Raw genomic sequence first — 56,815 nt, 5'->3', positions numbered from 1 at the left:
AAATATTTACGCCGCTTACAAAAAACATTGCAACAACCCCATGGTATATAGACGAATTTGGCATTGTACTCCCTTTAATAACCACCGGATTTGCTATTTACTTTGTAGCAAGACGAAAGGCACTAAACACAACAGAGGCTAACAGCATCTATGAAAAAGGTCAGCTGCTAACATCGGCTTTGCAATATGGTGGCTGATGAATAAGCGCTGAGCAATTGCAATTCTATTGACTTATGTAATAAATTTAAACTGTGAAACACGGAATACCCGCACATCACAAAGCCGTGTAACGTTAGCCGAAATTTCAAAAACTTCATTATTGAAAATTTGGTATGCAAAAAATAGCACTCGTTCTTTTTCTTTCATTTTGCGCTGAATTAGCTTCAGCTCAATCTCAAAAACAACATGATATTGTAGCTATTAAAGCGGAAAGAGATGCATCGAATAAATCCATTTCTGAACATGATGTTGCCGGCATAGCCAGGCATTGGCGGGATGATTTTGTTGTTGTAGCTGGGAATGGCTCTATTCGGGTGGGTAAAGACTCTTGTATTGCTGCGTGGTCACGGTCCCTTGCTGCAAGACCCAATGTTATTTATGTTCGGACACCACAAGAAATCATTATCAGTGAAACCGATAGCCTAGCCTGGGAAACAGGAAAATGGACGGCAACAAATTTGCCTATCAAAGGCGGCAATTATTCTGCTATGTGGCGAAAGACCCACAATATATGGAAACTTCAGGCTGAGGTTTATGTTTCCTTGACAAAAGCCGCGGTGAACAGCAGGAAGTAAATGGAGCGGATGTTTTTAGAGCAGTTTTCGGGTTGGTGTACCGTAGCGCGAACTTTGTAGTTCGCGTGCCCGCGCCGTTTCAACGTTTACAATCTGTGCAGGGACGCGAACTACAAAGTTCGCGCTACTTCCATCGACTGTATACTGACCTGAAAACCGCTCTAAATGCCTTGTTTCTTAAAGTTGTTCCACGTAGCAGTAGGAAAGGCAGCGCCCGAATCAATTGATTCGGGCGCTGCCTTTCCTACCAAATGCGGCTGTTTTCTACTTCCCCGCAAACGCCTTCGCGTCGCTTTCCGAAATCGTGTCGTCGCTCATAATCACGAGGCGTTCCACCACGTTGCGCAGCTCGCGAATATTACCGCGCCAGTCCAGGCCTTTCAGGTATTCCAAGGCGGCGGGGTCGATTTTCTTAGGCTTGGTGCCGTAGTCGGCGGCGATGTCGTTGAGGAATTTCCCAATTAATTCCGGGATGTCTTCGCGGCGGTCGTTGAGGGCGGGAACTTGAATCAGAATGACCGAGAGGCGGTGGTAGAGGTCTTCGCGGAAGTTGCGGTCGGCGATTTCCTGGAGCAAGTTTTTGTTGGTGGCGGCGAGGACGCGCACGTTCACCGAAATTTCTTTTTCGCCGCCCACGCGGGTGATTTTGTTTTCCTGCAGGGCGCGCAGCACCTTGGCCTGGGCCGAGAGGCTCATGTCGCCAATTTCGTCGAGGAAGAGCGTACCGCCGTCGGCCTGTTCAAACTTGCCGATGCGCTGCTTCACGGCCGAGGTGAAAGAGCCTTTTTCGTGGCCAAACAGCTCGCTCTCAATCAGCTCCGACGGGATGGCGGCGCAGTTTACTTCTACCAGCGGGCCCTGGGCGCGGGGGCTGAGCTCGTGCAGCTGGCGGGCTACCATTTCCTTGCCGGCGCCGTTTGGGCCGGTGATGAGCACGCGGGCATCGGTGGGAGCAACCTTTTCGATGGCCTTGCGCACGGCGCCCAGCGCCGCCGAGGAGCCCACCATTTCGGAGCCCTTGGAAGTGACGGACAGCTTCTTTTTCAGCGTCTTGCTCTCGGTCACGAGCTTGGTTCGGTCGAGGGCGTTGCGGACGGTGACGAGCAGGCGGTTGAGGTCGGGGGGCTTGGGCAGGAAGTCGTAGGCGCCTTTCTTGGTGGCTTCCACGGCCGTATCGATGCTGCCGTGGGCCGAAACCATGATGAAGGCCGCCTCAGTGCCCATTTTCTGGGCGCGCTCCAGCACTTCGAGGCCGTCCATTTTGGGCATGCGGATGTCGCAGAGCACCACATCGTACTTCTGCTGGATAAGCATGTCGAGGCCGGCGGGGCCGTCTTCGGCCTGGTCAACTTTATAATCTTCAAATTCCAGAATCTCCTTCAGCGTGTTGCGGATGGCTTTTTCGTCGTCGATGATGAGGATGCGGGGCATGGTTGTGAGGGAAGCTTTAGCTGGGCGGCAGGGGGCAGCGCTGGCAGTGATACGGGAATTCGGACGGCAAGCTAAAGCTTCCCTCACAAAAAACGGCTGGCGCGGTTACATCTGCCAGCTACCTTCGCCGTATAGCGTCAATTCCTCAACCACGTTTACATGAAAAGTAACCTGTCCCGCCCATTGCTGTTCACGGCCGCGCTTGCCAGCAGCCTTGGCCTCTATTCCCTCACTTCCAAACCCACCCTCGCCCCCGACCCCAACAACGCCGGCCTGAAGCTGCCGGCCGGGTTCGGCGCGCTGGTAGTGGCCGAAACCGGCGGCCGCGCCCGCCACCTGGCCGTGACGCCCGAAGGCAACATCTTCGTGAAGCTGAACCGGCCCAAAGATGGCAAGGGCATTCTGGAGCTACACCCCACCGCCACCGGCAAAGCCACCGTGGCGGGTGGCTTCGGCAGCTACGGCGGCACGGGCATCTACGCCAAGGGCGGCTACCTCTACGCCTCGTCCGATGAGGACGTGTACCGCTACAAGCTCAGCGCCAAAGGCGAAGTGGAAAACCCTGCCCAGCCCGAAAAAATCGTGACGGGCCTGCTGAACCGCGGCGAGCACGAGAGCAAGTCCATCGTGCTCGACAACGCGGGCAATATCTACGTGAACGTGGGCGCCTATTCGAACTCCTGCCAGGTGAAAGACCGGGAAAAGGGCTCGATGGGCCGGCAGAACTGCCCGATTCTGGATTCGGCGGGCGGTATCTGGCGGTTCCGGGCCGACAAGGCGGGGCAGACCTACGGCAGCGGCATGCGCTACGCCACCGGCCTGCGCAACGTGGTGGGCCTCGACTGGAACCAGCAGAACAACCAGCTCTTCGTGATGCAGCACGGCCGCGACCAGCTGCACGACATCTTCCCGGCCATGTACGACACCAAGCAATCGGCCGAGCTGCCCGCCGAGTGCCTCTATGAAATCAAGCAGGGCGCCAACGCCGGCTGGCCCTTCCTGTATTACAACGGCCTGACGCACCAGAAAATCCTGGCCCCCGAGTACGGCGGCGACGGCAAGAAGCTGGCCGACCCCAAGTACCTGGAGCCCGCCGCCGCCTACCCCGCCCACATGGCCCCCGACGGCCTGCTGTTCTACACCGGCACTATGTTTCCGGAGAAGTACCGCAACGGCGCGTTCATTGCCTTCCACGGCTCCTGGAACCGGGCGCCCGAGCCCCAGAAAGGCTATTACGTGGTGTTTCAGCCTTTCAAAAATGGCAAGGCCAGCGGCCCTTGGGAAGTGTTTGCCGACAACTTTGCCGGCTCGCCGGAGAAGGTGGCCAGCGGCCGCGCCGACCACAAGCCCTGCGGCCTGGCCCAGGGCCCGGATGGCTCGCTCTACGTGAGCGACGACAAGGCCGGCACCATCTACCGCATCATGTACACCAAGAAATAAGCCTGCCCGTGAGAAAGTCCCTCGTTCTGCTGGCGCTGCTGGCCCTGGCCGGCAGCCCCGCCCTGGCCCAGAAAAAGCCGGCCCCAAAAGCACCGGCCCGAAAAGCCGTGGCGGCCTCTTCGGCCGCCGTCCTCAAAGGCAAGTCCATCTACACCCAAAATTGCCTCACCTGCCACCAGGCCGATGGCCTCGGCGTGGACGGCCTGAACCCGCCCCTGGCCAAAACCGACTACGTGCTGGGCGACAAAACCCGCCTCATCGGCGTGCTCCTCAACGGCCTGAAAGGGGTGGACATCAACGGCGAGGAATACCACGGCGTAATGCCCGCCCAGACCTACCTCAACGACCAGCAAATGGCCGACGTGCTGACGTACATCCGCAATGGCTTCGGCAACAAAGCCAGCGCCGTGACGGTGGCCGAAGTGAAGGCCGTGCGCACCGGAGCGAAGAAGTAGAGCGGCAAACCACTAGCGCTACCATAGAAAAAGGCCACTCCTGAGCGGGAGTGGCCTTTTTTGTAGTTGGGTGATGGGTCTGTAAGCCGGGTTTTGTCCGTGGCCGAAGCCACTGCCTCACCATTTATCTAGGCCAGTCCTCGCGGAAAGGCTCCATCAACCTACCCGCTGGCGCCGGACGAGCCGCCCGGTGCGGCAAGCTGCTTGCGCAGCTTGCCGCCTACCAGCTTATTTGGTCTTTCAACCCCTGAGGTTTACCCAGCCGGGACGGTCACCCGCCCGCTGGTGCGCTCTTACCGCACCTTTTCACCCTTACCTTTTTCATTTAACATTTATCAATTAATATTTAACAGTCGTCCTGATAATCAGACATTTTGTTAAATGATGAATGTTAATTGTTAAATGAGAACGGCGGTACTTTTCTGTGGCACTGGCTGTCCTGGTTCGCATTATACTTGCCAGTCCTTCCCGTTAGGAAGCAGGGTGCTCTGCGTTGCCCGGACTTTCCTCGTCGCCCGAAGGCGCCGCGGTGAGGCGACCCATCACTGCGGGCAAAGATAGAAAGAAAAGCCCCGGAGGGGCGGCATATTGGTAGTAGAATGAACTGGATAAGCGAATGAAGCCCCAGCGGGGCGGCACGGCTGTTGCGCCATTAGCCTCCGTCATCAACTGGCATAAATACATAAGCGGGATTGTATTCAATGCCGAAATGCTGCAACAGCAACTCGTATTCCTGGGCAAACGTCCGCTTCGCATGGTGCGCCTGTTGCTGCTCGATGTAGTTGATAACCGCTGGTAATTGGGACGCGCCGTAGGAGAATGCGCCAAATCCTTCTTGCCAGGCAAATTTACCCGGTAACCATTTTTGCTCGTTGATAAACTTGGAGGAACTGGCCTTCACCACCCGAATCAAGTCGGAAAGGGCCTTGTCCGGCCGCAGGCCAATAAGAATGTGCAAATGGTCGGGCATCCCGTTTATGACAAGCAGCTTCTGGCCCTGCTGGGTGATAATGCCAGTCATGTACCGGTACAGGGTCTCGGCGTGCGCCACGGGAATCAGCGATGCCCGGCCTCGCACAGCAAAGACAATGTGCAGGTGAATTTGTGTGTAGGTGTTGGCCATGCGAGGGAATTGGGAGGCAATTCGGCCGCCCTGGTGGCGGGATATTAGTAATATAATGGTGTAGGATAAGTAGTAATTGGGTAGCCCCAGCGGGGCGGCATATTGGTAGAGGCTAAGACAGCTGAACAACTAAAGCCCCAGTGGGGCGACACCAATCGTTATACCGTTCGTGTCGCCCCGCTGGGGCTTAGGGGTTTTCGGTGGCGGTGCTAGCTACCGATATGTCGCCCCGCTGGGGCTAAACCTACTTCCCCTCCCACACATTATCCGCCGGATAGCTGTCCGGCACCAGCGTAGCGCCCAGCGTCACGCGCTTCAGCGGCTGCTTGGTGAGGACGGGGATGGTGATGGACGTGGCCCCGGTTTCCCAGACGGCGATGCTGCGGTGGATTTTCTGGGTGGTGTTGTCGGCAAAGGTGAGGGTGAGGTCGACGGGAACGGGCTTGGTGCCTTTGGCTTGGATGGTGAGGTCGTAGCCGGTGGCGGTTTTGGTGACGGTGGCAATGGCCAAATCGGGGTAGCCGCCGTCGAAAAACCAGCGCTGCCAGAACCAGTTGAGGTTGCGGCCCGCGCCGGCATTCATTGAGTTGAAAAAGTCGTAGGGCATGGGGTGCTTGCCGTTCCAGGTGCGGATGTAAGTGTGCAGGGCTTTGGTGAACAGCTCGTCGCCCAGCAGGTCCTTCACGTATAAATAGCCCATGCCCGGCTTGGGGTATGAATTGAGGAAGAACGACATGCCGCTTTCCTGGGTACTGAGCGTGACGATGGGTGCGTCGCTTTCGGTGGCGGCGTACTGGGCGTAGCGGGCCACGCCGTAGTCGTCGTCCAGCTTCGGGTCGATGATGCTCGAAATCAGCCACTCGCCGATGGTGGCCCAGCCCTCATCCATCCAGCCGTACTTGGTTTCGTTGATGCCCATGTAGAAGGGGAACATCGTGTGGAAGATTTCGTGGTCGGTCAGCTCGATGGCGTCTTCGCTGGTGGGCGTGGGGTTATCGTTCACCATCATCGGGTATTCCATCTGGTCGAGGCCGTCGAACACCGTTTCGTGGGCGTAGGGAAAGGGCCACTTCGGGAAGGTGTAGCTCATGGCCTCCACCGTTTTGCGGCTGTAGTTGATAACTTCCTTGTAGTCTTCGTGCTTGGTGTTGTACACGGCATCGACGCGGGTGCGGCGCTTGGTGGTGGGGTCAACGACCAGGCTGGTGCTTTGCCACACGTAATGGTCGGCGGTGGCAAACACAAAGTCGGTCACGTTCTTCGCCTCGAAGCGCCAGGTGTTTTGGGCGTTAGGCGCCACGATGTCGCGGCGCTTGGCATCCTCGGGACTGATGATGGAAACGACGGCATCCTTCTGCTCGGCGTCGCGCAGGCGTTGGGCGTACTTTTTGGTCAGCACCTGGTCGGCATTGGTCAGGTCGCCGGTGGCCCACACCACGAAGTCCTTGGGCACGGCGATGGCGGCTTTGAAATTGCAGAAGTCGTTGTAGAACTCCTGGTCGCCGGTGTAGGGCACCTTGTTCCAGCCGTCGATGTCGTCGTACACGGCAATGCGCGGGAAGAAATAGGCCACGAAGTCAGCCCCCGGCTCAATCTCGCCGGTGCGTTGGTGCGAGCCTTTGTTGAGGATGTAGGAGTAGGTGGCTTTGATGGTGGCCGCCTGATGGGTACCGATGGCCCGGCGCAGGGGCACGGCCATGTTTGTCGCCTCGATGGCCAGCTTGCCCACCTCAAAGGTTTCGCCGTTGATGCTGAGCGCCGAAAGGCTGATGCCGTCGCCGATATCCTCCGGGGCAAAGGATTTGCTGCGGGGCGCTCCCTTCTGGTACAGGTTGGGGTAGAGCTTGAACCAGAGCTGGCTCAGGGAATCGGGGCTGTTGTTGAGGTAGCGGATTTCGACGGTGCCCGCCACGCGGCGCGTGCTGGGGTCGAACGTGACGTTGAGGTCGTAATCGGCCGTGTTCTGCCAGTAGTTGGGGCCGGGCTGGCCGGTAGGGCTGCGGGTGCCCTTGGCATAGGTGGCTTGCAGGTTGCGCGGCACCGGCAGCGTGGGCTGCGCCAATGCGGTGCGGAACCAGAGGAAACCGAGGAAGAGGCAAAAGAAGCGCATGGCGGACAGTCGCAAAAAAGCGGAAGGAAGGGAAATCACGGGCGAAAGAAGGCACAAAAAAAGTCATGCCCGAATGAGCATGACTTTTAGCAAGGAACCGCTGGCTTACGCGCCGGGCTTCTCGTCGGCGCTGGGGCCGTAGAGGCCGGGCACGGGAATGTCGAGCAAACGCAGGTACACCGTGAGCTGGCCGCGGTGGTGAATGCTGTGGTTGAGGCCCATGATGCGGATAGCGGTGGCTTTGGGGTAATCGAATACCACGTGTTCGCCGCGGTGGAGCTTGAATTTTTGCGTCAGCTTCTCATCGTCGCTCTGCTGCAGCTCTTGTTTCAGGGTGGCGCTGTATTCGTCGAAGCGGACCAGCAGTTCCTCCAGGCTCGTGGTGGTGGGGCCGGGCTTGGGTGCGTTGGGGTCGAGGAAGTCGCGCGAGTCGTGAGTAACGAAAAGGGTGTTGAAAGCCAGCAGGTTTACCACATGGCTAGCCAGTTGCCACAGGCTCATGCTTTTGGGGTGCGGCTTGTAGTCGGCTTTGTCGTAGGGTACCCGCTCAAGGATGCGGCGGGTTTGGGCCAGCTCGTGGTTAAGCTCGGCCAGAATGTTTTTCTGAATGGATGAGGTGTACATGGGACTCAAAAGGGTGAGAATGGGAAGCGCAAAGTAAGCCAATTGGCGGCTAGCGCGTCATCGGAGCACCCATTTCGGCAGCGGCGGAGGCGGGCGGCGGGCCGGGCACGCTTACCGGGCCGAGTGAATCTTCGCGCAGCTTCTTGCCGCGCAGCTGGAGCAGGAAATACAGCCCCAGCATGAAGAATACAATCAGCGCCAGCAGGCTGTTGCGCATCGAGCCCGTGACCTGGTTGATGATGCCAAACGTGGCCGTGCCGATAACAATGCTCAGCTTCTCGGTCACGTCGAAGAAGCTGAAGAAGGCGGCCGAATTGGGCGTGTTTTCGGGAATAATCTTGGAGTAGGTGCTGCGGCTCAGGCTCTGGATGGCACCCATGGTGAGGCCGATGACGCTGGCCAGCGCATAGAAGCTCCAGCCGGCCTGCACAAAATAGCCGGCAATGCAAATCAGCATCCAGATGAACACCGACCAGCTCAGGGCCCGGGTGTTGCCGATGCGCTCGGAGAGCTTGGCGAACAGGTAAGCGCCCGCGATGGCCACCACCTGCAACAGCAGAATGGTGAGGATGAGCGCGCCGGATTCGAGGTGCAGCTCATCGGTGCCGAAGAGGGTAGCCACGTACATCACCGTTTGCACGCCCATGTTGTAGGTGAAGTAGGCGAGCAGGAATTTCTTCACGTTGGGCAGCTGCTTGAGCTGGTCCCAGACCTTGCCCAGCTCGCGGAAGCCGTTGAGCAGCCAGCCGCCCTCGGCGGCGGGGGCATCGGCTGGGCGGCCGCGGTCGGGCGGCAGGGTGGCGAAGGGAATCTGGGCGAAGCCGGCCCACCAGATACCGGTGAGGAGGAACGATATTTTAGCAGCCGTTTCGTGCGCGTGTTCGCCGGTAATTCCCAGCTTTTCGGGAAATTGATTTATCACCAGGCAAATAATCAACAGAATAACTGAGCCCACATAGCCCATCGAAAAGCCTTTGGCCGAGAGCGAATCGAATTTCTCTTCGGAACTGATTTCAGGCAAATAGGAATTGTAAAACACAATGCTGCCCGAGAAGCCCACCGTGGCCGCAATGAAAATGAACGTTGACATGGTGAGCGTGGAGGTATCAAAGAAGTAAAGCCCCGCGCAGGAAATGGCCCCGATGTAGCAGAACACCTGCAGAAACAACTTTTTCCGCCCCGAAAAATCGGCCAGCGACGTTAGGAACGGGCTTACTAGCGCAATGAGCAGGAACGAGGCCGAAATGGCGTAGTTCAGCAGCGACGAGCCCGGCACCTGCATGCCCAGGAAGCTCACCGGACTCTGGCCGCTGTCGGTGTGGGTAATATCCTTGATGACGCTGGACCAGTAAATCGGGAAAATCGAGCTGGTAATCACCAGCGGATACACCGAGTTGGCCCAGTCGTAGAAGGTCCAGCCGGTGGTGATGCGCTTGTTGTCTTTTTCTACCGCACCAGCGGCGGCGGTAGGAGGCGTCGGAGTTGGGGTCATAAGAGGGCGCGGGGGTTAGGAGGTTGCGCCGGGAAGGTAACGGGTTTTTAGGGTTCAGGTTGGGGCGGGCAGTTGGTTACCGTTCGTGGCATTCACCGATTGTTCGTTTCCTTCGCACCATGTTAGAAAAGCTGCGCATCCAAAACTTCAAGTCCTGGCAGGACACCGGCGATATTGCCTTTGGCAGCCTCACCGGCTTCTTCGGCACCAACTCCTCGGGCAAGTCCAGCATCCTGCAATTCCTGCTCATGCTAAAACAGACGGTGGAGTCGTCGGACCGGTCGCGGGTGCTGCATTTAGGGGATGATAAGTCGTATGTGGACTTGGGGACGATGTATGATATTCTTCATCAACACCAAGACCCAGGTGTATTGAGTTTCGAATTTACTTGGAAGGCTGCTAATGTATTCTTTCATGAAGAACTGAATGCTGATAATGAATTTTGGGTGCATGAACCATTAATCTTCAAGGCGGATGTAATGCGCTCAAGTGATAATATTCAGCTTAAAAGTTTCCAATATACTGTTGACAATGAAGTTATAGGCGTAAGAATAGTGCCTTTGGTGTTAGATGAATTATACCACAAGCTTTACAGCTATTCACAGCATAAATCTGGATTTGAAAAAAACGGCCCGCTAGTTAAGCCTCTTAAATTCTATAGTGCAAATCAATATATAAGCTTTAACAGCATTGCCTTTGACGATATTCATTTAGAGAATAATTTACCTTACGAGTTAGAAGAACTATTCAATCGTATTCATTATTTAGGACCACTCAGGGAATACCCCAGCCGCCTTTACGTTTGGGCAGGAGAGCAAACCCAAAGTGTCGGCAACCGCGGCGAACGCGCCGTGGCCGCCCTCCTCTCCTCTCGTAACCAGGGCCCGACCATCGACATGGGCCCCGACCAGCCCAAGCGCACCGTGGAGGAACACGTCGCGCACTGGCTGAAAGAGCTGGGCCTGATTTACTCCTTCAAAGTGCAGCCCATTGCGCCGAACCGCAAGGAATACGAGGTGCGAATTCAGCGGACGGCGGAGTCGGCGAGCGTGTTTCTAACGGATGTGGGCTTTGGCGTGTCGCAGATACTTCCTGTCCTGGTGCTGCTGTTTTATGTGCCGGAGGGCAGCACCGTGATACTGGAGCAGCCCGAGATTCACCTGCACCCGGCGGTGCAAGCGGGGCTGGCCGATGTGTTCATTGACGCCATCAAGCGGCGCAAGCTCCAGATTGTGCTCGAAAGCCACAGCGAACACCTGTTGCAGCGCCTGCAACGGCGCATTGCCGAAAACACTTTGCAGCCCGATACAGCCATCGACCCGGCGGCAGTGAAGCTATATTTCACCCATATTGAGGCGGGGCGCTCAGAGCTAACCACGCTGCAGTTGGATGAGTATGGCAACATTCACAATTGGCCCAAAGGCTTTTTCGGCGATGCCTTTGAGGAAGCCGCTGCCCGCACCAAAGCGGAGATGAAACGCAAGATGCGCCAGTCATAAGCCATGCACTACCTCATTGATACCAATGTGCTGGTGGTAGCCAACGCGAAATCGGACGCTAGTCCGGCCTGCGTACTGGCCACTCTGGAGCGCTTGGAGCGGCTCGTAGCCGGCGAAATACTTGTTCTGGACGATGCCGAGCACATCTTAACCGAGTATGCGCGCCACTGCAACTATAGTGGGCAGCCGGGAGCGGGCGACCAGTTTTACCGCTGGGTGCGAGAGCAGGCGGCCTATAATCCACAGCATTGCGAGCAGGTCGCGTTGGAGTTGGATGAGGATGGCAGCTTCGTGGCCTTTCCCAACGCCACCGAGCTGGCCAGTTTTGACCTGTCAGACCGCAAGTTTGTGGCGGCGGCACTCACGCATGAGGCCAACCCGCCGGTAGTGAATGCGGCCGACAAAGACTGGCACGAACATCATGCGGCACTCACACATCACGGCGTGCGAATAGAATTTCTTTGCCCAGCCGAAATGACTCGCCCGCGCAGCGCATAAAAAAGCCCGTTTCCATCACAGAAACGGGCTTTTTGCTGAGGGGATGGGATTCGAACCCACGATGAGCTTTTGACCCATACACACTTTCCAGGCGTGCTCCTTCGACCACTCGGACACCCCTCAAGGTTGGCGGTTGATGGGGCAAAGATAGAAGCTAGTTGTCAGTTGTTGGTTGTCGGTTGACAGTTTTATCCGTCGCTCAAACGCTGGCAACTGACAACCAGCAACTGACAGCGAAAAATCAGGGGGTGATTTCGCCGCGTAAATCCTGGCTCAGCAGCTCGCGGGTGCGGGCCTCGCTCACGTCGAGGCCAAGCACGAACATGAGCTTGGTCACGGCCGCTTCGGTGGTGATGTCGTCGCCGCCAATGATGCCCATTTCGGCAAAGTAGGAGCTGGTTTCGTACTTGCCCTGCACCACGCGGCCTTCCTCGCACTGGCTCACGTTCAGGAGCCACACGCCGCGCTGGCGGGCCTCGGCCAGGCAATTCAGGAACCACGGGGCCGTGGGCGCATTGCCCGAGCCGTAGGTTTCGAGCACGCAGCCCCGCAGGCCCGGAATGCCCAAAATGGCACGCACCGCCGCCACCGTGATGCCCGGAAACAGGCGCAGCACAGCCACAGCCGTTTCGAGCCGGGTGTGCACCTGCAGGCGCGCGGCCGGCAGCGGCCGAATGCTTTTGTCGTCAAATTCGAGGCCGATGCCGGCGCGGGCCAGCGGCGGGTAGTTTTCGCTTTTGAAGGCGGCAAACTGGTGGCTTTCCACTTTTTTGGCCCGCGTGCCCCGGATGAGCACGTCGTTGAAAAACACGCACACTTCGGGCACACGCACCGTGCGGGCGCGGGAGTGGCGGGCCGCCGCTATTTCCAGGGCCGTGACGAGGTTGCGCTGGGCATCGGAGCGGCTGGCCCCCACGGGCACCTGCGCCCCGGTAAACACCACGGGCTTGCCCAAATGCTTTAGCACATAGCTCAGCGCCGCTGCCGAATAGGCCATGGTGTCGGTGCCGTGCAAGATGACGAAGCCATCGAAATCGGGGTAGTGCCGGCCAATAAGCTGGGCCCAGTACAGCCAGTCGGCGGGCATCACGTTGCTGCTGTCGATGGGGGCCGGCAGGCTCAGCATAGCCAGGCGCAGGGGCAGGCGGGCCAGGTCGGGCATCTTGTGGTCGATGCGGCCGAATTTCATGGGCACCAGCTCGTTGCTGCGGTTCAGGGCCATGCCCACGGTGCCGCCGGTGTAGAGAATGAGCAGGCGCGGGGCCGTGGCATCGGCCGGGTCGGCGCGGGTGGGCAGGGGCAGCAGCGGCAGGTCTAAATCGGGCATGGAGCTAAAAAACGGGCGACGGAAGCACCCACTACGCGCCTGCTTCGCCTCGCGGACCATTGGAGCAACAAGAAAATGGGCGTAGGGAGGCGCAAGGTAGTGCCGCTGGTTTTTTCGCCAACAAATAGCCCCCGCCGGCTGTCTGCCGTATTGCCTCAGGCCATTTTCCTGATTTTTGCTATGACCCCAACGGACCAAACCTCCGCCAAACCTGTTTCCGACGTCCTGCTTATTGGCGCGGGCATCATGAGCGCCACCCTCGGCGTGCTGCTCAAAACCCTCGACCCCAACCTGACTGTTTCCGGCTACGAGCGCCTCGACGCCGTGGCCGCCGAAAGCTCCGACGCCTGGAACAACGCCGGCACCGGCCACTCGGCCTTCTGCGAGCTCAACTATACCCCCGAGCGGCCCGATGGCTCCATCGACATCAGCAAGGCCGATAAAATTGCCGAGCAATTTGAGCTGAGCAAGCAGTTCTGGGCCTCGCTGGTGCTGGAAGGCCTCCTCCCCGACCCTACTGCCTTCATTCACACCATCCCGCACATGAGCTTCGTGTGGGGCGCGGCCAACGTGGAATACCTGCGCAAGCGCCACGCCGCGCTGCTGCACTCGCCCTTGTTCCAAGGCATGGAATTCAGCGAAGACCCGGCCCAGATTGCTCAGTGGATTCCGCTGGTGATGGACGGCCGCGACCCGGCCGAGCCCGTGGCGGCCACGCGCATGGCCATTGGCACCGACGTGAATTTTGGGGCCCTCGCCCGCAGCTTGTCCAACTACCTCAAGGGCCTGCCGGGCGTCGATTTGCACCTGGGCCACGAGGTGGAAAGCTTCAAGCGCAAAGACGACGGCATCTGGCGCCTGAAAATCCGCAACCTGGCCACCGGCGAAAAAGTCATTGCACGGGCTCGTTTCGTGTTCATCGGGGCCGGTGGAGGCTCGCTGCCGCTGCTCGAAAAATCGGGCATTCCGGAGGCCAACGGCTTTGGCGGCTTCCCCGTGAGCGGGCAGTGGCTGAAGTGCCAGAACCCCGCCGTAATTGCCCGGCACGAGGCCAAAGTGTACGGCAAGCCCGCCCTCGGCGCCCCGCCCATGTCGATGCCCCACCTCGACACGCGCCAGATAAACGGCCGCAAGGAGCTGCTTTTCGGGCCCTACGCCGGCTTCAGCACCAAGTTTTTGAAGAAGGGTTCGTACACCGATTTGTTCCGCTCCATTGAGCTGGGCAACATCCGGCCGCTGCTCTACGCCGGCGCCCGCAACCTGGGCCTGACCAAGTACCTCATCGGCCAGGTGCTGCAATCGCCGCAGGAACGCACCGCCGCGCTGCGCGAATACTACCCCCAGGCCAACCCCGACGACTGGCAGCTCGAAGTGGCCGGCCAGCGCGTGCAGGTCATCAAAAAGGACAAGAAGCAGGGCGGCGTGCTGGAATTTGGCACCGAGATGGTGACGGCCGCCGATGGCTCCATCGCGGCGTTGCTGGGGGCCTCGCCTGGCGCCAGCACGGCCGTGGCCATCATGCTCGATTTGGTGCAGAAGTGCTTCCCCGAGCGGGCTGCTTCGGCTGAGTGGCAGGCCCGGTTCCGGCAGCTGGTACCATCCTTCGGCCAGCCCCTCGCCCCCGACTCGGCCCTAACGGCAGCAGTGCGCGAACGCAGTCACCTAGCCCTGCGGCTGGACGCTTGAGGTAGAGGAATTATAGCTGACTGAAGAAACGGTCATGCAGAGCGCAGCGAAGCATCTTTACCGCTTCGTTGGAGTGACCGGATTGGTATCGAGGTATAGATGCTCTGCCTCTGCATGACCGTTCTACTAGTGTTCGTGCCGCTACCGGTTGTTCATCATTCGGAATTGCTCGTCCAGCTCGGCCCGGGAGGCCAGCCGGGACTTTTCCGAGGAGCCGTAGCCGACTTCCTGCTCGCCCGTTGCCAGGCGGGCCATCACGGCATCGGCAAACTCGTCCACGTTCACGCCAAAGGTGTGGAGGCCGGGGCCGCCGAGGTCGGTATCGACGGCCGGGGGCACAATTTCGAGCACCGAAATGCCCACGGGCGCCAGCTGGTGGCGCAGCGAAAGCGTGAACGAATGCAGCGCCGCCTTGGTGGCGCTGTAGATGGGCACAAAGGCCGCCGGCGCAAACGACAGGCCCGACGTGACGTTGATAATGGCCGGATTGGCTTGCTCGCGCAGGTGGGGCACCAGCAACGTAGCCAGATGAATGGGCGCTTCTACGTTGATAATCAATTCCTGCCGCCGCTCTTCCCAATCGGTAGTGGCATCATTGGCCAGCTGGATGCGGTTTTGGATGCCGGCGTTGTTTACCAGCACGTTGAGAGCCGGGTATTCGGTGGTGGCCCAGCGAACCAGCGCGGCGCGCTCGCTGGCATCGGCCACGTCGGCCTGGCGCGTGATGAGGCCGGGGTAGCGCTGCTGGGCTTCGGCCAGCTTATCGGCGCGGCGGCCGACGATGATAACCGTGCTGCCGGCTTGCAGAAAACGGACGGCCAGCGCCAGCCCGATGCCCGAGGCGCCGCCGGTGAGCAGCATGGTGTTGGTGGCAAGATTCATAAAGAAAGGATTGAGCAGGGAAAGCAGGCCGCTAACAAGCAACCCGCCGGATGGTTGAGCAGACAAGGCGCCGGCGGCTCTACCTTGCGGGCTTATTGCCGTGCTTACTGCCGCGCCCACGCCCTGCTTTGCTATGATTAAACTGGAACCCTTCACCACCGACGATTTTACTCAGCTCATGGAATGGGTGGACGACGAGCGCCTGATGAAAGAATGGAGCGGCTCGATGTTTTCGTTTCCGCTGAGTGAGTCGGGCCTGGCGTGGTACGTGGAAGGCGCCAACAATATGCACGACCCGGACGTGTTCATTTACAAGGCCGTGGACGCCAAAACCGGCGTCACGGTGGGCCATATTTCGCTGGGCGGCATCAGCGAGCGTGACCGGGCCGGGCGCATCACCCGCGTGCTGGTGGGCAACTCTTCGGAGCGCCGCCGGGGCATCTGCCAGGGCATGGTGCGGGCGCTGCTCCGCATTGGCTTCGAGGACCTGAAGCTGCACCGCATCAGCCTGGGCGTGTACGATTTCAACCACGCGGCCATCAACTGCTACCTCAAGTGCGGCTTCCGGGAAGAAGGCCGCCTACGCGACGTGGTGCGACACGGCGACGGCTACTGGACGCTGGTGGAAATGGGCATTCTGGAGGACGAGTGGCGGGCGCTGCAACACAGGGCCAGCAAACCAGCATAGTGCGGTATAGTAGGATTAGGGAAAAAGTGTAAATTGCTGGCCTACACCTTCCCACTCCTATTTCTTATGAAACTCCGTTACCTACTGCTGGGCCTGGGGCTCATCAGCACCGGTGCCCATGCCCAGATTCTCGGGGGCGTCCCCATGGCTCAGCGCGATTACAGCAGTGTCAGTTCCAACGAATACGCGAATATCAACGAGTTGACCAAAGGCGCCACCCACCTGCTAACGCGCCGCCCCAACCTCATCGGCTCGCCTTTTGCCGAGGACAAGTGGCTAATCGCCAATGTTTTGATGAACAATAAGCTGTCCTTGCGCCCTATGCTGCTGAAGTACGACGTGCTGGAACATCGCCTCATCATGCGCCAGCCCGAACCTTCGCAGGATTCTATTGAGCTTGACGACCGCCAGGTGGCTTCGTTTGTACTCAACGAGCCGGCTTCCAACCTGGGGCCGGCCCGGCAGCGGTTGTTTCGCCGTTTCGAGGAGGCCCCTCGCTTCCGGCAGCGCGACTACGTGGAGGTGTTGCACGAAGGCCGCTACGCGCTGCTGAAGCACTATCAGAAAAAAATTAAAAGCGACAGTTTCCAGGGATTCGCCAGCAACGGGATTCCGCCGGATGAGATTGTAGACGAGTCGCTCTACTACCTGCGCACGCCCGAAGGCACCCTCACGCCGGTGAAGCTGAGTCTTAAAGCCCTCCAAACGGCTGCTCCCGCCCTCAGCGATGCCTTAAAAACCGCCGCCGCGAAAAAGCCCCGCACAGAGGCCGAATGGTCGGCCGTCCTCAACGCCGCCGACCCGGCCAAATAACCAGGCTAGTCCAGAAAAGTGGTATTCGTCAGCTGCTCGCTCAACTCCCACAGCCGCCGGGCGTTTTCCGGGGTGTTGAAAGGATTTTTCACCGCCTCGGGCTTTTTCTTATCGAAATAGCCGCCGCTGGTGGCCGCCACTGCGGGCGAGGAGGCCAGGAAAATACTGGTTTCGGCACCTTTTTCCGTCGAAATCATGAAGGGCCGGCCCAGTTGCACAAACAGGCTCATCAGGCCATTGGCACCGCTGCCGAAGCTGCTGGCCACCACCCCCGGATGCAGCGCGTTGGTCGTCACGTTGCCGATGCCGTGGGTGCGCAGGCGGCGGGCCAGCTCCTGCGTAAACAGGATGTTGTAGAGCTTGGTATTGGCGTACACAGCCAGCGCGCCGTAGCTTTGGGTTGCCTGAAAATCAGCAAAATCGGGCCGGGCCATGCGGTATACGGTCGAAGCCACGTTCACGATGCGAGCGGCTGGGCTGGTCTTCAGCTTGTCGAATAACAGGCTGGTGAGCAGGAAGGGGCCCAGGTGATTGGTGGCGAGGCCCAACTCATGTCCCTCGGGCGACACCTGCCGCGCGGCCCCGAGGATGAGGCCGGCGTTGTTCACCAGCACGTCGAGGCGGGGGTAGCGGGCGTTGAACTCGGCCGCGACGCGGCGCACCTGGCTTTGGTCGGCGAGGTCGGCCAGCAGAATGTCGACCTGGTCGTGGCCGGCGGCGGCTTTGATTTTCTGCCGGGTGGCGGCGGCTTTGGCGGCATCGCGGGCCAGCAGCACGACGTGCGCACCCATTCGGGCCAGCTCGGTGGCCGTGACTTCGCCAATGCCGGACGTGGCCCCGGTAACGAGGATAATTTGATTCTGAAGGTCGGACATAAGGTTTGAGCGTTGAAATGACGCCGCTGGCTACGTAAACGTACTGGCCGGGCAAATGCTTGGTTTTTCTTTTGCCACTCAAGCGCCGCCCGACGTTCCTTTGGTGTCCTAACCCTTGCCTCATACACCTATGAAAGCGCTCCTGCTCATCGATATTCAGAACGATTTCCTGCCCGGCGGCCGGCTGGCCGTGCCCGAGGGCGACGCCATTATTCCGCTGGTGAATGCCTTGCAACCGCAGTTTGAGCTGGTGGTGGCCACCCAGGACTGGCACCCGGCGGGGCACCAGAGCTTTGCCAGCAGCCACGCCGGCCGCAAGCAGTTCGAGCAGATTGACCTGCACGGACTGCCCCAGGTGCTCTGGCCCGACCACTGCACCCAGGCCAGCCCCGGCGCCGAGCTGGCCCCGGCCCTGCAAACCGAACGCATCGAGGCCATTTTTCGCAAGGGCACCAACATAGAAATCGACAGCTACAGCGCCTTCTTCGACAATGGCCACCGCAAAAGCACCGGCCTGGCCGCCTACCTAAGCGGCCGGGGCGTGACGGAAGTGTACGTAGCCGGCCTGGCCGCCGACTACTGCGTGTACTACTCGGCGCTGGATGCGCTGGCCGCTGGCTTCGCCACCATCGTCATCACCGACGCCACCCGCGCCATTTCGGCCGAGGGATGGGCGGCAGCCCAGGCCGATTTGTTGGCCCGAGGCGCCCGGCTGCTCGAAAGCGGGGCCCTATTCAACACCGCGCGGCCTTAGCGAAACACTGCCGCCTTCCCTGCTGGCTACCTGCTGCCAACGGGCAGGCTTTAGCGCATAAAAAAGGCCCGGCATCTGCCGGGCCTTTTCGCAGGTATTAAGCGTCAACATCAGATGTTGAGCTTCACCAGCTTCATGCCCAGCTGGCTTTTCTTGCGATAGTAGTCGGCTATCATCACGTAGCCGGGCTTGGCCGGGTAGAGGTAGGAAAAGGTAGGGCCGCTGGGCATTTCGATTTTGTCGACCACGTATTTGCCGTTGTCGCCAAAACCGATGTTGCCCACGTACGTTTTGGCCGATTCGCCCTTCTCCTTATCGAAGTTCACATACACCACGTTGAATTGCGAGTTATCGGCGTTTTTCTGAAGAAACTGGTAGTCGAAATCGCCCTGGTACTTCATGATTTGGCCGAGCATCCCGGCGCCCATAAAGCCCGTGCCGGGGGGCAATGTGGCGTTGGTAACGGTTTTGGGATAAAATTTCACGCTCGACAGTTTGGCCTGCGGGTCTAGCTCGAACACGAACATGTTGCCCACCTTACCCTTGGAAACACTGGAATTGCCACCGCTATTCAAAGCAGCCGCCGCGATGCCCAGGGCATTGCCCACAATCTTAAACTGCTCGGCCACGATGTACATCCGGCCGTTGGCGCCCTTGACGATGGCGTGGTTGTAGTTCACGTAGTTGTCTTCCAGGCTGGCTTTGGCCTCGGCGGGCATGAGGGCCGCTACTTCGTTTTGCCAACCGTAGTTTTTGGTACTCACAGGCTTGCCCGCTTCGTCGAAGCGCTTCACGTAGAATCCCTGGCTTTTATTGACGAACGGCTTGTCGTCGAGCTTGTAATATTCGCCCACCGCCACAAACTCGCGCTTGTCCGCGTCGAAGGTGAAAGAGCTGAGGGACAACTGTTCGGTGGCGCTGGTTTCCACCGGCAAATCGAGCAGCTTCTTGCCCGTCTTGGCTTCCAGCACAATCATATAAGACGTAACCTTGCGCGACAGCAGACCGTCGCGCCGCAGCATGGTGCCCAGCAGGTACTTGTCGGCCGCTTCGGTGAGGCTGAGCGACTCATACTGCTTGGCGTCCTCCGGGGAGGTGATGCGCCAATGCATGCCCAGCTTGTTGTCGTAAATGGCCAGGGTATAGCCCTTGGCCATGCCGCCGGTGTAGCCGTTGCGCACGAACCCCAGGCCGGGCACCGGAAACAGGTTCAGCCCCAGCATCATGCCGCCAGCGGCCGGGTCGACGGCCTGCGCCTGCATGGCCAGCACCCGCAGGTCGCCCTTCGACAGCTCGCCGATGAGCTTGCTGCCCAGCTTTTTCAGGCTGGTGTCGTAGGTTTCGATTTCCAGCGTTTTGTCGTTGCCGTTATAAAAATAGAAGGCAAACGCCGAGCCGTTGAACGTGTTTTTCAATAGCGTGTACCGCCCGGAAGGCTTCTGGATGGTGATGGTCGATACCTTGGCCAAGTCCTGGTCGTAGAGGTCGAGCAGGTAGTTGTCGTTTTTGCGGTCGGCCTTATCGCCTTTGGCAAACATGACGTAGCCCTTCACTTCATTGCCGTCATAAATGGGCGACAACGCCGAGCGGTGCATGTTCTGGATGCCGTCGAGGGTTTTGGTTTGGGCGAAGGCTGCCGGGGCCGCCAGGGTGAGCAGGGCCGCCAAGACCGTGCGTTTGGTAAACTGCATGAACGTGTGGAAGTAAAAGGTGGGCAATAGGTGTGAAGTAATCGTTGGAAACAGCATTAGCGGCGCTTGGCAGCCGGCTTGGGCACCGGAAACAGCAGCTTCTCAAAGCGCCCGCCGGCGTACTGCTGCTGGTACTGCGTTTTGAGGGCTACCACGGGCGGCGCCGTGGTTTCGGCAGCCAGCGCGCTGGCAGCGTAGTGCCCCGCCAGCGCATACTCGTTGGTGGGTACCGCCGGGGCATCGGCCTGGGCAAAGCAGGTGCTCAAGCCCTTAAAATCTTCCAGATGCAGCGCGTGCAGCGTGGTAAGCAAGGCGTTGAACGAAGGTGCGTTGTGGGTCGAGATATTGGAAACGACCTCGAAATAGGTGTGGTCCTGCATGTGCTGGCGCAGCTCGTACAGGCTCAGCTGCACCACCGAGCGCAGGTAGGCATTCTGGGGCTGCTGGGGCAGCAGCTGCAAGGCATCAAAAAGGGCATGGTCGTAGCAGTCGTAGTCGAACCAGCCCTGGATGACTTCCAGCCGGCTGGCGTCGCGAATGCGGGCGTACTCCGGCGGGCTGGCGGGCTGCGGTCCGTCGGCCACCTGCCCCTTGGCCAGGGCCTGCACAAAGCGCATGCGCTTGCCACAGTCGGGGTGCGACTTGAGGGTATCGGTGGTTTCGAGCACCGTTTGCTCGGCCGCTTTCACCGTGAAAATTGACGCCGGCTTGGCCGGCGCCCCGAAGGTTTTGGGAAATTCTGTGCAGCTGAAATAAGTGTTCAGCGGAATAGCAGCGGGGTTTTCGGGCTCGTCGATGGTGTCGAGCAGCTGCAGGGCGCGGTAGGCCTGCGGGGCCTCGTAGCGGGTATGGGTGAGCAGCACGTACCCCAGCGAGTCGGCCTGCTTCTCAAACTGGCGGCGGTGGTAGTTATTGTTCAGCGAAAAGCCCAGCACCAGCGCCTTCACCTGCGAGCTGATGTTGTACTCAGAATTGACAATGCGCCGGAATTCGCGCTTCAGCTCCTTGCTGTGCAAGGCCATCAGGCGCTCCTGCAAGCCGTTTTCCATGTGCCGGCAGGCCACGTGGGCCAGCTCGTGGCAGAGAATAAAGGCGAGCTGGCTCTCGTTTTCGAGCCGGGGCAGCAGGCCAATGTTGAGCATCACCGTGCCGTTGCCCACGGCGTGGGCGTTGGGCTCGGGGTTGCGGGTGAGCACCAGGCGGGTACCGGCCGGCAGCTGCGGGTTGGCCTGCACAATACGGGCAAACACCTGCTGCACAAACGGCTCCACCACGGGGTCGAGCAGGGCCGAGTAGCGAATGGAATTGTACACGTCGTCGGACGCCTCCTGCACCACGCGGCGGTAATGGTCGCGGTAGTCGCCGCTGCCGGTTTTGGGCACCACAAAATACGCCTTCACGGCGTTGCGTTGCGCCACGGCCAGCTGGTAGAGCTGGGTCGTATCGCGGGAGTAGTACGGCAGGTAGGGCTTATCCTGCGCGAAACACCGAAGGGAGCCCAGAACGCCCAGCGCAAGCAGGCAAAGAAGTCGCAACATAACAGTAGCGCGCGATGTAGTGGTAGAGCGCAAAACGGGTATATAATGGCCTCAAAGCTAGCCGAAATACTGAATATATTTTTACCGTTGCGCGCAAATAATTTCAGCATGAATTCAGCCGGTGCACCGGGCCTTCATCCGCCGGTGTGGCCGCCTCCATCCGGCGTGGCCGGGGACCAAAACAAGAACGGCCCGCCGAATGGCGAGCCGTTCTTGTTTTAAGGTATTTGTGGTAAGGACAAGATATTTCGCGGCGGTTCTGATTGTTGCCCGGCGCGAAGAATTGCTATTGCTTCAGCAGCTTCACAGAGGTAGCCCCCGTGGGCGTGCTGGCGCGCAACACATACAGGCCAGCCGCCGAGGGCAGCGGCACGTTTAGGTGGCCGGTGGCGGTGGCGGGCACCAGCTGTTGCCACACCACGGCGCCCAGGGCGTTGCTCACTTCCAGCAACACCGGCTGGCTGTTGGCCCCGCTGATTGCTACCTCGGCGCGGCCCGTGAGCACGGGGTTGCCGAATACCTGGATTTGCAAGCCGGTGCTGCCTGCGCCGGGCCGGGTGGCCGTGGCCGTGGCACACTGGGCGGGCACATCAATGGACCAGTCGCTGACGGCCATGTTGGTGAGGGTGCCGTTGTGGCTGTGGCGGGTGGCATCCAGGGCCGTCAGGGTGGGCGAGTCGTTGCATTTCCAGTAGGCTTCCAGGCCGGCGCTGCCGGCAGCTACGCTGCAGGCATTGGCCGCAATTTCGGTGGCGGTGAGGGCGCGGGTCCAGGCGCGGGCCTCGTCGAGGCGGCCGTCGAGCCCGCGCGGGGCGGCGTAGTTGCGCGCCAGCGTAAACGGGGCATTGGCGGTGAGGCTGCCGCTGGCGGCCTGCGAATTATCCAGCACCCCGTTGACGTAGAGCTTCATCGTCGCGCCGTCGTAGGTGCCCGCCAGGTGCGTCCACTGGCCGGCCGTGAGGCGGATGACCGAGTTGAGCTTGCGGGTGCTGCCGCCAATCTGGGCCACAAACTGCACCTGGTTCGGGTCGATGCCGCCATCGCCGATGCGCAGCATCACCGTGTTTGCGCCACCATCCTCCATGCCCAACAGGCTGGAAATGAAGGGCGACGTCGTTTTAAAGCTGTTCGGCTTCACCCAGCATTCCAGGCTGAACGCCGCGCCGCTCAGGTTGATGATGCCGGCGTCGACGTACTTGCTCACGCCGTCGAAGCTGAGGGACGTATTGCTGCCGGCCGGCGGGGCCGTGAGCACGGTGATGTAGCTGGTGCGGGTGAGCACGTTCTGGCCGGCCGCGTTGGTGGCCGTCAGCGTCACGGAATAGGTGCCGGCGGCGGCGTAGCTGGCGGTGGCGTGCACGGCGGTGCTGCTGCTGGGCGTGGCCCCGGGCAGCGCCCAGGTGTAGCTGGTGGCGTTGGTGGAGGAGTTGGCAAAAGTCACGGGCTGGCCGGTGAGCACCGTGGTGGCAGTGGCCGCGAAGTTGGCCACGGGCTGCACCGCGGCGGCCGTTCCGTTGTAGAGCTTCAGCTTGCCCAGATTAAAGCGGTAGGCGGCCACGGCCGAAGCCGAAGTGGCTTGCACCCCGATAATGGCCAGCTCCCGGTTGGCATAGGCGGCCAGCGACACGGTGGTTGTCGCCCAGAGCGTATCGGCCAGTGCCGGCACGTTGACGTACTCGGGCGTGGCCAGGTTATCGCTGAAATACAGCGCCAGGCGCGTGCTGCTGGCGCCGGCCGCCAGGCCCTTGTACACGAGGTCGAGGTTGGTGGTGGCCGTGATGGGCAGCTTGGTCTGGTAGAGCTTCACGGTGGTGCTGGCGCCGGCCGCCAGGCTGCCGGCCAGTTTCACGCTGGTGCCGCCGTACCAGGCCCGGCTAAAATCGAACCCCGCGCTGACGGTGGTGGCCCCGGTGCGCGCCCACTGCCACGACGGCAGGATGGCCTGCTTGGCCATGTCGGTCCAGCCCTTCACGGCCACCGCGCCGTTGTTGGCGAAAATCTTGCCCTGGCCCACGCAGAAGTTGGTTTCGAACGGCAGCGCCGTGATAGCGCAGCGCACGGGCTGGTAGCGGCCGAAGCCCTGCCAGCCCGTAGCGTCGTCGGTGGTGATGTCGAGGTCGTCGCCGGAAAAGAGGCGCACTTCGGAGCTGTAAAAATTGGCGTAGTCGGCCGGGTTGCTGTTGAAGCTGTTCAGGCCGCCGTTGTAGGTCAGGTTGGGTGCAAACACGGCCAGCGAGGTGCGCGGGGTAGCGGGGTTGTTGCCGGTGTAGTAGTTGCTCAGCCAGGTGGTGCTGTTGAACAGCTGCTGGGGGTTGCGGCCAGGCCAGATATCGGCCCCGCTGTACACGTCGAACGGGCTGCGGCCGATGCTGGCCGCCGTGGCCACGGCCGTATTGAATGCCGTGGCGCCAGACCAGAAATAGTTGGTAAAAATGGCGTCGCTCACGCGGTCGGTGCCGCTTTGCAGCAGCGGCGCGTTATTCGTATTCAGCGTGTTTTGGTAGGCCACGGCCCCGCTGGGCAGCATGGAATCGTACCAGTGAATTTCCATGCCGGCGGGCCGGATGAGCTGCAATTGCTTGAGCAGGTTAATCAGCTCGGTGGCCTGCGCGGTGGTCAGGCGCGATTCCTCGTTGAAAAACCAGCCGTCGAAGCCGTAATAATTGGCCACGTCCACCAGCTTTTGGGCCCCGATGTAGTTGCCCGCCGCGTCTTTTTGGGTGAGGGCGACAAAGCCCGCCGCATCGGTAAAAATGGTGCCGATAACCTTCACGCCGTTGCGGTGCGCGGCCTCCACCCAGGGCCGGCACGGAATGCCCACCGGGCTGGCAAACCACGTCAGCACGTCGATGTACTGCCAGTGGGTGAAATTGTAGAGGTTGAACTGGGGCTGCTCGTTGAGGTAGCCCACGAAGTTGTTCATGCCGTCGGGGCACCAGTTCACCTTGGCGCTGAAGCTCTGGTTGGGGTTGAGCTGCGGCGCCAGCGCGTTTTGGCGGCTGGCCAGCGGCACGGTGCTCACGTTGGCCGGCAAGGCCGTGGGGCCGGTGGCGGTCCAGGCCATGAGCTGGGCCGGGGTGAGGGTGGTGTACTGCGCGGCGGGCTCAATCTGAGCCTGCGCCGCCAGCGTGGCGCACAGCAGCGTGAGCAGCAACAGCCAGTTGCGGAAGTAGCCTTGAATCATGGGCAGCGGGGTGATGAAGGGGGTGAAGGGGATAATGGACGGATTTACTGGGTGGTAAATTTGGGGTCAATTTACGCCAGAGTCCGTGGTATTGAGCTACCCCGCCGGGAATAAGCGCGGGGCGGCTTTGCGCAGTAGCTTTGCCGCATGGTCAAGCCCTCGCCTGTTCTGCTTCTAAGCGCCGCCGCGCTTCTGGCCAACTGCCAGCATACCCCCCATCCTGCCGCCACCCCCACCACTTCCGAATTCACCACTACCCTGACCGTGGCCGACGCCCGCGCCGCCGTGGCCGGCTACCTCCAGACCCAGCCCAACGCCGCCCTCTACCTCCTCGACTCGGCCCACGTCACCGACAACGAAACCAGCTGGCAAGTGCTGGTGCCCCGCACCGACTGGGCGCACCGCCTGCCCAGCCGGGCCCGCTTCGAGGTCGACAAAACCACGGGCAACGTCCATCCGGGGGCGGTTAAGTAAAGCCGGAAGCCGCTCACGGAACCTAAGTATTCGTGCAGGAACGACTGCATTCGCTTAAATTTCATGCAGAGCGCATTACCCGCGATACGGCCCTAAAAACGGGCACATTTTAGTTGCCTATCGGCTTGCGCCGTCCGCCAATATCAGACCGGAAATGGACCGTAGTGAAGGTACTCGGGCTGCCGTGGTGTATCACCGGCATACTGCCTTCGCCGGGTCCAGAATAGCTTCCGGCTATATCGAAGGCTGGCAGTGACTTTGCGAAAAAGCTCCGGTTTTGGTTTTCAAACATTGCGGCCTTTTCCCTCACCCCCTCATAATTTTCAAGTAACAGGTAGGCCACACAGAGATTCTCAATTAAACCCAATCCGATTTTGCGGTTGATTTCCGCTTTTTTATCGTCCCAGTTTGCCTGTACAAGGTACTTCTCCCACACCGTTGTCAGGTTCTGTATTTTTGGCAAATCCGGCGTGGTGGCCGAAAGCGCGCCAATGAATTCGTTGGTTGCTGTGTTGATTTCCTGGTAAGATGGCAAGTCGCCCTCCACCGAATTCACGGTCATACGGGCAGGCCAAGTGTTGCCGCCTAGTTCAAAATCTGCCCGTTTGACGACTTCATCGAATAACTGCACGACCAAGTCTGGCTGCATCTTGTTGCGCACGTAAACATCAAGCTCTTTTACCGAATCGAAATAGCTGGTACGCACTCCGCGTTGGCTCCCCTTGTAGGAAGCTAACACGGTTTGGGTTGTTGCATCCGATAAGGTGTACCCGTGTTCGGCAGTAAACAGCAGGTCGTAGGCGTATTGCGTGCGGGACTTTCCGCTGTCCTTGTCCTTAAAAGTATTAGTCAAATGGCTTTGGATACCGAAAGTGGGCGCTGCTACAAAGATTTTCAGCACAACATCGCCCCCCGATTTCTTGAATTCCAGATTTTGTAATTTAAGCGGCTTACTCACATCAATGGTTGGCCATGGTACTGGCGGCTCAACTGCACTCAAGGTTGACAGATAATGCTCTGCCGCTTTTGCCAATACGTTACCTAGCATCCCTTTGTCTGAAGAAGGCAAGTCGTATTCCATCGAATATGACTTGTATTTCGGTGCCAACTCTACCAATGCGGCTTTGTGGTAAGTGGTCCAGACTTTCTGGCTCGCTACTTTTTGACCCGCCGCTGGCAGCAACCCAAGGGTCGAAACGATTAGCAGCGCCACCATTGGGCGGATAACGAGATGGATTAAACGTGATATCACCATACGTCAGATTTGTTTTGCACAAAAATAGAAATTAAGTGCAATCAAATTCTTTAATATTGATTCTCCGCGTGCTCAGTGTGGCCGCATTGGCCGTTGCAGGGGGCTACAGCCGCTTGCTCAGCAGCATGCCCGAATAGGCGTAGCCGTTCACATTCAGGCCCTGCATGGGCACCAGCGACACGCCCGCCCGGCCGGCCACTTTGTGCAGCTGCGGCACCACCACGCCCATCGTAGCTCCCACCGCGTAGCCCAGCAGGTTATCGGAGAGGAAGTGTTTGCCGGCTTCGATACGGAAGTAGGCCACGGCCACCGGCACGGCCGCCGCCGCGCCCCACACGAAGGCTTCGCCAGAGTAGCCGGGGTTGAAGTCGTGCATCACCTTAGCCGCGAAGAAGGTGGCCGTGGCCGTGTTGGCCGTATGGCCCGAAAAGAACGAATTGGTGGCAATTTTGCCGCTGCGGCCTCCTCCGCCTTCGGTGCCGTAGAGATAGGGCCGGTAGCGGTATACGTTGCCGGCCGCAGTAGTGAAAATGGACTCGCTGGCCAGCACCGTTTCCACATACAGGCCCAGTACCTGCCCGTAGTGGCTGCGAATATTGTCGTTGAGGGCCAGCAGGCCGGGGGCTATAACCAGAGAGGGGTAGCATAGCAAGTCGCTGGTAGTCTGGGCAGCGTCGCTGTAGTAGCCGGCCGAGAAACGGTCGATGCTGGGAACGTCTTCTTTTTTGAGATTGGCCAGTTCGGCATCGGTCAGGCCGTGCTTTTGCTGCACGCGGTAGAGGCCGAAAGCACTCACGGCACCTAGCCCCAGAATAACGGGGCCATCGACGGCAAAGCGGGTGTGGTAGGGCGAATTGGTGCTTTGCTGGGCCTGAGCGGTGGGGGCAGCCGTCAGCAAGGAGCCCGCCAGGGCGAGTGAGGCAAGAAACTTCATCTAAACATAATTCTGGTGATGAAGCCCAAAACGGAAAAGCCACGGTCGGGGTTAACCACTGCCGTTTTACACCAGAAGCCGCTTACAGATACGACAGCCACCAGTGCGTGTGCCGCTGCTTGTAGCCCTGGTACCAGCGGCAGGGCCAGTAAAGCAGTGCCACCACAACCACCCACACCGCATAGGCCCGCAGCAAACCGGGCCGATACGCGGCCGGCTGCGGCACCCCTGACGGCGCAAACGCCAGGTTGTACGGCTGGCCAAACGCCGCCCAGGTCCAGACAAACGTTCCGGCACTGATAAGCGCAAAATGCGTCAGATAATAGAACAGGGGCACTTTGCCGAACACGCCCAGCCAGCCGCGCAGCCGGGCCGGCAGGTCCTCGGCTACTGAGAGCAGCAGCAGGGCCACGCCCAAAGTAAGGCTGAGGAATAGCAACGAAGGCGGCTGTTTCGTGACGTTCAGAAACGATAGCACGGTGTAGAGGCTTCCGCGGGGTTGCACCAGCCACGGCGTTGGGTTGCCGTACCAGTTGCTGGCCCGCAGGGCAATGAAAAGCAGCAAAGCCGCTGCCCCCGTCAGGCGCAGCCAGCGCTTGCGCATTGGCAACGGGGCCAAAAACCACGGCCCGATGCAGTAGCCAGCGGCCATTACGGCAGCCCAGGGCAGCACGGCATACGCCACCAGCATGGGCAGCTTGGGCGTGAGCAGGAAGAGAAACGGGCTGTTGTAGAGCAGCGCCGGAACGAGGGTGGCCCACGTCACGGGCTGCACAATGGGCAGGGCATTGTGCCCAAAAATGACCACCAGCGCCAAGGCGGCCACCAACCCGCGCGGCAACCAGATGAGGCCCGCCAATAGCACCATGCTCCAGCCCAGCGCCCATATCACCGTGAGCAAAATCGTGTCGTAGGTACCCCATTGCAGCAGGAAGTTCATCACCACGATTTCCAGCAGCACCAGCCACAGCCCCCGCGTGAGCAGAAACCAACTCACCCGGCTCAAGCGGGGCTGCTTTTGCTGATAAAGGAACACACTGGCGCCGGCCAGAAACAGGAAAGTCGGGGCGCAGAAATGCGTTATCCAGCGGGTGAAAAACAATGCCGCCGAGGCGTGCGCCATGTCATCGGGCCGCACGGCGGTGGGGCTCCAGAAATCCCGGATGTGGTCGAGCGCCATGATAACCATGGCCAGGCCACGCACCACGTCGATGGCCTGCACGCGGGGCGTAGCCGCCCGGCTGGCAACGGAGACGGGTGGAAGCGTAGCGGCTTGTAACATAGGCGCCTGGAAGCAGGTGGAAGCGCCGCCAAGTTAAGATAATTTGCCGTAGCGCGAGTTCAGATGAGAGGTCATGCCAAAGCACGGTCATGCCGAGCGCAGCCGAGGCATCTCGCGTGTGATAGTAACTCAATCGCCGGTCATGCTGAGCTTGTCGAAGCATCTCTCCCGCTTCGTTGCAATTACCATGAGCTACTACCCCATCCAAGATGCTTCGCTGCGCGCTGCCTGAAGGACTGCCGTATGGCGTTTTCTGTTCAGCATGACGGGACACTTGCTACTCCTTCACCGTTGCGCCGTGCACGGCCAGGGCCTCGCCCAGCAGCCAGCGCCGCACAAACACGTCGTCTTCCGACACTTTGCCCACCACGCGGTACTTAGATTCGAGGGCGGCACTGGATTCGGCCGCTTCGCGCACCACCGTGCCGGGCCCTACGTAGGACGAATGCACCATCTGCACGGCCCCACCCTCGCGCACCCGCAGGAAGGCGACGTGGAAATCGAGCCCCAGCACATAGAGGCCCGGCCCCAGCGCCCGCACCTGCCGCACAAAATCGGCCGGCGCCACGCCCCAGTAGCGCGTGATATGCGCTTCCGAAGTCAGGTTTTTGACGATGACTTCGGAGGCCTGCTTGGCCAAAACGGTGCGCTGCAGACGCAGGCCCGCATCGTGCAGCGCGGTGGTCACAAAGTAGCCGCAGGCAATGCTGCCGCGCCGGGGCGCCCAGGTGGTGCCGTAGAACGCCCAAGGCGTACCTTCCCACGCCGGAAAAACGGTGCTGTCGAGGGCCGTGAGCAGCAGCTGCCGGGCCTCTTCGAGGCGGGCGGCGCGGGCTGGCTTGGTGGCTGCCTGCCGGTAGCGAGCCGCCAGCCGCAGCCGCCGCGCCGCGAACCGGCGCAGCGTGGCCCGGTAGGCTGGGGCGGAGAATGCCGCCAGCGCGGCGGGCGTTTCGGGGCCGGTGGTGTTGGCATCGGGCGTGGCCGTTTGGGCAAAGCAGCCCCGCAAGCCGGCCAGCAGCAGCAAAGCCAGAACATTGATTTTCATACCGAAAAGGTGCCAGCGGCTGGTTGCCCCGGCTGATGGGCTCAACGGCGGAGCGGGGGGCGTTTATTGTTGAGTATAGGTCGACTTTAGCGGTGAAAACGGTCCTGCTGAGCGCAGCCGAAGTTTCTCTCCCACTTTAACCAAAGCTGTGATTTGAGGTTGGTATTGCAGTAGCGATGCTTCGGCTGCGCCCACGAGAAGCAGGGCAAGGACATCGAAGAGGTGCTGGACGCGCTGAGAAGCCTGCCGCGGTAAGTCTGTCTGTCATCCTGAGCGCAACGAAGGACCTTATATATAACCGTTGCGCCGAAAGGATTGCTGCAAACCATTTCATTCGCCATAAGCTCCTTCGCTGCGCTCAGGATGACAGGCGGGCTCACTACAACCGGCCAATGATTTATTTACACTCAACCCAATACACCCTCCAATGCCCGAAACCCCAACCACCTCGCCCACCGCTACGCCCATTGTGCTGGCCGGCGCCACCGGCGCCCTCGGCCTGCTCATCGCCCACCACCTGCGCCGCCGGGACGCTGCCGTGCGGGCCTTGGTGCGCCCGGAAAGCGGCCAGGGCGCCGAAGCCAAGTCGCTGCGCCAGCAGGGCGTAGAGGTAGTGCCCGTCGACTACAACAACGCGGCCGCCCTCGCGCAAGCTTGCGGCGGAGCCAGTTGCGTAGTATCAGCCCTGTCGGGGCTGCGCGATACCATTGTGGACGTGCAAACGCGTCTGCTCGAGGCGGCTGTGGCCGCGGGGGTGCCCCGCTTCATTCCCTCCGATTTCTCGGCCGACTTTACCAACTTGCCGGAGGGCTCAAACCGCAATTTTGACCTGCGCCGGGAGTTTCAGCGGCGGATTGATAAGGCGCCCATTCAGGCCACCTCTATTTTGAACGGCATGTTCATGGACTTGCTGCGGGGGCAGGCGCCGGTGGTGCTCGCGGGCCCGCGCCGGGTGCTGTACTGGGGCAATGCCGACCAGCCGCTCGACTTCACCACCATGGTGGATACGGCCAACTACACGGCGGCCGCGGCCCTCGACCCGACCACGCCGCGCTACCTGCGCGTGGCTGGGCAGGTAGCCAGCATCCGGCAGCTGCAGGCCGAAGCCAGCGCGGCCACGGGCCAGGCCTACAAACTGTTGCGAGCGGGCAGCCTGGGCTTTCTGGCCACGATGATAAAGATTACCCGCACGCTAATGCCAGCCCCGAACGACGTGTTTCCGCCCTGGCAGGGCATGCAGTACCTGCACAACATGCTCAGCGGGCAGGCCAAACTGCCGACGCTCGACAACGACCGTTACCCCGATATCCGCTGGACGCCGGTGCGGGAGGTGCTGGCCTAAGCCAGTGGCGAAGCAGGGTAGCAAAACGCTACCGGGTAGCTGCAGAGCCTTCCGCATGGGGCACAAAAAAACGCCATGCCGGACGTAGCCGCGGCATGGCGTTTTAGCTGGCCAATCATTTGGCGGGTGCTACTTCAGCTGGATGCCCTGCGCGGCCATGGCCTGCTCTGCTTTGGCTTGGTTGGCTTGGTACTCGGCGTGCTGAGCCGCGGTGCGCTGGCTGCCCAGGCTGGCGAAGTGCTCGCGCAGCTTGTCGGCGGGCATATCGGCGCCGTACGACGGGGTGCCGGGCTGCTGGCGCCACGACTCGTGCAGGGTGCCGTCGTCCACGGCGTCGAAGCCCAATTCTTCCACCAAGGCCATTACCTTCTGCTTGGCGGCGGCATCGTCGCCGGCCACGGGCAGGGCAATGCGGCCGGGGGTGCCGGCGGGCACGCCCTTGTTTTGCAGGTGGTCGGCGTAGATGTTGTTGAACACCTTCACCACCGGGCGGCCCAGGTGCTGCTGCACCCACTCGCTCTCGGTGAGGTCGCCGGTTTCCAGCTCCGCAATCTGGCCGTCGCGCAGCAGGGGGTAGTAATTGCTCGTGTCGATGATGGGCACCTCGGCCGGCACACCGGCGAACAGGTCTTTGGGCAGGTCGGGGATGTTTTTCAGCGGGATGGTGACGACGATGATTTCGCCGTGTTTGGCCGCCTCCTGGGCCGTGACGGGGGTAGCACCGGTTTTCTGGGCCACGTCGCCCAGGGTTTGGGGGCCGCGGGAATTGGCGATTTTAACCGCGTGGCCCAGGCTGGTGAGCCGCACGGCCAGGGCGCTGCCGATGTGGCCGGCGCCGATGATTCCAATATTCATGGTGTGAAAGTTTAGGACGTTGTGCGGCGACGAATTGCGGCCGCAGGTAGCTTAACAGTTTCGGGGGCGACTTGCTTTTTTCTGGTGGGTGTTTGATGGTGAAGCTGGTCATTAAAAACGTCATGCTGAGCGAAGTCGAAGCATCTCTACCACGCAACTAATCCAATCGACAGGATTTAGTATGGCGGGAGAGATGCTTCGACTTCGCTCAGCATGACCGTTCCTTTTATGCCCCGCCCCTACTTCAACCCCGGAATCTTGGCTCCGCGCTCGCGGGCCACGTCCTGGGCCAGCTCGTAGCCGGCGTCGGCGTGGCGGAAGATGCCCATGCCGGGGTCGGTGGTGAGGACGCGGCGCAGGCGCTCTGCTTTTTCGGAGGTGCCGGTCGCCACTATCACCATGCCGGAGTGGGTGGAGTTACCGATGCCCACGCCGCCGCCGTTGTGTAGGCTCACCCAGTCGGCGCCGCTGGCGCAGTTGGCCAGGGCATTGAGCAGGGGCCAGTCGGCCACGGCGTCGGAGCCATCCTTCATGCCTTCGGTTTCGCGGTTGGGCGAGGCCACCGAGCCGCAGTCGAGGTGGTCGCGCCCGATGACGATGGGCGCTTTCACTTCGCCGCGGGCCACCAGGTCGTTGATGACGAGGCCAAACTTCTCGCGCTCGCCGTAGCCCAGCCAGCACACCCGCGCGGGCAGGCCGATGAAGGGCACTTTGGCCTGGGCCTTTTCAATCCAGCGGGCTAGGAGCTTGTTGTCGGGGAAGGTTTCGAGCAGGGCGCGGTCGATGCGCAGAATGTCCTGCGGGTCGCCGCTGAGGGCGGCCCAGCGGAACGGCCCCTTGCCCTCGCAAAACAGCGGGCGGATGTAGCCAGGCACAAAGCCGGGGTACAGAAACTGGCCGGCTTCGTCGCGCACGTTCAGGCCGCCTTTTTCGGCCTGGCCGCGCAGGTTGTTGCCGTAGTCCACGGCGATGGTGCCGCGCTTCTGCATCTCCAGAATGGCCTCAACGTGCTTCACGATGGAGGCCAGCGCCTGCTTCTTGAACTCCTCGGGGTTGGCTTCGCGCAGGGCCAGCACCTCCCCTATTTCGCCTTCGGGAATGTAGTCCATCAGGTCATGGGCCGAGGTTTGGTCGGTCACGATGTCGGCTTTGAAGCCGCGCTCCAGCAACTGAGGCAGCACAGTAGCGGCGTTGCCGATGAGGCCGATTGACCATGCTTCACCTTCAGCTTTGGCTTTGTTGCACAGTTCTAATGCATGGTTTAGGCTGACGGCAGCTTTGTCCAAATAGCCCTCGCGTACTTTCTGATATACACGTTCAGCAATCGGCTCGATGACGAGGCAGACGCCATCGTTCATGGTCACGGCCAGGGGCTGGGCGCCGCTCATGCCGCCCAGGCCGGCCGTGAGGGTGATGGTGCCGCGCAGGCTGCCACCGAAATGCTTGTCGGCCATCGCGGCAAAGGTCTCGTAGGTGCCCTGCAGAATGCCCTGCGTGGCGATGTAAATCCAGGAGCCGGCCGTCATCTGGCCGTACATCATCAGGCCCATTTTGTCGAGCTCGTCGAAGTATTCCTGGGTGCTCCAGGCGGGCACGAGGTTGGAGTTGGCAATGAGGACGCGGGGCGCGTGGGGCCAGGTTTTGAGCACGCCCACGGCCTTGCCGCTTTGCACCAGCATGGTTTCGTCGGCTTCCAGCTCCTTCAGGGTCTTAACGATGGTTTGGTACTCCTTCCAGTTGCGGGCGGCGCGGCCGGCCCCGCCGTACACAATCAGCTCATCATAAACAAGTGAAACGGCCGGGTCGAGGTTATTTTCCAGCATGCGCAGGGCGGCTTCGGCTTCCCAGGTTTTGCAGCGCAATTCCGGGCCGTGCTGGGCCTTCACGGTTTCTGCGGGCTTGAACTCGTAGAACATCGGGCGCCTGCCGTCGTGCTTTTGCGAGGCAGCGCCGGTGGCGGTGGAGAGAGAGTTGGCTTCGAGGTTGAGCTCGGCGGTGGGGGAAGAAGTTGGCGTCATGGATAGGTTTTTGGGTGGTGCAGCGAAGATAGGAAAATGTAGCCTGGACTCTGCGAGTCCGCGCATGCCCGCTCGTTGCGACCTTTCCGTACAACTCCGAACACGCGCGGACTCGCAGTGTCCACGCTACATTTTTCCTCATGAGCACCGACTATAAACCCATCGACTGCCATTTCTACGACCTGCTCGAAGCCGCCGCTACCCAGCGCCGCCGCGTGGCGCTTCAGTATTTCAACGACCTGCGCCAGCTTTGCCTCGACTCCGGTGTGATTGACACGCTGTTCATCCGCGACAAGGTAGAGTTTATGCGGCTGAAATCGGGTGAGGAAATCCGCCTCGACCACCTCATCCGGCTCGACGACACGCCCGCCCCGCTCTACGCCGACTACCCCGATTTCATCTGCGGCTGCTGATGCGTCGGCACTAACGATAAATAAGTTAACCGCCCTCCTAGTCCCGCTCCTAATCCTGCTCCTGGTCCACGCTGATGCCGCCGTTGGTGGTTACGGCCCGTACCGGAGCACCGCCCTGGCCCAGGCTGGCCGTCACTTCTTTGTGAAACATGCCCGATTTGGTGACCGGCAGGCTGGTGTGGATGCCGCCCATGTTGGTGCTGCTGATGAGTTGGGCCGAGTACGTGCGCGGCAGCTTCCAGTGAATACCGCCGTTGGTGGTGCTCACGTCGAGGCCCTTGCCTTCCCATTTGCTGCCGCTAAGGGTAATGTTGACGCCGCCGTTGGTGGTTTCGCCTTTCACCTGGCCGCCCAGGTTGGCGAGGGTCACGCCGCCGTTGGTGGTTTCAAAGGTGATGGCCGCCTTGAGGTTGTCGAGGCTGATGCCGCCGTTCACGGTGTTGAGAGCGAGGGCCGTTTCGCGGGGCACGAAAAGTTCGTAGCTCACGCTCCAGTTCTTGCCCTTTTCGGGGTCGGTGGCGCGCAGGGTGTTGTTGGCGGTGGCAATGCTGATGCGTTTGACGCGGGCGGCGGCGTCGGCTTCGGTGTCGGACCAGGTCTGGATTTTGGCGCGGATGCGGATGTTGGGGCCGTCCCAGCCGTGCACGGTGATGCCCCCGTTGGGGTCGGCGCTCACGGTCAGCGGCTGACCGGCGGGCGCGCTCATGGCCAGGTCGCGGGTTTCGCAGAAGCCTTTCATCGGCTTGTTGTGGCCCCAATTGCCGTTGTCGCAGTTCATTTTGAACGGCGGCTCGGTTTGGGCGCCGGCCGAGAGGGTGCTGCATACCACAGCGAGCGCAGAAAGAATAAGTTTCATAAGAATTTGTGGCAAAGAGGGTTGAGGATAAACGAACAGATGCGAGCCGGCCTGCTTCGGTTGCCCGAGGGTAGGCAGCAGGGGGAGTACCGGGCCGGGGCCGGTTCGTTACAGGCCGTGTCAACATTATTTTTTGAACACCCACCAACTGCTTTTCCGTATTCCTAGTATTCCTCCTTCTCCTTACCAAACCCCTTTGCCCCATGGACACCCTAGCCGCCGGCGTTACCCAGCTGCGCATTCAGCGCTTTGTTAATGTTTACTTCGTGGAAACCGGCACGCCCGGCGAATGGGTCTTGATTGACACCGGCTTGCCCGGCAGCAAAAAAACCATCCTCGAAGCGGCCGATGAGCTTTTTTACCCCGGCTCCCACCCCGAGGCCATCATCCTCACCCACGGCCACCTCGACCACCTGGGCTCGGCCAGAGAGCTGGCCGACCACTGGAACGTGCCCGTGGTGGTGCATCCGCTGGAGCTGCCCTACGTGACCGGCCAGGCCCTGTACCCGCCGCGCGACCCCACGGTGGGCGGCTCGCTGGCGTTCATGAGCCGCTTTTTCCCCACCCAGCTGCCCAACCTTGAAGACCGGGTGCAAGCCCTGGATGCCGACGACCCCAGCACGCCTTTCCTCATGAACTGGCGCTGGCTGCACGTGCCCGGCCATGCGCCCGGCCAGCTGGCGTTCTTCCGCGAAGCCGACCGGGTGCTGATTGGGGCCGATGCCTTTGCCACCTGCCACCACGACTCGGTGCCGGCCGTGCTCCTGGGCCTGCCCAAAATCAGCCGGGCCGGCACGCCGTTCAACTACGATTGGGAAGCCGCCCGCCGGTCCGTCCAAACCCTGGCCGCCCTGGAACCCAAAGCCATCGGCTGCGGCCACGGCCCGGTCATCAGTGGTCCGCAGGCGGCCACGGGCCTGCACGCGCTGGCCGATAACTACCCCGTCCCGTCGCACGGCCGCTACGTGCACGAGCCCGCCCGCGTCGATGCCAGCGGCGTGGAGCACCTGCCGCCCGCTCCCAAGGACAAGCTGCCGGTGCAGGCGGCCATCATCGGCGCCGGCATGCTGGCGGCGGGCGTGGCCTGGCTGCTCACCGGCGGGCGCCGCAAAAGCCGGAAGCAGTCAAAAGCCTACAAGCGAGCCTACAAAGCGGCCAGAAAAAGCGGTACTTATCAGTCGCCCACTCCGCCACCACTGTACCGGGGCGGCGTGGGCAGTTAATGCCCAAGCACTACCTCGTCTGAACGTGAGTTGCTCGCTCCCTTTTTTAACCAAGCGGCAGGATACAGACCGATGCGCAAGCAAGCCTCACGCGGGCGCGGCGGGCAAATGATGTCGCGCAGAAACGTTAGCCCGGCGAGCGGGAGCAGGCGAATTCCGCAGCTATGCCTGTTTCCCGAACATGCATATGCGCCGCACCCGGCTGCGTGTGCGGGGGCTAAAGCCACGTGATACCGCCCCAGCCCCCGCTGATGCGGTTGCCATCGGCGTTGCGGGGCCATATGTCGGCGCTGTTTTCGAGGGCTACGGGACCCGTGCCCGTGGCAGGCACCACTCCCAAGGCAGTGTAATAACTCTGCTCGAAGGTCTTGTACGTCCAGAATGCCACATACTTGCCGTCGGGCGACCAAACCGAATGCCCCTCCTGACTGCCCGAAGCGGTGGTGAGGGCGCGCAGGCCCGTGCCGTCGGTGTTCACCAGCCAAAGGTGGGTGTTTTGTACAAAGGCAATGCGGGTGCCATCCGGGCTCACCGAGGGCAAAATCGGCGTCGGGTTGCTCGCTACCGCCGCAACGCGGCTAACGTTGATGCCGGTCCCGGCAATTGTGCCGATGTACAGACCGGCCTTGGCCGAGGGAGTGGCGGGGGCTTGGAAGTTGATGTTGGAATCGTAATCGCCGGCCATCACCAGGCGGCCATCGGGCAGCCAGGCGGGGCTAAAATAGCCTTCTGCGCCGGCCAAATAGTTGCCGTTCAGGTCCATCACGACCGTACCGTAGCTGAACGGTACCGGCGCGCGGTTGTAGTACTCCGTGTAAGTAAAGGCCACTTTGCTGCCATCGGGCGAGATTTTGGGGTTGGAAATAGCTGATGCTGAACTTTGCGAGTTGTAAATCACACGCACTTGGTTGCCGGCAGCATTGGTCACTTCGAGGCGAGCCCCGCTGAAGGCCTTGTTCACGTACAGCGTCGAGCCATCGGCCAAGCGCACCGGGTCATTGCCTGCCGTCTTGAAGGTAGTATTGGTTTTGGCCGTAAAGCTGTATTCCTGCATGTCGTTCGCGTAATTATGCACGAGTGTCCCTGCCCAAGCCCCGTTGCTTGCTGGTGCAGGGCTTGTTTCGCTGGTTTTGGAGCAGGCACTCACTAGCACTGCCGCAACGGCCAGTGTGGCGTACCATCTCTTTTGAAAGGCTGTAAAAAGCATCATTCTCATCTCGCGTTAGGTTAAACTAATCACACAGCATAGTCAAACAAATTTTGGTACAAGTGCAATTTTGCTTGTAACGAGCAAATGGGGGGCGAGCACCACAGGCCAATGGCCTCGAACGCCGGGATGCTACTGCCGTGAATAGGCCATTCCGTTGAAATTGAACAGCGTAATTTTGCCTTTGCCGTCGCCCACCGGGTAGGCCACGTCGCGCACAGTGCGGCCCTGGGCATCGGTCAGCGTCAGGTACCAGCCATTGAGCTGCCAGCGCCCGCCTTGCTTGGAGGAGCCGCCGGTTTCGGCCACGCTGCGCTCGGTCACGGACGTAACCGTGGCTACCCCGCCGCTGGTGTAGGTGCCATCGGGCCGAAAGGTGAGCGACTTTGATACCACGGCACCGCCCATCGGGGTGTAAGAACTGCTGCCGCCCTCGAAAGAGCCCACCAGCTGCGCCGCGCTGTGAAACGGCCCCACTGCCGAAAAAATACTGCCCAGGCTCCAGCTAAAGCCTCCTTTCAGCATGTTCATTTCGGCGCTTTCGGGCTTGGCCGCCCCCGTCCAGGCAATGGTCAGCGTTTTGCCGGCAACGGAGTACTTGCCCCGGTTGCGGGCGGGCGTGGCCGCCAGTTCGGCGGCGCTCAGGCCGGGCGGGTTTTCATAAGCAATGCCGTTGGGCGCAAAGTAATAGCTCAGGGTGAAGAAGTTACCCAGCACCGACTTGGTGACGAAAAACAAGCCCACCGGCTTGTTGCCCTCCATGCGGCCGGCCTGGGGCGCGGGTCCGGCGGGCGCCGGCGGGGCCGCCACCGTTTGGGCCGCCTTGGCCGGTGCCGGCACGCTGGCTGCTGCCCGGGCAGTTCCGGCCCCGCCCGCCAGTGCGTTTTTGCGGGCCAGTGCCTTGGTCATGCCCTCGGAATCGTCGACGCTGGTAAAGGCTTCGTAGGCTTGCTGGTACGCTGCGCTGGCTGCGGCTTTGTTGCCGGCAGCTTCCAGCTGCTGGGCTTTTTTGAAGACTTCGGCGCCGGGAGGGCCGCTATAGGCCAACTGGGCAAAGGCCGCCGTTACGGGAAGCATGAGGGCCGCAAGCAACCAGGAGTGACAGGAGTAGACAAAACGCACCGGCATGATTGACAAGAACTAAGGTGAACGGAATAAGACAAAAGGGGAATGCAGCGAAAGCTGCGTGTGCCTGCCGCTGTCAGCGGGCCGCTCTGGCAACAGAATCGGTTGTGGGGTTCGCAACGGTTTGGCCGGGCCCGGGAGGGCGAAAGCGGGCTGTGTCTATGTGCTCGCTCTCCTGCTCTCTCATTCGCTCGTCGTTCAGCGTGCCTGTATTGGTCCAGGCCAGGTACCAGAAGAGGCACGCGGCCAGGAAAAGCAGGCCAAGGCCCACACCCAACCACAAAATCCCCAGGATGGCTCTGCGTAGCCAGCGCGGCAATGCATCCATGAAAGAAGGCAGCACGAAAAACGGGGTGCTCTTACTGCCGGGCATACGCTACGTTGTTAAAGTAGAAACGCACCACCCGGCCGGTTTTTTCGTCCTTTTCGATTGGGTACGCCACGCCGCTTGTGGTGCGGCCCTGGGCATTGGTCAGGCTGAGTACCCAGCCGTTCAGGCTCCAGCGGCCGGCGCTGTCGCCGGAGTTGCCCACCGTCGTCTTGCCCTGGTTTGATGAAGCACTGATGCTGGCCGCAAAGCCGCCGCGGTAGGTGCCATCGGCGTGCAGTTCCAAACTGCTCGACACCGCAGCCCCGGTCACTGAATTGCCGCCCTGAAAATTTCCCACCAGCTCCTGGGCGCTGCCAAACGGCCCCATCCCCACGAAAATACCCATGTCGTGGTTAAACGAGTTGCCCCCGGTGGTTTCGATTTTGAACGGCTCAGAGCGTCCATCGGCCCACTTCACGGTGGGGGCCGCGCCGGCCTGGTAGGTGCCGCGGTCGCCGGGTTTGAGGGCGGCAAACCCCGCCGCATCAAGGCTGGTGGGGTTGTGATACACTTGCCCACCGGGCGCAAAATACCAGGTGGCTTTTTCCAGCGAATGCCACGCGGGTATGTAGCGCGTCATAAAAAACAGCCCCAGCGGCCGGCCGTTGGCAACTTTGCCGGCCACAGGTGTAGGGCCGGGTGGCAGCGCGCCCGCAAGCCGGGCAGTAGGCACGGCCGTGCGGGTCGGTGCGGACCGAGCGACCGGAGCATCAAGGGTGGCCAATAGATTGTCGGCCCGTTTTTCTTCCAGGGCCGCGAGCTGGGTGGTGGCGCGCAGTTGGCCATCAGCGTCGTTGGCTTGGTGAAAAGCGGCGGCGGCCTGGCTGTAAGCCGCAGCAGCGGCATCGTATTGGCCGGCCATGCCCAGCGTTTCGGCTTTGCGGAGCAGGTAGCCACCAGAGGGTCCTACGGCCTGTGCGCCGGCCGTAGGCACGCCACCCACCCACGTCAAAGCCAGCCCCAACCAGAGTGCCGCCGAATTTAACCGATGCCAGTAGGTGCGTTGCATGTTTTCAGGCGGCGTTTTAAGGGAGAATGGGTTGCTGGCGTCCAAGGCAATTCCTACCGTCCTCCTGCCCTGTCTGTGCTATTGAACAACAAGCGTCTGGATTTCCTGCCATTGCAGTTGGCCGGTGGCCTTCTTTCCGGAAGGCCACCGGCTTTTTAATAAGCAGGGATTTTTGCAGAAAAAAGGGAGAAAAGCGGGAGGGCAACGCAAATAAAATCAGCTGGAAACTTGCCGTAGCTACTCAATATCGACATCGGTAGCCACGTTGGCCTGCATCTCGTAGCCGGGTGGAATGGTGGCGTCTTTGCCCTTTTTCAACAAAAACAACGGGCTGACCACTACGGCCAAACCAATGGTCGCCCCTTTGGTATCGGAACCGGCCGAGCCCACGGCGGTGCTGCTCAGCGGCACCATCTGGCCGTCCACGGCCTGCACCACACTGGGCTTGATGCTTAGGCTGCCTTCTTTACCCAGGCCCCGGCGCTGGGCAGCCCCCACCACCTGGGCACTGCCCGCCGCCCCGGCCTTAATCACGGCGCGGCCCTTTATCACCACGTCGTACTTCACGCGCAACGTCACGCTCTGGCCCACCTGCGCATCTTTTGACGACAGCGGGCTGGTGGTTTCGAGCACGACCAGGGTTCCGGTTTTGAGCTTGGTGGGCTTGGGGGCCTCGGCGCGACCAACGAAAGTGAGCAACACCAGCGCCGCCGCTACGCCTTTCAAACGAGTAAGAAAAGTGGCCATACTAGTAGGAATTTGGTGGAAAGTGCGTCTGGGCTATTGCATAGCCCCTTCCGGATTAGAAAACTAGCGGGGCGCTACCTTGCGTAAGCAACAAAGTCGAGCAAGGCCACCAAGAAGTCGACCGGCCTTGCGTACAGTCGACCAAATTGCTGCTTCCTTATCCGGTAGCCAGACGGCTGGCCGGCCCTGTTTTCAACGCCATGCCTGTTGCTCTGCCTGCTCCCGCTTTTAGCTGCCTCGTGCTCGATGATGACCTGCTGGTGCGCGACCTGGCGGCCAGTTTCGTGGAGCAAATTCCGTCCTTGACGCTAACTGGGTTGTACGACAACGCGGTGCTGGCTTTCGAACACCTGGCCCGCCAACCCGTCGACCTGCTTATTACCGACATTGAGCTGCCCCAGCTCAACGGCCTGGAGCTGGTGCGGGCGTTGCGGCAGCCGCCGCTGGTCATCTTCGTGACCTCGCACCCGCACTACGCCCTGCCCACCTACGACCTCGACGCGGTGGATTTCCTGGTGAAGCCCTTGCGCTTCGACCGGTTCCTGCGCGCCGTCGACAAGGCCCTGCTCCTGCTGCGCGCCAAAGCTCTCCCGCCGACCCACCCCGCGCCCGCCGGCCCGCTTCCGGCCGACGACTCGTTCTTTATCCGCACCGAGTTTCAGTTCCTCAAGCTGCACTACGCCGAAGTGGCCTACGTGGAGGCCATGCGCGACTTCGTGAAAGTGCACCTGCTCGATGGCACGGTGCACATCACCCTCGTCAACCTCAAGCAGATGGAAGCCCAGCTGCCGCCCCACCTTTTCGTACGTACCCACCGCTCTTTTCTGGTGAACACCGGCAAGATAGAAGCCGTCACGAACCAGGAAGTGCGCGTGGGCAATGTGGAAGTACCCCTGGGCATCACGCACCGCGAGGCCGTGCTGGCCCAGGTGGTGCAGCAGCACCTGCTGGCGCGCCACCCCGGTAAGCCCGAGTAAGGCCAAGGTTGTTAACCGCCAGCTGTTCAGCCATTTTTAGACAGCCGTGAAATGCTTTATTACACCGTGCCCGTCCTGCAGAGCTGGTCGAATGGTCGAATCACCTCTACCGCTTCGGCGCTTCGATTGGATTAGTTGTGCAGTAGAGATGCTTCGACTCCGCTCAGCATGACCACCTGATTTGGCCCTGGTTATTTGTCTGAAGCCATACTTCACACCGGCACGGGTACCTCGGCCACCGGCAGCGCCAGCGTGAACGTGGTGCCGTGGCCAGGGCCGCCGCTTTCTACCCAGAGCCCGCCGCCGTTGCGGGCGGCCACGTCGTGGCTCAGTTTCAGGCCCAGGCCGGTGCTGCGGGCCTGGCCGGCCTCGCCGGCGCGGCGCTCCAGCGCCTCGGGCTGCAAGGGCTGGCGGGCGGTGGCCACTGGCAGGCCCCGGCCGGAATCCGTCACGGCCAGTTGCCAGGTGCCGTGGGCGCGGCTGGCCGACACGCGCACCGTGCCGCCGGCGGGCGTGAATTTGATGGCATTGGCGAGCAGGTTGCGCAGCACCAGGCGCACCGCCGCAGGGTCGGCCCACACCTGTTCCTCGCCGGTCAGGGCCTGCGACAGGCTGACCTGGCTGGCCTCGGCAGCGGCGGCCATCAGGCCCAGGTTTTCGTCCACCACGTCGGCCAGCGCCAGGTTTTCGGGGCGGGGCGGCCCAGTAGCGCGCATTTGCAGGGCGGCCCAGTGGAGCAGGTTTTCGAGCAGCGCCAGGGTATGGTCGAGGGTGCGGCCCAAGCGGTGGGTGTATTGGCGCATTTTCTCGGGCGGCAAGGGGGGCCCGCTCAGCAGCTCCACAAAGGCGTGCAGCGAATGCAGCGGCCCGCGCAAATCGTGGCCGATGATGGAAAACAGTTGGTCTTTGGTGGCATTGAGCGCCGTGAGCTCGGCGCGCTGCTGTTCAATCTGCTGGTTTTTGCGGCCCAGCAGCCGGTTCACCCGCCAGAGGGCGAGCCCGGCCAGGGCCGCAGCGGCCAGGCCCAGGCCCAGGGCCCACAGCTTGTGCTGCTGCTGGCGCAGGCGCAGCAGCTGGTTTTCACTGGTATGGGCCAGGGCCTGGGCCCGCGCCCGTTCCTGGCTGAGCTGAAAATCGCCTTGCAACCGGCCCATTTCCTCGGCTTTCGACAGGCTGAAAATGGTGTCGTGGGCGGCGTGGGCCTGCTCGGTGTAGTGCAGGGCCTGGCGGTAGTCGCCGTGCTGTTTCAGCTGCCGTGCCAGCAGCAGGCTAGCCGATTCCTCCACGCTTTTGTCCTTTATCTTTTCGGCTAATGCCAGGGCGCGCCGCCCATTGGCCTCAGCAGCGGCTGGCTCGCCTTGGGCGGCCCGCAGCTCGCCCAGCGCTACCAGGGCCGCGGCCAGGTTGCCCTGGTCGCCGGCTTTTTCCAGCAATGTCCGGGCTCTTTCCAGGGTACGGCGGGCTTCCGGCAGGCGGTTCAGCTCGTGCAGCAGCACCCCGTAGTCGCTCAGCACCAGCCCCAACTGCGCCTGCTCCCCGGCTTTTTCCGATACGGCAATGGCCTCGCGGTAAAACGGCTCCGCCTGCGCGCGCTGCCCCAGTTGTTGGTAAGTGGCCGCCAGGTTGGTGAGGCAGTCGGCCAGCGCGCTCCCACTGGGTTGGCGCCGCAGCAGCGGCAGTGCCTGCGCGAAATAGGACCGGGCCTGCCGGGCATCGTTGTGCCGAAAATATACGCCTCCGAGGTTGATGAGGCAATTGGCTTGCAGCGCACTGTCGCGCAGCTGCTGGGCCTGGCGCAGCGTCGGCAGCAGCGCCGCCAGCGCCTGCGGAAAATCGTTGCGGCTGCTGTAAATGATGCCCAGCCCGTTGCGCGTGCGCGCCTCTTCGTGCGCCATGCCGCGGGCGTGGTACAGGCGCAGGGCCTCCTCGCAGGCGCGCAGGGCGCCGGGGTAGTCGTCCTGCTCGTTGGCCACCTGGCCCAGGGTCAGCAGCAGGCTGGGCAGCCCCGGCTGGCCGGGCATGCGTCGGGCCAGGGCAATGCCTTCGGTGAGGTAGCTGCGGGCCTGCGCAAAGCTGCCGTGCACCAGTTCGACCCGGCCCAGTAGCCGCAGGGCTTCGGCCTCTCCTTCCCCGAAATTAAGTTGATGGGCCAGCGCACGGGATTGCAGCAACAGCGGGTTGGCCGCTTCAAATTTGCCTTCGGACATCAGGCCCTGCGCCTGTTGGCGCAGGACCCGCACCTGGGCAGTATCGGCAGGAGCAGGCAATCCGGCACCTGTCAGGCAGCCGAATCCGCACACGCCCAGGCCGCAGCCGGCCGCCAGGCGGAGCTTGTGCCCCCACCAGCCGCGCCCGCTCATTCCAATGCTTGCTACATTCATGCAGTATAGGTAGAAATAATTTAGCTGATTCCTCAAATTACGGGTCAGGCATTGTCTTTGTCAAGTCCGCAGTTCCTAACCCAAACCTGCCGCTGGCCCTACCTTCGGGGCTAGTTACCGAGGCATTTTTCTATCGATTCCGTGACGCTCCAACTTTCTCCACGTGTTCTGGTGGCTTTCGCCGGCCTGCTGCCCGTGCTCCTGCCCGCGGCCCGCGCCCAGACTCCCGCCCCCCCTCCTTCCTTCTACACGACCTATACTTACGCGGCCTACACCGTGTACGACACCACCAGCACCGACCCACCCACGCGCGTCGGTGGCGTGGGGGGCTGGCTCATTTTTCGCCCCAACGGCACCTATGAGAAACGCCTCAGCATCAGCGGGCGCAACGGCCCCATGTTCTTTCGGCAAGACGGCACTTTCACGCTGAAGGGCGACAGCATCCGCTTCGCGTTTTCCGACCTGAAAGGCCCCGATGTGCAGCGCGGCACCTTCCGCTTCGACCCCGCCACCCGGCACCTGAGCCTCACCATTCTGGGCTACCCCACCGGCAACCGGGGCGTGTATGAACTAGATGCCGCACCAGCGCCAGCGCCCCAGCCAAAACCCCGCCGCGCCCGCAGGAAATAAGCCGATGGCCTCGTGCAACGCCTGTCTTCCGTTGGCCCCCTATTGCGGCGCGAAGCCGGGGCATGGGTGCGCCGGCCACCCTCGCTTCTTTTGCGGCCCCCGTCGCTTCTGGCTAACTTGCGGCCCGTTTCAGAAATTGCCTTCGGCAACGCCCTGCAACGGTCCTGTTCATTGCTCACTGTTAACTGAAAACTGACCCTTATGGGACGCGCATTCGAATTTCGCAAAGGCCGCAAAATGAAGCGGTGGGATAAAATGTCGAAAGACTTTACCCGCATCGGCAAGGAAATCGTGATGGCCGTGAAAGAAAACGGCCCCAACCCCGACACCAACGCCCGCCTGCGCGCCGCCATGCAAAACGCCAAAGGCGTGAACATGCCCAAAGACCGGGTAGAAGCTGCCATCAAGCGCGCCAGCAGTAAGGAAGAAAAAGATTACCAGGAAGTTGTGTACGAAGGCTACCTGCCGCACGGCGTGGCCGTCGTCATCGAAACCGCTACCGACAACCCCACCCGCACCGTGAGCAACGTGCGCCTCATCTTCAACCGCAACGAGGGCACGCTGGGCACCGCCGGCAGCAGCGACTACACCTTCACCCGCAAAGGCGTATTCAAGCTGGCCGCCGAGGGCCTCGACCGCGACGAGCTGGAGCTGGAGCTCATCGACTTCGGCGCCGAGGACGTGTACGAAACCACCGAGGAGGACGAGCACGGCGCCGAGCACAAGTACATCGTGGTCGAAACCGCTTTCACCGACTTCGGCCAGATGCAAAAAGCCCTCGAAGCCCAGGGCCGCCACGTGGTGAGCGTGAACCTGCAGCGCGTGCCCAACACCACAGTATCGCTCAACGACGAGCAGCTCGACGAAATCATGACCATCATCGAGAAGTTCGAGGACGACGAAGACGTGCAGGCCGTGTACCACACCGTGGGCTAAACCATTCTGTATATCAGCGTTTTACCGGAACGTCATGCTGAGCTTGTCGAAGCATCTCTCCCGCAGCAGTAATCATTTACTCCCGTGGTAGAGATGCTTCGACAAGCTCAGCATGACGTTCTACTTTTACCGCTTCCCCGTTACTGATTATTCCCATGCCCAGCGCCGCCCCTTCGGCTTCCCCGGCCCCCGGCGGCTACTTGCCGGCGCTCACGGGGTTGCGGGCCATAGCGGCGTGGCTGGTATTTCTCGCCCACTACCCGTTTCCTCACCTGCCCGGTTCAGCTGCTGGCCGCGCCTTCTATTATTTCGTCGACGAATCGCACGGGCTGCCGCTGCTGCTGCTGCTCAGTGGCTTTCTCATTGCCCTGCGCTACGACACCGGTACACTCGATTTCCGGCCGCGGGGTGGCTTGCGCCGCTACCTGCAAAACCGTCTGGCCCGGATATACCCGCTGTTTGCGGTGCTCACGCTGGCCACGTTTGCGCTGCTCTGGCACTGGCATTCCGCGCAGGCTACTCCCGGCCTGTTGCTGCTGAATATCAGCCTGCTGCGCGGCTTTTTCGATGAGTACAAATTTACCGGCATTGGCCCGGCGTGGTCGCTCACCTTGCTGGAATGCTTCTACCTGGCAGCTCCTTTCCTACTGGCGTTGCGCCGGCGGGGCGTGGCGCTGTGGCTGCAGCCGCTGCTGCTGCTGGCGTTGGGCAGTGGCCTGGTTGCCCTGCTGGCGCCGCTGCACTGTCATGGGCTGTTCGGGTCCTACCCCTTCATGCTCACCTACACTTTCCTGGGTCACAGCCTGGAATTCTTCGTCGGGGTGTGGCTGGCCGGGCGCTACCAATCCGGCCGTTTGGGCCAGCCATGCAGCACCTGGCGTACCCACAGCGGCATTGTCCTTTGGCTGGCTGTCACGGCTGCGCTTGCCCTCGCGCAGGCGGAATTCCACAATCCCGAGCATCCCTTGGTGCTAGTCTTGAATCTGGTTGCGCTACCGGCCGCCGGCGGCTTGCTTTTTGCCGGCTTGCTCAGCGAGCATTCCTGGTTTCGGCGCTTGCTCAGCGGCCAGCTGTTTGCAGCGTTCGGGCGCAGCTCCTACGCCTTCTATCTGCTCCACGCCGGCCCGCTTTCCTTCTGGATATACGAGCGCCTCCCGGCCTTCCTATTGCTGCAGTTGCTGGCGGTGCAAGTGGTGTCGTATGCGGTTTACCAACTAGTTGAGAAGCCTGCGGCCAGATGGCTCCATCCGGACAAGTAGCGGTCCAAAAAGCCCTCTTGAAACAGCAAAAAGCCCCGTCACAAATTGTGACGGGGCTTTTTAATTTAATGGATTTACTGTTTAATCCACATTATCGTGCAGAAACCGGTTGTCTCCCAATAGCTCGTTATCGTCTGATAAGTTGAAGCGGGAGATGTTTTGAGCCGAGCTTGGCTCTACGTTCTCCAGTTTCACCTGGCGGCGTAGGTAAGCCGGGGTATCATATTGGCTTACGGCCTCGGGCGGCAGGCCACCGCTGAGCTCCTGCAAGCGGCGGCGCCGCTCCAGCGCCTGCGCATCCATGGCCGGCCGGGGCCGGTGGGCTTCCGGCGCCGACGTTGCAGGGATGTTTGTCGTCAGCACGGGCTCGCCGGGAGCCGTGGCCGGAATGCCAGCCAACGGCGGTGCATTATGCACCGAAGGACCATTCAAATCAAACGTGACGCGAGCCGGCTCCGACGAATTACCGAAGCTTGGCACAAACGGCGCCGAGGTAGGACCGGCCGCTGGGGCAGCGGGCGCGGCTGGCGCGCTGGGCTCCACCACCGGAGCAGCAGCTACGACTGGCTCCGACGTGCTAACCATTTTGGGCGTCGTAATGGAGTGCGCATCACGGGCAAACCCGGTAGCAATGACCGTGACGCGAATGCTTTGGCCCAGCGACTCATCAATGCCGTGGCCGAAAATCATTTCGGCGTCCTGACCGGCTTTCTCCTGGATGTACTCCGTGATTTCCGTCAGCTCGTCCATTTCCAGCTCGTGCTCGGCGCCCGACATGATGGAAAGCAGGATGCGCTGCGCCCCGTGAATGTCGGTGTTGTTGAGCAGCGGCGAGTTCAGGGCTTCCTCGGCGGCGCGGCGGGCGCGGTTTTCGCCTTCGGTCATGCTGCTGCCCATTACGGCGGCTCCGCTGTCCTTCATCACCGTTTTCACGTCTTCAAAGTCGACGTTCACATCGGCCGTCACCGTGATGATTTCGGCAATGGACTTGGCAGCCGTGGTCAGCACCGTATCCGCTTTGGCAAAGGCGGCACCCATCGTCAGGTTGCCGTAAATCTGGGGCAGCTTATCGTTGAGAATCACCAGCACCGTGTCGCAATGCTCGCTCAGCGCCTTGATGCCTTCTTCGGCCTGCTGGCGCTTCTTTTTGCCCTCAAACATGAACGGCGCCGTCACGATGCCCACCGTGAGAATGCCCAGTTCCTGCGCCACCTGCGCAATGACCGGAGCTGCGCCCGTACCCGTGCCACCGCCCATACCCGCCGTGATGAACAGCATTTTGGTACCCTGGTTCAGCAAGTCGCGAATTTGCTCCTTGCTCTCAATGGCAGCCTGACGGCCACGCTCGGGCCGGGCACCCGCGCCCAGGCCCTCGGTCAAATCAACCCCAATCTGAAGCTTATTGGGCACCGTCGAGCTTTGCAGGGCTTGGTGGTCGGTGTTGCAAATGATAAACTCTACATCCTTGATGCCTTGTTTATACATGTGCTTCACGGCATTGGAGCCACCGCCACCCACACCAATCACTTTAATGATGGACTTGTTCTGGGCGGGAATATCGAATTTGTAATTCATATATGGAATGGTTGAATGGGTGGATGGCCGAATTGTCAAATTGTAGATACACATGTCCAATAACCGGTGAACACGAACCCGTTACACCGCACTATCAAACAATTTATCAATTCAACAATCCGCCAATTCAACAGTCTTAGTAGGATTTATCGTCGTAGTCGTCAATCAGCAGCCCTTTGGTGCGGGTGATGATGTCCTTGAAGAAACGACTGGCGGCGCCGGGCTCCTTCACTTTGGCGGGCTGCGGCGCGGGGGCCGGGACAGCCGGCGCCGTAGCCCGCGTTTCGACGGGCGCTGGCGTAGCGGCCGGGGCTGGTTGCGGCGCGGCTGTGTAGGCCGGCGCAACGTGCTGCTCCTGGTGCTCGAAAGAGGTGCGCGACAGGTTGCGCTCGTCCAGCGAGTGGTAGCCCGACAGCACGAGGCCCACGGTAGTGGCATACATCGGCGACTTTACGGCCTCAATGCGGCTCTTGCCGAGGTGCTGGTTAGGATAGCCGATGCGCGTGTCCAGCCCGGTGATGTACTCGGTGAGCTGCTCCAGATTCTGGAGCTGCGAGCCGCCGCCGGTGAGCACAATGCCGGCCGACAGCTTGTCGTGCAGGCCCATGCGGTATATTTCGGCATACACCAGCTCCATGATTTCCGACATGCGGGCCTCGATGATGTACGCCAGGTTTTTCAACGACACCTCTTTCGGCGGGCGGTTGGGCAGGCCGGGGATGCTCACGATTTCGTAGTCGCTGGCTTCCTGGGCAATGGCTTTGCCGAACTTCACTTTCAGCTGCTCAGCTTGGCCGGGGGCCACGTTGCAGCCGGTTTTGATGTCCTGCGTGATGATGTTGCCACCGAAAGGCAGCACCGCCGCGTGGCGGATGATGCCATCCTTGAATACCGCCAAATCGGTAGTGCCGCCGCCAATGTCAATCAGGGCCACGCCGGCTTCCTTCTCCTCCTCCGAGAGGATGGACATGGAACTGGCCAGTGGTTCGAGAATCAGGTCGGCGATTTCGAGGCCGGCCTTGGTCACGCACTTGTTGATGTTGTTGATGGCCGTGCTTTGCGCCGTGATAATGTGGAAGTTGCCTTCCAGACGCACGCCTTCGTAGCCCACGGGGTCGGCGATGCCTTCCTCGTAGTCCACTTTGTAGTCCTGCGGCATCACGTGGATGATTTGCGAGCCGGGCTGGGTCACGAGGCGGTACATGTCCTGCGTGAGGCGGGCCACGTCGTCTGGACCAATGGTGTCGTGCGAGTTGCGGGTGATGCTGCCGTTGTGCTGGAGGCTCTTGATGTGCTGGCCAGCAATGCCGACGTTTACCACTCCAATGCTAATTCCGGACTGTTCTTCGGCCTGCCGAATGGCCCGTTTGATGGCATCTACGGTCTTGTCAATATTGAGCACGATGCCGCGCGAAACCCCTTCCGACACGGCTTTGCCCATGCCCAGGATTTCGAGTTTACCAAACTCATTTTTGCGGCCCACCAGGGCGCAGATTTTTGTGGTACCAATGTCGAGCCCGACGACGATTTTGTCTTGATGCATAAGAGCGGTGCTGGCGAGCAGTGAGGAATTCGTGGGTTGGAAATGAAGTTTTCTCGGCCTTACGACCTAGTTTTCAGCGAATTGCTATTCGCAGATAATCTGATTTTGGTATTCAACGTTGACGCGGTGGTACGTGTCCCACCCCAACACGGACGGAATTTGACGGTAAAATACCATAAGCTTGGCGAATTTTTCGGAAATATTTTCGGGCAGCCCAAATTCGATGCGCTGGTCCCCTACTTGCTGGGTAAACGACAACTTGCCGCCGGGCTCAATAAACACCTCCGAAACCTGCGCTTTCCAGAATTCATGCTCGTCGATGTAGCGCAGAAACTCCAGGTAGTGCCGCCCGGTGCTGTCTTGGAAAAATGCACTTGGCAGGCTGGCACCGCCGGCCCGCGCCACGGTGGCCACGTGGGCCGTGAACAAAGGCGAAAGCGGCAGCATGTGCCCCTCGGCGTCGACGTAGGTATCGAGGCGGGTGTCGGGGTGCGTGAGGCGGGCAATGGGGCGGTTTTGGCGCACATCGGCGTGCAGGTTGCCGGCCAGGTCGCGGTACACCTGCGCATCGCGCACGAAGGGATGGGCTTTCAGGCGACCTTCAAACTCCCGCAGGCGCGGGCCCTCGGGCATCGTGCCCAACACGGGTTCTTTGCCGCCCTTGGTGAGCAGGGCCGTTACGCCGCGCTCGCTGATAAAGTAATTATCGAACTCGTTGGCAATGTTGACGGTAACGGCGCTTACGGGACGAGACGCCTGGCGCAGGGCCGCGAACACGCCCAGCCCGCCCAGCACCAGGAGGCAAGCAGCGGCAACAAGAAAATTTCGAATGGTGCGGTCCAAAATAGGTGGAATGGTGTGGTGGAGTGGGGTATAATAGGAGCGTTATTAATACTCAAAGCCGTCGGCCGTCATGCTGAGCGCAGTCGAAGCATCTCTACTGCTGCGTTAAGTCGATTGAATTACTGTTGCGGTAGAGATGCTTCGACTGCGCTCAGCGTGACGTTTTTCGGCTACTTCCAACGCTCGGTCAGCATTGCTTTTAATTGCGGAACCAGGGTATCAATGTCCCCGGCGCCAACGGTGGCCAGCACGTCGAAAGAGTCATCGGTTTGGGCGGCGTGCAGCACCTGCGCTTTGGTTTGAATGGCTTTGGTAGGAGCGGTGATGGCGGCCAGCAGCAGGTCGGAAGTAATGCCCGGCAAAGGCTTTTCGCGGGCGGGGTAAATATCTAACAAAAATACCTCATCTGCAATGCTTAAGCTCTTGGAAAAGCCATCCGCAAAGTCCCGGGTGCGGGTGAACAGGTGGGGCTGAAAAATCACCCGCAACCGTTTGTGGGGATACAGGGCCCGGACTGAACGCAGGAAAGCCTCGATTTCGCGTGGGTGATGGGCGTAATCATCTAAATAAACGTGTTGCGGCGTGGTCACGACAAACTCAAACCGCCGCTTGACGCCGCGGTAGGCGGCCACGGCGGCGCGCAATTTTTCCTCCTCCACACCTTGCAGCTGCGCCACAGCGGCGGCGGCCAGCATGTTTTCCACGTTGTGATAGCCCGGCACGGCCAGTTCCAGCCCATTCACGATGCCATGGGGCCCGTGCAGGTCGAAGTGAAACTGATGGCCTTCGGCCGAAATGTTGGTGGCAAATAGCTCCGGCCCCTGCTCCGGCGTGAGGCCGTAGCGGATGACGCGGGTGCCAGCCGGCACCGCAGCCGCCACGCTGGCATCGGCGGTATGATTAATAATGAGTGTACCGCCGGGCTTTAGCTGCCTCACAAACTGCCGGAACGACTCTACCAACGACTCTTTATCGCCGTAGATGTCGAGGTGGTCGGCATCGGTGCTGGTGACAATGGCCACGTCGGGAAAGAGCGTGAGGAAACTGCGGTCGTACTCGTCGGCTTCCACCACAATGGGGGCGGCGGGCGTGGCAGGCAGCAGTAAGTTGCTGCCCAAGTTCACGGCAATGCCGCCCAAGAAAGCGCATGCATCAAGGCCGGCGTGGTGCAGCAGGTGGGCCACCATGCTGCTGGTGGTTGTTTTGCCGTGGGTGCCGGCCACCGCAATGGTGTAGCGCCCTTCGGTGAGCACGCCCAGCACCTGGCTCCGCTTGCGAATGTCGTACCCTTCGGCCCGCAGCCAGGCCCACTCCAGGCTCTCGGCCGGGATGGCGGGCGTGAGGACGACCAGCGTGGTGGCGCGGTTTTCGCGGATTTCAGCAGGGATATTTTCTACCGCGTCCTGGTAGTGAATGGCGATGCCTTCGGCAGTCAGCGCTTGCGTCAGGGGCGTTTCGGTCTTGTCATAGCCGCTCACGCTGTGCCCGTTAGCCCGGAACCAGCGCGCCAGGGCCGACATGCCAATGCCGCCGATGCCAAGGAAGTAAACGAAGGGAAACTGCTTCAATTGTCAGTGTTTTTGTTTTGTCGAAACGTCATGCTGAGCTTGTCGAAGCATCTCTACCGGGAACGGGCAGGTAAATAGTTGCTGCTGCACGCGAGATGCTTCGGCTGCGCTCAGCATGACGGTTTATTTCTTAATCAATTTCAGCAGCTCATCCACAATGGTGACGGTGGCGTTGGGGCGGGCCAGTTCCCGCACCCGGCTGCTGAGCTGCTGCTGCCGCTCGGAGTCGTCGAGTAGGCGCAGGGCTTCATCGTAGAGGCGCGCAGGGGCGTGCTCGTCGGTGATGAGCACGGCCGCCCCTTTGCTGACCAAGGCCAGCGCATTTTTGGTTTGATGGTCTTCGGCTACGTTGGGCGAGGGAACCAGAATGCTGGCCTTGCCGGTGAGGCACAACTCGGAAACCGACAGCGCGCCGGCCCGGCTGATGACAACATCGGCGGCCGCGTAGGCCAAATCCATGCGCTGAATAAATTCTAGGGCGTGGAGGTTGCTGGCTTGGTCGGCCTGCTGGCGGGCTTCGGGGAAGAAGAGCTTGCCGGTTTGCCAGAGCAATTGCACGCCGGCTTCGCGCAGGCGGGGCAGCGCGGCGGCCGTGGCCTGGTTGAGGGTGCGGGCGCCCAGGCTGCCGCCCACCACGAGCAGGGTTTTCTTAGCCGGGTCGAGGCCGAAGAATTTCAGGGCTTCGGCGCGGTCGCCGTGGGCAATTTCGGTGCGTACGGGGTTACCGGTTAGCACAAGCTTATCGGCGGGGAAAAACTTTTCCATGCCGTCGTAGGCCACGCATATTTTGTTCACGCGCTTGGCCAGGAGCTTGTTTACCAGGCCGGCGTAGGAATTCTGCTCCTGAATGAGCGAGGGAATCGCCCGCGACGTAGCCGCCAGCAGCACCGGCGCCGAGGCATAGCCCCCCACTCCGACCACGGCATCGGGCCGAAACTCCTCAATGAGCTTGCCCGCCTTGCGCACCGAGCGGAACACCCGCATTGGAAACAGGAGGTTTTGGGGCGTGAGGCGGCGTTGCAGGCCGGTGATGTCGAGGCCCACGATTTTGTAGCCGGCCTCGGGTACGCGCGTCATTTCCATGCGGCCGTTGGCGCCGACGAAGAGGATTTCGGCATCGGGCAAACGGCGGCGCAGCTCGTTGGCAATGGCCACGGCCGGGAAGATGTGCCCGCCCGTGCCACCGCCGGAAATAATGAAACGAAGAGGGGTATTGGTCATTTTTGGAGGAACGTCAGGCAGCTAACAAGAACGTCATGCAGAGCGTAGCGAAGCATCTTTACCGCAATAGTAAATCATTACTGCTGCGGTAAAGATGCTTCGCTACGCTCTGCATGACGTTCTTGTAGTTGGCAGGTCCTTTTTCATTGAGGCACTACGCATACGCCGCGCGCTGGCTGGGGATGCGCGCCGTCTCATCGGGCTCGCCGGTCATGGGGCGCACTTCGCGCTCGCCACGGCTCACGGCCAGGATGATGCCGATGCTGATGCCGGTAAAAATAAGGGAGGTGCCGCCCATGCTCAGCAGGGGCAGCGGCAGGCCGGTGATGGGGCCCAGGCCCACGGCCACGCCCATATTCACCAGCGCCTGCATCACGAGGCTGAAGCTGAGCCCCGCCGAGAGCAGCCCGCCAAAAGCGCCGTAACTGTTCATCACCGTTTTTAGCCCTCGATAAAGGAAGGCGAGGTAGAGCAGCAGCACCAGGGCGCCGCCAATCAGGCCATATTCTTCGATGATGATGGCGTAGATGAAGTCGGAATACGGGTGCGGCAGGATGTTGCGCTCGGTGCTTTTGCCAGGGCCTTTGCCCGCAATGCCACCGGTGGCAATGGCAATGTAGCTGTGTTCGAGCTGGAAGGGCGTTTTCTTGGTGGGGTCGGAGAAGTTTTCGAGGCGCGACTTCACCGTTTTCCAACGCTGCCCGCTGGCCAGGGCCGTGCCGCCCACCGTTACCCCAATGAGCACCATCACCAGCATCTGTTTGAGTGGAACCCGCCCGATAAACATGAGCAGCAGGCAGGTAGCAAACAGCAGCGAGGAGGTGGAAGCGTTGGTGAGGGCAATGAGGCCACAGATAACGCCCACCCACAGCATTACCGGAAAGAGCGTCGTCCAGAAGTCTTCCAGGTGCTGCTGGCGGCGGCTGAGCATACTGGCCAGGTGCGAAATCAGGGCCAGCTTGGCCAGGTCGGAGGGCTGAAAGGTCTGGTTGATAACCGGAATGGTCATCCAGCGCGAGGCGCCGTTGGTTTCGCCGCCCAGCAGGTAGGTAAACAGCAGCAGCGGCACCGAGATGAGCAGCGCGTACAATGCCAACCGCGAGTAGTAGCGGTAGTCGACGCGGTGCGCCAGCCACATCAATACCAGGCCGGCCACAATCAGGCTGCTGTGCTTGAGCACAATTAATTCGGCCGAACCCGCCCGGCCGCGCATCTCGTTTTTATACGCCAGCGTGCCGGTGGCCGAATACACCACCGCGACGCTGATGAAGGAGAACAGCAGCACGATGGCCCACAGAATGGGGTCGCCTTTGAGGTTGCGCTGCAGCCATTGTTTTGCGTTTTCCATAATCGAAAGGGTTAGCTGAGGTAGTTGAAATTATTCGGCGCCGGCCTCGCGCAACTCGGCAACCGCGGCGGCAAACTGCCGGCCCCGGTCTTCGTAGTTCTGGAACAGGTCGAAGCTGGCGCAGCAGGGCGAGAGCAGCACCACGTCGCCGGGGGCGGCCAGGGCGGCGGCGCGGGCCACGGCGTCGGTCATGCTGCGGGTTTCCTCCACGTGGGGCACCACGGCATCGAAGCTGGCGTGCAGCTTGGTGTTGTCGACGCCCAGGCAGATGAGGGCCTTCACGCGGTTTTCGGCCAGGTTGAGCAGGCTGCTGTAATCGTTGCCTTTGTCGGTGCCGCCGGCAATCCAGATAATGGGCTCGTGGATGCCGTCGAGGGCGTACCAAGCGGCCTCCACGTTGGTGGCCTTGCTGTCGTTGATGAAGCGGGCGCCGCTGATTTCGCCCACCAACTGCAGGCGGTGGTCGGCATTTTGAAAGGTCGCCAGGGCGCTTTCAATCTGCTTGGTGTCGAGGCCAGCCACGCGGGCCGCCAGCACGGCGGCCAGCGTGTTCTGGCGGTTGTGCTGGCCGATGAGGGGCGAATTGGCCGTGCTCAGCTCCATGCCGCCGTCCTCGTCCAGGCCCGGCGTGAGGTTGGTGCAAAGGGTGTGCTCGCCGGTATAGTATCCGGCCAAATGCACGTCGAGCCGGTGGTGCAGGCTGAACGGCAGCTGCCGCGTTTGCAGAAAGGCGGACTTAAAGTACTTGCCGGTCACCTCATCGTCGGCGTTGTAAATGAAGGCCCCGTTGCTGTCCAGATTGCGGGTGATGCGCAGCTTGGCCTGGGCGTAGCTTTCGAGCGAGTAGCCGTAGCGGTCGAGGTGGTCGGGCGTGATGTTGAGCAGCACCGCAATCCAGGGCTGGAATTCGTGGGTATCATCAAGCTGGAAGCTGCTCAGCTCCACCACATAGTAGTCGAAGGTATCGGCAATCACCTGCTCGGCCAGGGAGAAGCCCACGTTGCCGGCCAGGCCGACATTGAGGCCCGCCGATTTCAGCAAATGATAAATGAGCAGCGTGGTAGTGGTTTTGCCGTTGGTGCCCGTGATGCAGATGCACTTGGCACGGGTGTAGCGCCCGGCAAACTCAATCTCCGAAATAATCGGAATCTGCTTTTCGCGCAGGGCCTGAATGACCGGGGCTTTCTCCGGAATGCCGGGGCTTTTCACCACCTCGTCCGCTTGCAGAATGCGCTCCAGGGTATGCTGGTTTTCCTCGAACTCGATACCGGCTTGCGTGAGCTGCTGCTTATAATCGGCCTGAATGGCGCCGCGGTCCGACACGAATACCGTGTGGCCTTTCGCCTGCGCTAATAAAGCGGCTCCTACCCCGCTTTCGGCTGCTCCGAGAATGACGATGTTCATATTATTCAGGTAGGGTTTCTCGCGGAGGTCCGCAGAGGCGAACGCAGAGGTTCGCTGAGGCTATCCACTGC

47 protein-coding genes, 1 tRNA gene, 1 other RNA gene and 1 pseudogene (1 of these 50 cut by a window edge) are annotated in these 56,815 nt (G+C 60.9%); 18 read left to right on the top strand and 32 right to left on the bottom strand.

All coding sequences use genetic code 11. The annotated features are described in order from the left end of the window. A protein-coding gene (locus tag JKL48_RS16460; protein WP_201984723.1) for a CPBP family intramembrane glutamic endopeptidase crosses the window boundary here: on the top strand, positions 1-197 show its 3' portion. Its footprint begins 913 nt before the window's first position; 197 of the gene's 1,110 nt are visible here — the last part of the coding sequence; its start codon lies off the left edge, out of view; it ends in the stop codon at positions 195-197. Between the two features lie 135 nt (positions 198-332). Beyond that, positions 333-794 carry a YybH family protein gene (locus JKL48_RS16455; RefSeq protein ID WP_201984721.1) on the top strand — a complete coding sequence of 154 codons (462 nt, stop codon included), beginning with the start codon at positions 333-335 and terminating at the stop codon, positions 792-794. Between the two features lie 264 nt (positions 795-1,058). On the opposite strand, the gene JKL48_RS16450 is transcribed toward JKL48_RS16455, so the two are convergent. Further along, on the bottom strand, positions 1,059-2,225 hold the full coding sequence (locus JKL48_RS16450) for a sigma-54-dependent transcriptional regulator (protein WP_201984718.1): 1,167 nt from the start codon (positions 2,223-2,225) through the stop codon (positions 1,059-1,061). Positions 2,226-2,384: 159 nt separating this feature from the next. Between JKL48_RS16450 and JKL48_RS16445 the strand changes: the two genes are divergently transcribed. Then, entirely contained in the window at positions 2,385-3,665 is a 1,281-nt protein-coding gene (locus JKL48_RS16445; RefSeq protein ID WP_201984715.1) for a PQQ-dependent sugar dehydrogenase, read from the top strand. Positions 3,666-3,673: 8 nt separating this feature from the next. Next, positions 3,674-4,120, top strand: coding sequence for a c-type cytochrome (locus tag JKL48_RS16440; protein WP_317191958.1), 447 nt, complete (start codon positions 3,674-3,676; stop codon positions 4,118-4,120). Between the two features lie 66 nt (positions 4,121-4,186). Here JKL48_RS16440 and rnpB read toward each other — a convergent pair. The 5 genes from rnpB to JKL48_RS16415 all read right to left on the bottom strand — a co-directional run bounded on the left by rnpB (position 4,187) and on the right by JKL48_RS16415 (position 9,469). Then, positions 4,187-4,666: RNase P RNA component class A (gene rnpB / locus JKL48_RS16435), an RNA gene on the bottom strand. A gap of 106 nt (positions 4,667-4,772) precedes the next feature. Continuing rightward, the gene (tnpA, locus tag JKL48_RS16430) at positions 4,773-5,243 is read right to left on the bottom strand and encodes an IS200/IS605 family transposase (protein WP_201984712.1); all 471 of its coding nucleotides are present in this window, start codon (positions 5,241-5,243) and stop codon (positions 4,773-4,775) included. 244 nt (positions 5,244-5,487) lie between these two features. Beyond that, positions 5,488-7,353, bottom strand: a complete 1,866-nt coding sequence (locus JKL48_RS23435; RefSeq protein WP_201984708.1) for a M1 family metallopeptidase — start codon at positions 7,351-7,353, stop codon at positions 5,488-5,490. Between the two features lie 105 nt (positions 7,354-7,458). Beyond that, a complete protein-coding gene (locus JKL48_RS16420) occupies positions 7,459-7,977 on the bottom strand; it encodes a DinB family protein (RefSeq protein WP_201984705.1) in 519 nt (172 codons plus the stop codon). A gap of 49 nt (positions 7,978-8,026) precedes the next feature. Beyond that, a complete protein-coding gene (locus JKL48_RS16415; RefSeq protein WP_201984701.1) occupies positions 8,027-9,469 on the bottom strand; it encodes an MFS transporter in 1,443 nt (480 codons plus the stop codon). A 119-nt stretch (positions 9,470-9,588) separates the two neighbouring features. Here JKL48_RS16415 and JKL48_RS16410 point away from each other — a divergent pair, with 119 nt between their 5' ends. Then, positions 9,589-10,968, top strand: a complete 1,380-nt coding sequence (locus JKL48_RS16410; RefSeq protein ID WP_201984698.1) for an AAA family ATPase — start codon at positions 9,589-9,591, stop codon at positions 10,966-10,968. Positions 10,969-10,971: 3 nt separating this feature from the next. After that, positions 10,972-11,466, top strand: a complete 495-nt coding sequence (locus JKL48_RS16405) for a PDC sensor domain-containing protein (protein WP_201984695.1) — start codon at positions 10,972-10,974, stop codon at positions 11,464-11,466. A 35-nt stretch (positions 11,467-11,501) separates the two neighbouring features. Here the strand turns inward: JKL48_RS16405 and JKL48_RS16400 are convergent. Next, positions 11,502-11,589 (bottom strand) — tRNA-Ser (locus tag JKL48_RS16400). Between the two features lie 118 nt (positions 11,590-11,707). After that, on the bottom strand, positions 11,708-12,793 hold the full coding sequence (locus tag JKL48_RS16395) for an asparaginase (RefSeq protein ID WP_201984693.1): 1,086 nt from the start codon (positions 12,791-12,793) through the stop codon (positions 11,708-11,710). A 75-nt stretch (positions 12,794-12,868) separates the two neighbouring features. On the opposite strand from JKL48_RS16395, the gene JKL48_RS16390 reads away from it, so the two are divergent. Further along, a complete protein-coding gene (locus JKL48_RS16390; RefSeq protein ID WP_262896006.1) occupies positions 12,869-14,479 on the top strand; it encodes a malate:quinone oxidoreductase in 1,611 nt (536 codons plus the stop codon). A gap of 141 nt (positions 14,480-14,620) precedes the next feature. Here the strand turns inward: JKL48_RS16390 and JKL48_RS16385 are convergent, their stop codons facing one another. Next, positions 14,621-15,361 (bottom strand): SDR family oxidoreductase, encoded by a 741-nt coding sequence (locus JKL48_RS16385; RefSeq protein WP_201984688.1) that lies wholly within the window; start codon positions 15,359-15,361, stop codon positions 14,621-14,623. A gap of 133 nt (positions 15,362-15,494) precedes the next feature. Between JKL48_RS16385 and JKL48_RS16380 the strand changes: the two genes are divergently transcribed. Further along, positions 15,495-16,049, top strand: a complete 555-nt coding sequence (locus JKL48_RS16380; RefSeq protein ID WP_201984674.1) for a GNAT family N-acetyltransferase — start codon at positions 15,495-15,497, stop codon at positions 16,047-16,049. Between the two features lie 66 nt (positions 16,050-16,115). Further along, positions 16,116-16,862, top strand: coding sequence for a hypothetical protein (locus JKL48_RS16375; RefSeq protein ID WP_201984671.1), 747 nt, complete (start codon positions 16,116-16,118; stop codon positions 16,860-16,862). A gap of 5 nt (positions 16,863-16,867) precedes the next feature. Here JKL48_RS16375 and JKL48_RS16370 read toward each other — a convergent pair whose 3' ends face one another. Then, on the bottom strand, positions 16,868-17,737 hold the full coding sequence (locus tag JKL48_RS16370; RefSeq protein WP_201984668.1) for an SDR family NAD(P)-dependent oxidoreductase: 870 nt from the start codon (positions 17,735-17,737) through the stop codon (positions 16,868-16,870). 130 nt (positions 17,738-17,867) lie between these two features. Here JKL48_RS16370 and pncA point away from each other — a divergent pair, with 130 nt between their 5' ends. Then, entirely contained in the window at positions 17,868-18,491 is a 624-nt protein-coding gene (gene pncA, locus JKL48_RS16365; protein ID WP_201984656.1) for a bifunctional nicotinamidase/pyrazinamidase, read from the top strand. Positions 18,492-18,601: 110 nt separating this feature from the next. Here the strand turns inward: pncA and JKL48_RS16360 are convergent, their stop codons facing one another. From JKL48_RS16360 to JKL48_RS16350, 3 genes are all read right to left on the bottom strand, one after another. Further along, positions 18,602-20,182: a DUF6770 family protein gene (locus JKL48_RS16360; protein WP_201984653.1), complete on the bottom strand. Its 1,581-nt coding sequence runs from the start codon at positions 20,180-20,182 to the stop codon at positions 18,602-18,604. 56 nt (positions 20,183-20,238) lie between these two features. Next, positions 20,239-21,720: a M48 family metallopeptidase gene (locus tag JKL48_RS16355; protein ID WP_201984650.1), complete on the bottom strand. Its 1,482-nt coding sequence runs from the start codon at positions 21,718-21,720 to the stop codon at positions 20,239-20,241. 286 nt (positions 21,721-22,006) lie between these two features. Beyond that, a complete protein-coding gene (locus JKL48_RS16350; protein WP_201984647.1) occupies positions 22,007-24,904 on the bottom strand; it encodes an endo-beta-N-acetylglucosaminidase in 2,898 nt (965 codons plus the stop codon). 147 nt (positions 24,905-25,051) lie between these two features. On the opposite strand from JKL48_RS16350, the gene JKL48_RS16345 reads away from it, so the two are divergent. After that, on the top strand, positions 25,052-25,378 hold the full coding sequence (locus JKL48_RS16345; RefSeq protein ID WP_201984644.1) for a hypothetical protein: 327 nt from the start codon (positions 25,052-25,054) through the stop codon (positions 25,376-25,378). A 109-nt stretch (positions 25,379-25,487) separates the two neighbouring features. On the opposite strand, the gene JKL48_RS16340 is transcribed toward JKL48_RS16345, so the two are convergent. The 4 genes from JKL48_RS16340 to JKL48_RS16325 all read right to left on the bottom strand — a co-directional run bounded on the left by JKL48_RS16340 (position 25,488) and on the right by JKL48_RS16325 (position 29,894). Beyond that, entirely contained in the window at positions 25,488-26,633 is a 1,146-nt protein-coding gene (locus tag JKL48_RS16340; RefSeq protein ID WP_201984641.1) for a hypothetical protein, read from the bottom strand. 103 nt (positions 26,634-26,736) lie between these two features. Next, positions 26,737-27,567: a phosphatase PAP2 family protein gene (locus JKL48_RS16335; protein WP_201984638.1), complete on the bottom strand. Its 831-nt coding sequence runs from the start codon at positions 27,565-27,567 to the stop codon at positions 26,737-26,739. A gap of 82 nt (positions 27,568-27,649) precedes the next feature. Continuing rightward, positions 27,650-28,849, bottom strand: a complete 1,200-nt coding sequence (locus JKL48_RS16330; protein WP_201984636.1) for a DUF1624 domain-containing protein — start codon at positions 28,847-28,849, stop codon at positions 27,650-27,652. 277 nt (positions 28,850-29,126) lie between these two features. Further along, positions 29,127-29,894, bottom strand: a complete 768-nt coding sequence (locus JKL48_RS16325; RefSeq protein WP_201984633.1) for a hypothetical protein — start codon at positions 29,892-29,894, stop codon at positions 29,127-29,129. 427 nt (positions 29,895-30,321) lie between these two features. On the opposite strand from JKL48_RS16325, the gene JKL48_RS16320 reads away from it, so the two are divergent. Continuing rightward, positions 30,322-31,236, top strand: coding sequence for an NmrA family NAD(P)-binding protein (locus JKL48_RS16320; RefSeq protein ID WP_201984630.1), 915 nt, complete (start codon positions 30,322-30,324; stop codon positions 31,234-31,236). 129 nt (positions 31,237-31,365) lie between these two features. Here JKL48_RS16320 and JKL48_RS16315 read toward each other — a convergent pair. Next, positions 31,366-32,094, bottom strand: a pseudogene (locus JKL48_RS16315) (NADPH-dependent F420 reductase); the annotation flags it as partial. A 236-nt stretch (positions 32,095-32,330) separates the two neighbouring features. Further along, positions 32,331-34,109 (bottom strand): urocanate hydratase, encoded by a 1,779-nt coding sequence (hutU, locus tag JKL48_RS16310; RefSeq protein ID WP_201984613.1) that lies wholly within the window; start codon positions 34,107-34,109, stop codon positions 32,331-32,333. A gap of 140 nt (positions 34,110-34,249) precedes the next feature. On the opposite strand from hutU, the gene JKL48_RS16305 reads away from it, so the two are divergent. After that, positions 34,250-34,522 carry a hypothetical protein gene (locus JKL48_RS16305; RefSeq protein ID WP_201984610.1) on the top strand — a complete coding sequence of 91 codons (273 nt, stop codon included), beginning with the start codon at positions 34,250-34,252 and terminating at the stop codon, positions 34,520-34,522. Between the two features lie 49 nt (positions 34,523-34,571). Here the strand turns inward: JKL48_RS16305 and JKL48_RS16300 are convergent, their stop codons facing one another. Next, positions 34,572-35,378 carry a DUF4097 family beta strand repeat-containing protein gene (locus JKL48_RS16300; RefSeq protein WP_201984607.1) on the bottom strand — a complete coding sequence of 269 codons (807 nt, stop codon included), beginning with the start codon at positions 35,376-35,378 and terminating at the stop codon, positions 34,572-34,574. A 203-nt stretch (positions 35,379-35,581) separates the two neighbouring features. Here JKL48_RS16300 and JKL48_RS16295 point away from each other — a divergent pair, with 203 nt between their 5' ends. Then, on the top strand, positions 35,582-36,601 hold the full coding sequence (locus tag JKL48_RS16295; protein WP_201984605.1) for an MBL fold metallo-hydrolase: 1,020 nt from the start codon (positions 35,582-35,584) through the stop codon (positions 36,599-36,601). A gap of 217 nt (positions 36,602-36,818) precedes the next feature. Here the strand turns inward: JKL48_RS16295 and JKL48_RS16290 are convergent, their stop codons facing one another. The 4 genes from JKL48_RS16290 to JKL48_RS16275 form a co-directional block, all read right to left on the bottom strand. Further along, complete coding sequence (locus tag JKL48_RS16290; protein ID WP_201984602.1) at positions 36,819-37,676, bottom strand: TolB family protein; 858 nt, start codon at positions 37,674-37,676, stop codon at positions 36,819-36,821. A 264-nt stretch (positions 37,677-37,940) separates the two neighbouring features. Then, on the bottom strand, positions 37,941-38,885 hold the full coding sequence (locus tag JKL48_RS16285; protein WP_201984588.1) for a hypothetical protein: 945 nt from the start codon (positions 38,883-38,885) through the stop codon (positions 37,941-37,943). A gap of 407 nt (positions 38,886-39,292) precedes the next feature. Beyond that, positions 39,293-40,312: a hypothetical protein gene (locus JKL48_RS16280; RefSeq protein ID WP_201984586.1), complete on the bottom strand. Its 1,020-nt coding sequence runs from the start codon at positions 40,310-40,312 to the stop codon at positions 39,293-39,295. A 237-nt stretch (positions 40,313-40,549) separates the two neighbouring features. Then, complete coding sequence (locus JKL48_RS16275; protein WP_201984584.1) at positions 40,550-41,059, bottom strand: hypothetical protein; 510 nt, start codon at positions 41,057-41,059, stop codon at positions 40,550-40,552. 200 nt (positions 41,060-41,259) lie between these two features. Between JKL48_RS16275 and JKL48_RS16270 the strand changes: the two genes are divergently transcribed. Next, positions 41,260-42,036 (top strand): LytR/AlgR family response regulator transcription factor, encoded by a 777-nt coding sequence (locus JKL48_RS16270; RefSeq protein ID WP_201984582.1) that lies wholly within the window; start codon positions 41,260-41,262, stop codon positions 42,034-42,036. A 212-nt stretch (positions 42,037-42,248) separates the two neighbouring features. On the opposite strand, the gene JKL48_RS16265 is transcribed toward JKL48_RS16270, so the two are convergent. Further along, positions 42,249-44,417, bottom strand: coding sequence for an ATP-binding protein (locus tag JKL48_RS16265; protein ID WP_201984580.1), 2,169 nt, complete (start codon positions 44,415-44,417; stop codon positions 42,249-42,251). A 141-nt stretch (positions 44,418-44,558) separates the two neighbouring features. Between JKL48_RS16265 and JKL48_RS16260 the strand changes: the two genes are divergently transcribed. The 3 genes from JKL48_RS16260 (at position 44,559) to JKL48_RS16250 (ending at position 47,242) form a co-directional block, all read left to right on the top strand. Beyond that, entirely contained in the window at positions 44,559-45,047 is a 489-nt protein-coding gene (locus tag JKL48_RS16260; RefSeq protein ID WP_201984577.1) for a hypothetical protein, read from the top strand. A gap of 201 nt (positions 45,048-45,248) precedes the next feature. Continuing rightward, positions 45,249-45,983: a YebC/PmpR family DNA-binding transcriptional regulator gene (locus tag JKL48_RS16255; RefSeq protein WP_201984576.1), complete on the top strand. Its 735-nt coding sequence runs from the start codon at positions 45,249-45,251 to the stop codon at positions 45,981-45,983. Positions 45,984-46,138: 155 nt separating this feature from the next. Beyond that, the gene (locus JKL48_RS16250; protein ID WP_201984573.1) at positions 46,139-47,242 is read left to right on the top strand and encodes an acyltransferase family protein; all 1,104 of its coding nucleotides are present in this window, start codon (positions 46,139-46,141) and stop codon (positions 47,240-47,242) included. Between the two features lie 81 nt (positions 47,243-47,323). Here the strand turns inward: JKL48_RS16250 and ftsZ are convergent, their stop codons facing one another. The 7 genes from ftsZ to murD form a co-directional block, all read right to left on the bottom strand. Further along, positions 47,324-48,817, bottom strand: a complete 1,494-nt coding sequence (gene ftsZ / locus JKL48_RS16245; protein WP_201984570.1) for a cell division protein FtsZ — start codon at positions 48,815-48,817, stop codon at positions 47,324-47,326. 136 nt (positions 48,818-48,953) lie between these two features. Continuing rightward, on the bottom strand, positions 48,954-50,360 hold the full coding sequence (gene ftsA / locus JKL48_RS16240) for a cell division protein FtsA (protein WP_201984567.1): 1,407 nt from the start codon (positions 50,358-50,360) through the stop codon (positions 48,954-48,956). Positions 50,361-50,444: 84 nt separating this feature from the next. Beyond that, positions 50,445-51,203, bottom strand: coding sequence for a cell division protein FtsQ/DivIB (locus JKL48_RS16235; protein WP_201984563.1), 759 nt, complete (start codon positions 51,201-51,203; stop codon positions 50,445-50,447). Positions 51,204-51,373: 170 nt separating this feature from the next. Then, complete coding sequence (murC, locus tag JKL48_RS16230) at positions 51,374-52,771, bottom strand: UDP-N-acetylmuramate--L-alanine ligase (RefSeq protein ID WP_201984560.1); 1,398 nt, start codon at positions 52,769-52,771, stop codon at positions 51,374-51,376. A gap of 123 nt (positions 52,772-52,894) precedes the next feature. Further along, complete coding sequence (gene murG / locus JKL48_RS16225; RefSeq protein WP_201984557.1) at positions 52,895-53,992, bottom strand: undecaprenyldiphospho-muramoylpentapeptide beta-N-acetylglucosaminyltransferase; 1,098 nt, start codon at positions 53,990-53,992, stop codon at positions 52,895-52,897. A gap of 154 nt (positions 53,993-54,146) precedes the next feature. Further along, the gene (locus tag JKL48_RS16220) at positions 54,147-55,340 is read right to left on the bottom strand and encodes an FtsW/RodA/SpoVE family cell cycle protein (RefSeq protein WP_201984550.1); all 1,194 of its coding nucleotides are present in this window, start codon (positions 55,338-55,340) and stop codon (positions 54,147-54,149) included. Between the two features lie 30 nt (positions 55,341-55,370). Further along, complete coding sequence (gene murD / locus JKL48_RS16215; RefSeq protein WP_201984538.1) at positions 55,371-56,744, bottom strand: UDP-N-acetylmuramoyl-L-alanine--D-glutamate ligase; 1,374 nt, start codon at positions 56,742-56,744, stop codon at positions 55,371-55,373. Positions 56,745-56,815: the final 71 nt, after the last annotated feature.

The sequence above is a fragment of the Hymenobacter rubidus genome (assembly GCF_016734815.1).
GTDB lineage: Bacteria > Bacteroidota > Bacteroidia > Cytophagales > Hymenobacteraceae > Hymenobacter > Hymenobacter rubidus.
Note: the sequence above shows the minus strand (reverse complement) of the source record. Positions and strands in the feature narration are given on the sequence as shown.

Bases quoted from the DNA above. Each gene is read 5' to 3' on its own strand.
- pncA (WP_201984656.1), top strand. From the start codon at position 17,868: ATGAAAGCGCTCCTGCTCATCGATATTCAGAACGATTTCCTGCCCGGC.
- JKL48_RS16275 (WP_201984584.1), bottom strand. From the start codon at position 41,059: ATGGCCACTTTTCTTACTCGTTTGAAAGGCGTAGCGGCGGCGCTGGTG.
- JKL48_RS23435 (WP_201984708.1), bottom strand. From the start codon at position 7,353: ATGCGCTTCTTTTGCCTCTTCCTCGGTTTCCTCTGGTTCCGCACCGCA.
- JKL48_RS16375 (WP_201984671.1), top strand. From the start codon at position 16,116: ATGAAACTCCGTTACCTACTGCTGGGCCTGGGGCTCATCAGCACCGGT.
- JKL48_RS16305 (WP_201984610.1), top strand. From the start codon at position 34,250: ATGAGCACCGACTATAAACCCATCGACTGCCATTTCTACGACCTGCTC.
- JKL48_RS16405 (WP_201984695.1), top strand. From the start codon at position 10,972: ATGCACTACCTCATTGATACCAATGTGCTGGTGGTAGCCAACGCGAAA.
- JKL48_RS16285 (WP_201984588.1), bottom strand. From the start codon at position 38,885: ATGCTTCCCGTAACGGCGGCCTTTGCCCAGTTGGCCTATAGCGGCCCT.
- JKL48_RS16265 (WP_201984580.1), bottom strand. From the start codon at position 44,417: ATGAATGTAGCAAGCATTGGAATGAGCGGGCGCGGCTGGTGGGGGCAC.
- JKL48_RS16335 (WP_201984638.1), bottom strand. From the start codon at position 27,567: ATGAAGTTTCTTGCCTCACTCGCCCTGGCGGGCTCCTTGCTGACGGCT.
- JKL48_RS16450 (WP_201984718.1), bottom strand. From the start codon at position 2,225: ATGCCCCGCATCCTCATCATCGACGACGAAAAAGCCATCCGCAACACG.
- JKL48_RS16280 (WP_201984586.1), bottom strand. From the start codon at position 40,312: ATGCAACGCACCTACTGGCATCGGTTAAATTCGGCGGCACTCTGGTTG.
- JKL48_RS16270 (WP_201984582.1), top strand. From the start codon at position 41,260: ATGCCTGTTGCTCTGCCTGCTCCCGCTTTTAGCTGCCTCGTGCTCGAT.
- JKL48_RS16370 (WP_201984668.1), bottom strand. From the start codon at position 17,737: ATGTCCGACCTTCAGAATCAAATTATCCTCGTTACCGGGGCCACGTCC.
- JKL48_RS16395 (WP_201984693.1), bottom strand. From the start codon at position 12,793: ATGCCCGATTTAGACCTGCCGCTGCTGCCCCTGCCCACCCGCGCCGAC.
- JKL48_RS16330 (WP_201984636.1), bottom strand. From the start codon at position 28,849: ATGTTACAAGCCGCTACGCTTCCACCCGTCTCCGTTGCCAGCCGGGCG.
- ftsA (WP_201984567.1), bottom strand. From the start codon at position 50,360: ATGCATCAAGACAAAATCGTCGTCGGGCTCGACATTGGTACCACAAAA.
- JKL48_RS16360 (WP_201984653.1), bottom strand. From the start codon at position 20,182: ATGCAGTTTACCAAACGCACGGTCTTGGCGGCCCTGCTCACCCTGGCG.
- JKL48_RS16455 (WP_201984721.1), top strand. From the start codon at position 333: ATGCAAAAAATAGCACTCGTTCTTTTTCTTTCATTTTGCGCTGAATTA.
- JKL48_RS16385 (WP_201984688.1), bottom strand. From the start codon at position 15,361: ATGAATCTTGCCACCAACACCATGCTGCTCACCGGCGGCGCCTCGGGC.
- ftsZ (WP_201984570.1), bottom strand. From the start codon at position 48,817: ATGAATTACAAATTCGATATTCCCGCCCAGAACAAGTCCATCATTAAA.
- JKL48_RS16300 (WP_201984607.1), bottom strand. From the start codon at position 35,378: ATGAAACTTATTCTTTCTGCGCTCGCTGTGGTATGCAGCACCCTCTCG.
- JKL48_RS16345 (WP_201984644.1), top strand. From the start codon at position 25,052: ATGGTCAAGCCCTCGCCTGTTCTGCTTCTAAGCGCCGCCGCGCTTCTG.
- JKL48_RS16220 (WP_201984550.1), bottom strand. From the start codon at position 55,340: ATGGAAAACGCAAAACAATGGCTGCAGCGCAACCTCAAAGGCGACCCC.
- JKL48_RS16350 (WP_201984647.1), bottom strand. From the start codon at position 24,904: ATGATTCAAGGCTACTTCCGCAACTGGCTGTTGCTGCTCACGCTGCTG.
- JKL48_RS16420 (WP_201984705.1), bottom strand. From the start codon at position 7,977: ATGTACACCTCATCCATTCAGAAAAACATTCTGGCCGAGCTTAACCAC.
- JKL48_RS16340 (WP_201984641.1), bottom strand. From the start codon at position 26,633: ATGGTGATATCACGTTTAATCCATCTCGTTATCCGCCCAATGGTGGCG.
- JKL48_RS16325 (WP_201984633.1), bottom strand. From the start codon at position 29,894: ATGAAAATCAATGTTCTGGCTTTGCTGCTGCTGGCCGGCTTGCGGGGC.
- murD (WP_201984538.1), bottom strand. From the start codon at position 56,744: ATGAACATCGTCATTCTCGGAGCAGCCGAAAGCGGGGTAGGAGCCGCT.
- JKL48_RS16250 (WP_201984573.1), top strand. From the start codon at position 46,139: ATGCCCAGCGCCGCCCCTTCGGCTTCCCCGGCCCCCGGCGGCTACTTG.
- JKL48_RS16390 (WP_262896006.1), top strand. From the start codon at position 12,869: ATGGGCGTAGGGAGGCGCAAGGTAGTGCCGCTGGTTTTTTCGCCAACA.
- JKL48_RS16320 (WP_201984630.1), top strand. From the start codon at position 30,322: ATGCCCGAAACCCCAACCACCTCGCCCACCGCTACGCCCATTGTGCTG.
- JKL48_RS16415 (WP_201984701.1), bottom strand. From the start codon at position 9,469: ATGACCCCAACTCCGACGCCTCCTACCGCCGCCGCTGGTGCGGTAGAA.
- JKL48_RS16445 (WP_201984715.1), top strand. From the start codon at position 2,385: ATGAAAAGTAACCTGTCCCGCCCATTGCTGTTCACGGCCGCGCTTGCC.
- JKL48_RS16295 (WP_201984605.1), top strand. From the start codon at position 35,582: ATGGACACCCTAGCCGCCGGCGTTACCCAGCTGCGCATTCAGCGCTTT.
- JKL48_RS16380 (WP_201984674.1), top strand. From the start codon at position 15,495: ATGATTAAACTGGAACCCTTCACCACCGACGATTTTACTCAGCTCATG.
- JKL48_RS16355 (WP_201984650.1), bottom strand. From the start codon at position 21,720: ATGTTGCGACTTCTTTGCCTGCTTGCGCTGGGCGTTCTGGGCTCCCTT.
- JKL48_RS16410 (WP_201984698.1), top strand. From the start codon at position 9,589: ATGTTAGAAAAGCTGCGCATCCAAAACTTCAAGTCCTGGCAGGACACC.
- murG (WP_201984557.1), bottom strand. From the start codon at position 53,992: ATGACCAATACCCCTCTTCGTTTCATTATTTCCGGCGGTGGCACGGGC.
- hutU (WP_201984613.1), bottom strand. From the start codon at position 34,109: ATGACGCCAACTTCTTCCCCCACCGCCGAGCTCAACCTCGAAGCCAAC.
- tnpA (WP_201984712.1), bottom strand. From the start codon at position 5,243: ATGGCCAACACCTACACACAAATTCACCTGCACATTGTCTTTGCTGTG.
- JKL48_RS16255 (WP_201984576.1), top strand. From the start codon at position 45,249: ATGGGACGCGCATTCGAATTTCGCAAAGGCCGCAAAATGAAGCGGTGG.